At 67.3% G+C, this 57,294-nt stretch carries 51 protein-coding genes (2 of these 51 only partly in view); 29 read left to right on the top strand and 22 right to left on the bottom strand.

Going from position 1 to position 57,294, the window contains the following annotated elements; all coding sequences use genetic code 11:
• Positions 1-1,719, bottom strand: the 5' portion of a protein-coding gene (locus ACFYO1_RS03705; protein ID WP_387226833.1) for a cutinase family protein. The gene continues 162 nt to the left of window position 1, outside the view; only the first 1,719 of its 1,881 coding nucleotides appear in the window; its start codon is at positions 1,717-1,719; its stop codon lies off the left edge, out of view.
• A 579-nt stretch (positions 1,720-2,298) separates the two neighbouring features.
• On the opposite strand from ACFYO1_RS03705, the gene ACFYO1_RS03700 reads away from it, so the two are divergent.
• From ACFYO1_RS03700 to ACFYO1_RS03685, 4 genes are all read left to right on the top strand, one after another.
• Complete coding sequence (locus ACFYO1_RS03700) at positions 2,299-3,438, top strand: lactonase family protein (RefSeq protein WP_387226831.1); 1,140 nt, start codon at positions 2,299-2,301, stop codon at positions 3,436-3,438.
• Between the two features lie 145 nt (positions 3,439-3,583).
• On the top strand, positions 3,584-5,809 hold the full coding sequence (locus ACFYO1_RS03695; protein ID WP_387226829.1) for a TIM-barrel domain-containing protein: 2,226 nt from the start codon (positions 3,584-3,586) through the stop codon (positions 5,807-5,809).
• A gap of 110 nt (positions 5,810-5,919) precedes the next feature.
• Positions 5,920-7,581 (top strand): protein kinase, encoded by a 1,662-nt coding sequence (locus ACFYO1_RS03690; RefSeq protein ID WP_387226828.1) that lies wholly within the window; start codon positions 5,920-5,922, stop codon positions 7,579-7,581.
• 1,323 nt (positions 7,582-8,904) lie between these two features.
• Positions 8,905-10,362, top strand: a complete 1,458-nt coding sequence (locus ACFYO1_RS03685) for a M20/M25/M40 family metallo-hydrolase (RefSeq protein WP_387226826.1) — start codon at positions 8,905-8,907, stop codon at positions 10,360-10,362.
• Between the two features lie 42 nt (positions 10,363-10,404).
• Here ACFYO1_RS03685 and ACFYO1_RS03680 read toward each other — a convergent pair whose 3' ends face one another.
• Positions 10,405-10,959 (bottom strand): hypothetical protein, encoded by a 555-nt coding sequence (locus ACFYO1_RS03680; protein WP_387226824.1) that lies wholly within the window; start codon positions 10,957-10,959, stop codon positions 10,405-10,407.
• Between the two features lie 186 nt (positions 10,960-11,145).
• On the opposite strand from ACFYO1_RS03680, the gene ACFYO1_RS03675 reads away from it, so the two are divergent.
• Entirely contained in the window at positions 11,146-12,021 is an 876-nt protein-coding gene (locus tag ACFYO1_RS03675) for an LLM class F420-dependent oxidoreductase (protein ID WP_387226822.1), read from the top strand.
• Between the two features lie 76 nt (positions 12,022-12,097).
• Here the strand turns inward: ACFYO1_RS03675 and ACFYO1_RS03670 are convergent, their stop codons facing one another.
• From ACFYO1_RS03670 to ACFYO1_RS03650, 5 genes are all read right to left on the bottom strand, one after another.
• Complete coding sequence (locus ACFYO1_RS03670) at positions 12,098-13,318, bottom strand: CAP domain-containing protein (protein ID WP_387226820.1); 1,221 nt, start codon at positions 13,316-13,318, stop codon at positions 12,098-12,100.
• 128 nt (positions 13,319-13,446) lie between these two features.
• On the bottom strand, positions 13,447-13,941 hold the full coding sequence (locus tag ACFYO1_RS03665) for a hypothetical protein (RefSeq protein ID WP_387226818.1): 495 nt from the start codon (positions 13,939-13,941) through the stop codon (positions 13,447-13,449).
• Positions 13,942-14,233: 292 nt separating this feature from the next.
• Positions 14,234-15,691: an AMP nucleosidase gene (locus ACFYO1_RS03660; RefSeq protein WP_387226816.1), complete on the bottom strand. Its 1,458-nt coding sequence runs from the start codon at positions 15,689-15,691 to the stop codon at positions 14,234-14,236.
• A 114-nt stretch (positions 15,692-15,805) separates the two neighbouring features.
• Positions 15,806-16,552 (bottom strand): alpha/beta hydrolase family protein, encoded by a 747-nt coding sequence (locus ACFYO1_RS03655; protein ID WP_387226815.1) that lies wholly within the window; start codon positions 16,550-16,552, stop codon positions 15,806-15,808.
• 272 nt (positions 16,553-16,824) lie between these two features.
• Positions 16,825-17,802, bottom strand: coding sequence for a helix-turn-helix transcriptional regulator (locus tag ACFYO1_RS03650; RefSeq protein WP_387226813.1), 978 nt, complete (start codon positions 17,800-17,802; stop codon positions 16,825-16,827).
• A 90-nt stretch (positions 17,803-17,892) separates the two neighbouring features.
• On the opposite strand from ACFYO1_RS03650, the gene ACFYO1_RS03645 reads away from it, so the two are divergent.
• Positions 17,893-18,291 carry a VOC family protein gene (locus ACFYO1_RS03645; protein ID WP_387226811.1) on the top strand — a complete coding sequence of 133 codons (399 nt, stop codon included), beginning with the start codon at positions 17,893-17,895 and terminating at the stop codon, positions 18,289-18,291.
• 23 nt (positions 18,292-18,314) lie between these two features.
• On the opposite strand, the gene ACFYO1_RS03640 is transcribed toward ACFYO1_RS03645, so the two are convergent.
• Positions 18,315-19,619, bottom strand: coding sequence for a glycosyltransferase 87 family protein (locus ACFYO1_RS03640; RefSeq protein ID WP_387226809.1), 1,305 nt, complete (start codon positions 19,617-19,619; stop codon positions 18,315-18,317).
• A 198-nt stretch (positions 19,620-19,817) separates the two neighbouring features.
• On the opposite strand from ACFYO1_RS03640, the gene ACFYO1_RS03635 reads away from it, so the two are divergent.
• Positions 19,818-20,447: a glyoxalase gene (locus ACFYO1_RS03635; RefSeq protein ID WP_387226808.1), complete on the top strand. Its 630-nt coding sequence runs from the start codon at positions 19,818-19,820 to the stop codon at positions 20,445-20,447.
• A gap of 62 nt (positions 20,448-20,509) precedes the next feature.
• Here ACFYO1_RS03635 and ACFYO1_RS03630 read toward each other — a convergent pair whose 3' ends face one another.
• The 4 genes from ACFYO1_RS03630 to ACFYO1_RS03615 all read right to left on the bottom strand — a co-directional run bounded on the left by ACFYO1_RS03630 (position 20,510) and on the right by ACFYO1_RS03615 (position 22,049).
• A complete protein-coding gene (locus ACFYO1_RS03630) occupies positions 20,510-20,905 on the bottom strand; it encodes a hypothetical protein (protein WP_387226806.1) in 396 nt (131 codons plus the stop codon).
• Between the two features lie 70 nt (positions 20,906-20,975).
• On the bottom strand, positions 20,976-21,143 hold the full coding sequence (locus ACFYO1_RS03625; RefSeq protein ID WP_387226805.1) for a hypothetical protein: 168 nt from the start codon (positions 21,141-21,143) through the stop codon (positions 20,976-20,978).
• A gap of 11 nt (positions 21,144-21,154) precedes the next feature.
• Positions 21,155-21,385 carry a hypothetical protein gene (locus ACFYO1_RS03620; RefSeq protein WP_387226803.1) on the bottom strand — a complete coding sequence of 77 codons (231 nt, stop codon included), beginning with the start codon at positions 21,383-21,385 and terminating at the stop codon, positions 21,155-21,157.
• 268 nt (positions 21,386-21,653) lie between these two features.
• The gene (locus ACFYO1_RS03615) at positions 21,654-22,049 is read right to left on the bottom strand and encodes a RidA family protein (protein WP_387226801.1); all 396 of its coding nucleotides are present in this window, start codon (positions 22,047-22,049) and stop codon (positions 21,654-21,656) included.
• Between the two features lie 101 nt (positions 22,050-22,150).
• Between ACFYO1_RS03615 and ACFYO1_RS03610 the strand changes: the two genes are divergently transcribed.
• On the top strand, positions 22,151-22,558 hold the full coding sequence (locus ACFYO1_RS03610) for a MarR family winged helix-turn-helix transcriptional regulator (RefSeq protein ID WP_387226799.1): 408 nt from the start codon (positions 22,151-22,153) through the stop codon (positions 22,556-22,558).
• Positions 22,559-22,733: 175 nt separating this feature from the next.
• On the opposite strand, the gene ACFYO1_RS03605 is transcribed toward ACFYO1_RS03610, so the two are convergent.
• The 3 genes from ACFYO1_RS03605 to ACFYO1_RS03595 form a co-directional block, all read right to left on the bottom strand.
• Positions 22,734-23,834: a hypothetical protein gene (locus ACFYO1_RS03605; protein WP_387226796.1), complete on the bottom strand. Its 1,101-nt coding sequence runs from the start codon at positions 23,832-23,834 to the stop codon at positions 22,734-22,736.
• A gap of 223 nt (positions 23,835-24,057) precedes the next feature.
• On the bottom strand, positions 24,058-24,549 hold the full coding sequence (locus ACFYO1_RS03600) for a MarR family transcriptional regulator (RefSeq protein WP_387226793.1): 492 nt from the start codon (positions 24,547-24,549) through the stop codon (positions 24,058-24,060).
• Positions 24,550-24,650: 101 nt separating this feature from the next.
• The gene (locus tag ACFYO1_RS03595) at positions 24,651-25,070 is read right to left on the bottom strand and encodes a nitroreductase/quinone reductase family protein (RefSeq protein ID WP_387226791.1); all 420 of its coding nucleotides are present in this window, start codon (positions 25,068-25,070) and stop codon (positions 24,651-24,653) included.
• 827 nt (positions 25,071-25,897) lie between these two features.
• Here ACFYO1_RS03595 and ACFYO1_RS03590 point away from each other — a divergent pair.
• The 12 genes from ACFYO1_RS03590 (at position 25,898) to ACFYO1_RS03535 (ending at position 42,283) form a co-directional block, all read left to right on the top strand.
• On the top strand, positions 25,898-26,917 hold the full coding sequence (locus ACFYO1_RS03590; RefSeq protein ID WP_387226789.1) for a ParB/RepB/Spo0J family partition protein: 1,020 nt from the start codon (positions 25,898-25,900) through the stop codon (positions 26,915-26,917).
• 507 nt (positions 26,918-27,424) lie between these two features.
• Positions 27,425-28,699: a lysine N(6)-hydroxylase/L-ornithine N(5)-oxygenase family protein gene (locus ACFYO1_RS03585; protein ID WP_387226788.1), complete on the top strand. Its 1,275-nt coding sequence runs from the start codon at positions 27,425-27,427 to the stop codon at positions 28,697-28,699.
• Entirely contained in the window at positions 28,696-29,775 is a 1,080-nt protein-coding gene (locus tag ACFYO1_RS03580) for an NAD(P)/FAD-dependent oxidoreductase (protein WP_387226786.1), read from the top strand. The genes ACFYO1_RS03585 and ACFYO1_RS03580 overlap by 4 nt, the downstream gene beginning before the upstream one ends.
• Complete coding sequence (locus ACFYO1_RS03575; RefSeq protein ID WP_387226784.1) at positions 29,772-31,787, top strand: class I tRNA ligase family protein; 2,016 nt, start codon at positions 29,772-29,774, stop codon at positions 31,785-31,787. The genes ACFYO1_RS03580 and ACFYO1_RS03575 overlap by 4 nt, the downstream gene beginning before the upstream one ends.
• Positions 31,787-33,274, top strand: a complete 1,488-nt coding sequence (locus ACFYO1_RS03570) for an AMP-binding protein (protein ID WP_387226782.1) — start codon at positions 31,787-31,789, stop codon at positions 33,272-33,274. Before ACFYO1_RS03575 ends, ACFYO1_RS03570 begins: the two co-directional genes overlap by 1 nt.
• A complete protein-coding gene (locus ACFYO1_RS03565) occupies positions 33,267-33,527 on the top strand; it encodes an acyl carrier protein (RefSeq protein WP_150402735.1) in 261 nt (86 codons plus the stop codon). Before ACFYO1_RS03570 ends, ACFYO1_RS03565 begins: the two co-directional genes overlap by 8 nt.
• Before the next feature lies 1 nt (position 33,528).
• Positions 33,529-34,143, top strand: a complete 615-nt coding sequence (locus tag ACFYO1_RS03560; RefSeq protein ID WP_387226778.1) for a GNAT family N-acetyltransferase — start codon at positions 33,529-33,531, stop codon at positions 34,141-34,143.
• Positions 34,140-35,192 carry a C45 family autoproteolytic acyltransferase/hydolase gene (locus ACFYO1_RS03555; RefSeq protein ID WP_387226776.1) on the top strand — a complete coding sequence of 351 codons (1,053 nt, stop codon included), beginning with the start codon at positions 34,140-34,142 and terminating at the stop codon, positions 35,190-35,192. Before ACFYO1_RS03560 ends, ACFYO1_RS03555 begins: the two co-directional genes overlap by 4 nt.
• Complete coding sequence (locus ACFYO1_RS03550) at positions 35,189-36,367, top strand: acyl-CoA dehydrogenase family protein (RefSeq protein WP_387226775.1); 1,179 nt, start codon at positions 35,189-35,191, stop codon at positions 36,365-36,367. Before ACFYO1_RS03555 ends, ACFYO1_RS03550 begins: the two co-directional genes overlap by 4 nt.
• On the top strand, positions 36,364-40,062 hold the full coding sequence (locus ACFYO1_RS03545) for an alpha/beta fold hydrolase (protein ID WP_387226773.1): 3,699 nt from the start codon (positions 36,364-36,366) through the stop codon (positions 40,060-40,062). Before ACFYO1_RS03550 ends, ACFYO1_RS03545 begins: the two co-directional genes overlap by 4 nt.
• 2 nt (positions 40,063-40,064) lie before the next feature.
• Positions 40,065-41,069, top strand: coding sequence for a diiron oxygenase (locus ACFYO1_RS03540; RefSeq protein WP_387226771.1), 1,005 nt, complete (start codon positions 40,065-40,067; stop codon positions 41,067-41,069).
• A gap of 53 nt (positions 41,070-41,122) precedes the next feature.
• Entirely contained in the window at positions 41,123-42,283 is a 1,161-nt protein-coding gene (locus tag ACFYO1_RS03535; RefSeq protein ID WP_387226770.1) for a CynX/NimT family MFS transporter, read from the top strand.
• A gap of 51 nt (positions 42,284-42,334) precedes the next feature.
• Here ACFYO1_RS03535 and ACFYO1_RS03530 read toward each other — a convergent pair whose 3' ends face one another.
• Entirely contained in the window at positions 42,335-43,039 is a 705-nt protein-coding gene (locus ACFYO1_RS03530) for a DUF899 domain-containing protein (RefSeq protein ID WP_387226768.1), read from the bottom strand.
• 140 nt (positions 43,040-43,179) lie between these two features.
• Here ACFYO1_RS03530 and ACFYO1_RS03525 point away from each other — a divergent pair, with 140 nt between their 5' ends.
• Together ACFYO1_RS03525 and ACFYO1_RS03520 are read left to right on the top strand one after the other, a co-directional pair.
• Positions 43,180-43,542, top strand: coding sequence for a PadR family transcriptional regulator (locus ACFYO1_RS03525; RefSeq protein WP_387226766.1), 363 nt, complete (start codon positions 43,180-43,182; stop codon positions 43,540-43,542).
• Entirely contained in the window at positions 43,542-44,888 is a 1,347-nt protein-coding gene (locus ACFYO1_RS03520; protein WP_387226763.1) for a permease prefix domain 1-containing protein, read from the top strand. Before ACFYO1_RS03525 ends, ACFYO1_RS03520 begins: the two co-directional genes overlap by 1 nt.
• A gap of 61 nt (positions 44,889-44,949) precedes the next feature.
• Here ACFYO1_RS03520 and ACFYO1_RS03515 read toward each other — a convergent pair whose 3' ends face one another.
• From ACFYO1_RS03515 to ACFYO1_RS03500, 4 genes are read right to left on the bottom strand one after another with little or no spacing between them, the layout of a single operon-like run.
• Entirely contained in the window at positions 44,950-45,369 is a 420-nt protein-coding gene (locus tag ACFYO1_RS03515) for a MarR family winged helix-turn-helix transcriptional regulator (RefSeq protein WP_387226761.1), read from the bottom strand.
• Between the two features lie 28 nt (positions 45,370-45,397).
• Complete coding sequence (locus ACFYO1_RS03510; protein ID WP_387226759.1) at positions 45,398-45,931, bottom strand: DUF6790 family protein; 534 nt, start codon at positions 45,929-45,931, stop codon at positions 45,398-45,400.
• Positions 45,932-45,955: 24 nt separating this feature from the next.
• Positions 45,956-46,351 (bottom strand): phosphotransferase, encoded by a 396-nt coding sequence (locus tag ACFYO1_RS03505; protein ID WP_387231664.1) that lies wholly within the window; start codon positions 46,349-46,351, stop codon positions 45,956-45,958.
• Positions 46,234-46,827, bottom strand: coding sequence for a dihydrofolate reductase family protein (locus tag ACFYO1_RS03500; RefSeq protein WP_387226757.1), 594 nt, complete (start codon positions 46,825-46,827; stop codon positions 46,234-46,236). Before ACFYO1_RS03500 ends, ACFYO1_RS03505 begins: the two co-directional genes overlap by 118 nt.
• A 92-nt stretch (positions 46,828-46,919) precedes the next feature.
• Here ACFYO1_RS03500 and ACFYO1_RS03495 point away from each other — a divergent pair, with 92 nt between their 5' ends.
• The 3 genes from ACFYO1_RS03495 to ACFYO1_RS03485 all read left to right on the top strand — a co-directional run bounded on the left by ACFYO1_RS03495 (position 46,920) and on the right by ACFYO1_RS03485 (position 50,800).
• A complete protein-coding gene (locus ACFYO1_RS03495) occupies positions 46,920-47,894 on the top strand; it encodes a LysR family transcriptional regulator (RefSeq protein ID WP_387226755.1) in 975 nt (324 codons plus the stop codon).
• Between the two features lie 278 nt (positions 47,895-48,172).
• Complete coding sequence (locus tag ACFYO1_RS03490; RefSeq protein ID WP_387226753.1) at positions 48,173-50,041, top strand: M61 family metallopeptidase; 1,869 nt, start codon at positions 48,173-48,175, stop codon at positions 50,039-50,041.
• A 129-nt stretch (positions 50,042-50,170) separates the two neighbouring features.
• Positions 50,171-50,800 carry a glyoxalase gene (locus tag ACFYO1_RS03485; protein ID WP_387226751.1) on the top strand — a complete coding sequence of 210 codons (630 nt, stop codon included), beginning with the start codon at positions 50,171-50,173 and terminating at the stop codon, positions 50,798-50,800.
• An 8-nt stretch (positions 50,801-50,808) separates the two neighbouring features.
• On the opposite strand, the gene ACFYO1_RS03480 is transcribed toward ACFYO1_RS03485, so the two are convergent.
• Positions 50,809-53,508 (bottom strand): ATP-binding protein, encoded by a 2,700-nt coding sequence (locus tag ACFYO1_RS03480; RefSeq protein ID WP_387226749.1) that lies wholly within the window; start codon positions 53,506-53,508, stop codon positions 50,809-50,811.
• Positions 53,509-53,653: 145 nt separating this feature from the next.
• Here ACFYO1_RS03480 and ACFYO1_RS03475 point away from each other — a divergent pair, with 145 nt between their 5' ends.
• Genes ACFYO1_RS03475 through ACFYO1_RS03465 form a run of 3 tightly spaced genes read left to right on the top strand, consistent with a single transcriptional unit; the run spans position 53,654 to position 54,990 of the window.
• Positions 53,654-54,010 carry a VOC family protein gene (locus tag ACFYO1_RS03475; protein ID WP_378718511.1) on the top strand — a complete coding sequence of 119 codons (357 nt, stop codon included), beginning with the start codon at positions 53,654-53,656 and terminating at the stop codon, positions 54,008-54,010.
• Between the two features lie 49 nt (positions 54,011-54,059).
• Positions 54,060-54,515 carry an iron chaperone gene (locus tag ACFYO1_RS03470; RefSeq protein ID WP_387226748.1) on the top strand — a complete coding sequence of 152 codons (456 nt, stop codon included), beginning with the start codon at positions 54,060-54,062 and terminating at the stop codon, positions 54,513-54,515.
• A gap of 40 nt (positions 54,516-54,555) precedes the next feature.
• Positions 54,556-54,990: a YdeI/OmpD-associated family protein gene (locus tag ACFYO1_RS03465; RefSeq protein ID WP_387226746.1), complete on the top strand. Its 435-nt coding sequence runs from the start codon at positions 54,556-54,558 to the stop codon at positions 54,988-54,990.
• A gap of 19 nt (positions 54,991-55,009) precedes the next feature.
• On the opposite strand, the gene ACFYO1_RS03460 is transcribed toward ACFYO1_RS03465, so the two are convergent.
• Positions 55,010-55,930: an NADP-dependent oxidoreductase gene (locus ACFYO1_RS03460; RefSeq protein WP_387226743.1), complete on the bottom strand. Its 921-nt coding sequence runs from the start codon at positions 55,928-55,930 to the stop codon at positions 55,010-55,012.
• A gap of 596 nt (positions 55,931-56,526) precedes the next feature.
• Here ACFYO1_RS03460 and ACFYO1_RS03455 point away from each other — a divergent pair.
• Positions 56,527-57,294, top strand: the 5' portion of a protein-coding gene (locus ACFYO1_RS03455) for a hypothetical protein (protein WP_387226741.1). Its footprint extends 300 nt past the window's final position; the window shows 768 of its 1,068 coding nt (coding positions 1-768); its start codon is at positions 56,527-56,529; the stop codon falls past the right edge of the window.

Here is a 57,294-nt window from a genome sequence, read left to right as displayed (position 1 = left end):
GCCCACTTTGGGCGGCGCGGTTTTGGCGAGCGCGTCGCTCAGCTCATCGAGATCGAGGTGCTGGCTGTTGTTGCTGGTGAGCAGGCCCCCGGCGACGGTGGCCAGCTCGAGGCCGACCGGCAGCAGGCCGGACAGCACGGCGGCCGCGCCGGCCGGGTCCGGCGCCCGTCCGGGTGGCGGGACCAGTTTCTCCACGACCGACCAGGCTATTTCCTGGATCTGGCCGACCAGGGTGGCCATCCGGATGACGTCGACGTTCGACAGGATCGAGGTCATGGACGCGGCGATCTGCACGTAGCCCTGCGAGTTCGGGACGGTGGAGAGCACCTGCGCGACCGATTTCAGGTCCGCGCTCGCGACCAGGTCGACCAGCGGTTTGAACTGGTTGTTCAGCTCACCGGCGACCTGATGGGCGCCCTGGGCGTCCATCGCCGCGACCTTCTGCGGCAAGAGCGCGAGGTTAGCCATGATCGCGCCGAAGTCGAGCGCGGTGACATTGGCGACGACATCGAGGGTCTGATCGACCAGCAGGGCGGGCTTCAGCATCGCGAGGATCTTCGTGGCCGAGCCCAGGATGGCCGCGGGCAGATCGGCCAGCGGCGCGATCTGATCGACCAGGGCCTCGACCTTGATGGTCAGCGTGGCCGCGTCGGGCGAGTTCACCTGGAGGGTGCGCACACCCCGGTTCAACAGGCTGGTCGCGGTGTCGGTGATCGTGCTGACCGCCGTGGTGGCGCCGGTCAGGTCGGATTCGCCCGCTTTGATCAGCACCTGCCCCGCGTTGTGCTCGGCCGACCCGGCCGGAGCATCGGCGAGCCGGGCGGCGGTAGTGGAATCTTGGAGGCCGGCAAGGATTTTGAGATTACCCTCCAGCTTCGCGGCGGTGTCGCGGACGTGGGTCAGGTTGATGCCGCCCGGCGCGCTGAGGCTGCCGGACAGCTCGTCGACGGCACCGGCGAGACCGGGAAGGTCGGCCTTCGCGGTGTTCGCCGTCAAGGTCTTGGCCAAGGTGGAGTTGCTGAGCACCTTGCTCAGCAACGAGCCGAGCTTCCCGAGTAACGGATTTTCGCCCTTCTTGATCGAGCAGTACAGGTCCCCGGGGTCGCAGATCGAGCTGACCCGCCCGGTGAGCTTGCCCATGCCGAGCGGTCGCGGATCGGCGATCCCCGAACCCACGGTGTGCGGGCCGACGGCGGTCTCGCCCTTGGTGCCCGCGGCCGGATCGGCGATGAGGCCGACGGCGATGACCCGCTCGGCGGGCACCGGACCGCGGTCGTTGCCGATCTCGGACGCGACGTCACCCGCGGCGTCCGCGCCCTGGCTGTAGCCGGTAATGGTGAATTTCGCTCCGGGACAACGGTTGTCGTAGTCACGCAGCGCCTTGCGCGCATTGACCAGCGCGGTGTTCTTGCTGTCGGCATAGGTGTAGCCGTTGTCGAAGGCGCGGGCCATGTACGGCGTGAAATAGATGTCGGAGCTCGGGCCGTGCTGGCGCTGGATGGCCTCGGCGATCGGCCGGAGCATGCCGATGGGCTGCGCCGGGTCGGCCTTCTCGTTGGTCTCCCAGGTACCGGGAATGAACAGGTTGAAGGTCTCCGCGCAGTCGGCGGGCGCCGCGTGCACAACGGCCGGGGCGGCCACGGTTACGGAGGCGACGGCCATCCCGAGCGCCACCATCGTCGCCACCACGTAGCGATTGGACGAATGCGTGACTGACATCTGAACCTCACTACGCGCGAATTGCCGATACGATGCGCAGGCGTATTCAGCGCGGCAGCCGAATGCGCCGCGCTGAATATCGCGTTCCAGGTCAGGACAAATGACCGACCAGCAAGCTGAGCAGTTTCAATGCCACCTTGGCCAAATCCAACCCGGTACCGAGCGAGCCGGTCGACGATCCGCCGCCGCTGAGTGAATCGCCCGCGTCGCTCGACCCGGAGTCGCTGGACCCGGCGCTCGCGGCGATGTAGTGAACGGTATCCATAACGCTGAGGAGTGTCGACATGTCTCAAACCGCCTGTCTGGTAACGGTATTGACCGAGCAGCACCTGAGCCCAGGTGCCTGGATCATTGGTTGTTGGCAGCAACCAGATTCCACGGGGATCCCCGTTGCGTCCAGACACTCAACTGGGGAAGTTGTGCCGCGGTAGCCCATTCGAGGCGAATGCCGGTGGCAGACCGGCAGGTTTTCTGATCTCCCCAGTCCCACTGGGGATCTGCGCCCAAGGAAATTCTCAGACGCGTGCGACATTCTGACCCGCACGCGGAGATCTGCCGTGGGACGGAAGGAGAAAATCGGTGCGCAATGGTGAGCTCGGACGGCGGGGATTCCTCGGGGCACTGGGTGGCGCGATCGGCGTCGCGATCACGGCCGGGGCGGTGCGGCCCGCGGTCGCGGGCGCGGCGAACGGGACCCGCGCGTTCCTCGGTTCCTATACCTCCGGTGGCGCAGGCGGTTCCGGCATCGGCGTCGCCGCGGTCGATCCCGGCAGCGGCCGGCTGGTCGTGGAAAGCACAGTGAGCGTGGCCGATCCGTCGTTCCTGGCACTGTCTCCCGATCGGCGCTTCCTGTACGCGGTGAACGAAGGGTCCGGCCCGGGCACGGCCACCGCGCTCGATCTACGGGGCCCGCGGCCGACCGTTCTGAATACTGTTGCGGTACAGGGCGATGCGCCCACCCACCTGTGCGTTACCAAGGACGGCCGCTACGTGCTGACCGCGAATTACACCTCGGGCAGCGTCAGCGTGCTCGCCGTGGCCAGGGACGGACGGCTCGGCGCGGTGCTCGACGTGGCCCGGCACACCGGCCGCGGACCGGATCCGGATCGGCAGACCGGACCGCACGCGCATCAGGTCTCGATCGATCCGTCCGGCCGCTGGGTGCTGGCGGTGGACTTGGGCGTCGACGCGATCTATGTCTACCGACTGACCGACGGCAAGCTGAATCAGCACGCACGGGTCGCGCTGGCGCCGGGCAGCGGACCGCGCCACCTGACCTTCCATCCCGACGGCCGCACCGCCTTTCTGGCCAACGAACTGAATTCCACCGTGACCGTGCTGGATTGGCGGGCCGACCGCGGGGAACTACGGGCCGGGCAGTCGGTGCCCGCGGACCTGAACGCCGGCGGCGACCGGAACTATCCGTCCGCACCGGTGGTGGCCAAGGACGGCCGCTTCCTCTATCTCGCCAACCGGGGGCACGACAATGTCGCGACCTTCGCGGTGGTCGGCGCGATGCTGATGCCGATGGGCAGCACGCCCTGCGGCGGAAAGTTCCCCCGCGACCTGACCCTGAGCCCCGACGGCAGGCACCTGTACGCGGCCAATCAGAAGTCGAATTCGGTGGCCCTGCTCGACCTCGATCCGATCACCGGCCGGCCCGCCCCGCCGTCGGCGGTGCTGGACGCGCCCGCCGCCACCTGCGTGTTGTTCGAATAGCGAGTCCGGTTCTCGGACAACAGATTCCGGTACGCCACCGCAGGCGGACCGGTCCCCAGTTGCGCGCCAGTCGAGATGGCAGCCAGGTGCGGTTCTACTTGGTTCTAGATCATCCATGCTCGTTCACGCGTGAAAGGGTTTCTGAATGCGCAGAATCACGCATATCACGCTAGGTCTGCTGGTGGTCGCCGGCAGCCTGGTGGCCACGCCCGACGCCTGGGCCGACGCGGACAACGGCCGGCTCGGCAATCTCGGTCGCATCGTCGACGACGGCACCACGACCACCATGTACTCCGGTTCGGCCGCGGTCCGGGTCAACTTCCCCACCGCCGCGGCGGTGCGGGTACAGCTGGCGCCCGACGGCAAATTCACCGACCCGGCCAGCGACAAGATCGTCCTGCCGACCAAGGTCCCGCCCGCCAGGACGAAGAAGACGGACAAGGGTGACTACTGGGCGATCACCAGCCCCGATCTCACCCTGCGCGCCTACAAGTCTCCGCTGCGCTTCGCCCTCTACGACGGCACCAACCGGCGGCAGATCTGGGCCGAGTCGGCGCCGCTGTCCTGGACCAAGAACGCGACCACACAGAGCCTCGGCCGAGGCAAGGACGAGCAGTTCTTCGGCGGCGGCGAGCAGAACGGGCGGTTCAGCCATCGCGATCAGACGATCAAGATCTTCGCCGACGACAACTGGAACGACGGCGGCGCGCCGAACTCCCAGCCGTTCTACCTGTCCAGCAACGGATACGGGGTGCTGCGCAACACCTTCGCGCCGGGCAGCTACGCCTTCACCGATCCGGCCCGCACCACCCACGAGGAGCGCCGCTTCGACGCGATCTATGTCGTCGGCGACGGACCCAAAGGGGTGATCTCCGCCTACACCGCGCTGGTCGGCAGGCCGTTCCTGCCGCCGATCTACGGCCTGGAGATGGGCGACTCCGACTGCTATCTGCACAACGCCAACCGCGGTGAACGGCACACCCTGGACGCGGTTGGCATCGCCGAGGGGTATGTGCGCAATCAGACGCCCAACGGCTGGATGCTGGTGAACGACGGCTACGGCTGCGGGTACGAGAATCTGCCGCAGGTCGGCGAGGGGCTGCGCAAGAACGACATGCAGCTCGGATTGTGGACCGAGAACGGGCTGCCGAACCAGGCCGAGGAGGTCAAAGCCGGTGTGCGCGTACGCAAGCTGGACGTGGCCTGGGTGGGTCCCGGCTATCAATTCGCCCTGGACGCGTGCGACAGCGCGCATCGCGGCATCGAAGACAACAGCGACGCACGAGGTTTCGTCTGGACGCCGGTGAGCTGGGCGGGGGCGCAACGATGTGCGGTGCTGTGGAGCGGGGACCAATCCGGCACCTACGACTACATCCGCTGGCAGATTCCCACCTACGCCGGCTCGACGATGTCCGGCATCGCCTACAACACCGGTGACGTCGACGGCATCTTCGGCGGCAGTCCCCGGACCTACACCCGCGACCTGCAGTGGAAGGCGTTCCTGCCCACCATCATGTCGATGGACGGCTGGGCGCCCAACGACAAGCAGCCGTGGCGCTACGGCGAGCCCTACACCTCGATCAACCGAAAGTACCTGCAGCTCAAGGAGAGACTGCTGCCCTATACCTATTCGCATGCGGTCGAGGCGAATCGCACCGGGGTCGGCCAGGTCCGGCCACTGGCCCTGGAGTACCCGCACGACAAGGCGACGTGGGGCGAGCAGGCCCGTTACGAATTCCTTTCCGGGAAAGACTTTCTCGTCGCACCGGTCTATACCGACGCCGAGCAGCGGGACGGCATCTACCTGCCCGAAGGCACCTGGATCGACTACTGGAGCGGCCGCACCTGGACCGCGCCGACCACGGTGAACGGCTACCACGCGCCGCTGGACACGCTTCCGCTGTTCGTGCGGGCGGGCGCGGTGGTGCCGATGTGGGCCGAGGGCACCCAGTCCTGGCGGACCCACGATCAGAGCGTGCTGGACCTGGACGTCTACCCGCAGGCGGCGGGCAACTTCACGCTGGTCGAGGACGACGGGGTTACCCGGGGCTATCAGCGCGGCGAACAGTCGTCGCAAACCTTCGCCGTGCGCGCGCCGGAGGCCGGTGCGATCGAGGTGAGCATCGGCGCCAGTTCGGGGTCGTATCCGGGCAAACCGGCCGCACGCCGCTATGAGCTCGCGGTGCATACCGCCGCGGCGCCGAAGGTCGTGCAGACCGCCGCGGGTCCGTTGACCCAGCGGGCCAGTCGCGCGGATCTCGATCAAGCGCCCAACGGCTGGTGGTTCGACCCGAACGATCGCGGCGGTGTTGTGCGGGTCAAAACCGATCCGGTCGCCGCGGCGCAGGCTCAGTCGGTGGTTCTGCGGTGAGGATTTCCCGGTCCCGGCCCGCGGTGGCGCATTCGGAGGGTGCGGGTTAGTGGGTGAGGGTGGTTAACTCCTCTCGGATCGTCGGCTCGAGGGGAGTAGAGGTATACGTGGTGCAGCTCGGGGTGAACGAGTCGTTCGCGGACTACCTCATCGAGGGCGTGCTCGGTCGCGGCGGGATGGGCACCGTGTATTCGGCGCAGCATCCGCGGTTGCCGCGCCGAGTCGCGCTCAAGCTGCTCAATCGCGAGGTCTCCGCGGATCCGGAGTTGCGGCGGCGATTCGAGCAGGAGGCCAATGTCGTTGCCCGGCTGGATCATCCGGGCATCGTCGGCATCCATGATCGCGGCACCCAGGACGGGCACCTGTGGATCGCCATGCAGTACATCCACGGCACCGACGCCTCCCGATTGAATCCGCGGGACGTGCCGGTCGATCGCGCGTTGCGCATCGTCACCGAAACCGGCGCCGCACTCGATCACGCGCACAGCCGCGGCGTGCTGCACCGCGATATCAAACCGGCGAACATCCTGTTGTCCTCGCCGGACACCGGTCGCGCGGAACGAGCGGTGCTGACCGATTTCGGGATCGCCCGGCTGCTCGACTCGAATACGCAGCTCACCGCCAGCGGGACGTTCAACGCCACGCTCGCCTATGCCTCGCCGGAGCAGCTCTCCGGCGAGCGGGTCGATCACCGTTCGGATCAGTACTCGCTGGCCTGCACGCTGTTCACGCTGCTGGCGGGGCATCCGCCGTTCGCCGCGACCAACCCCGGGCAGGTCGTCGCCGGGCACATCAGCAAACCGGTGCCGCGGCTCAGTTCCGTTCGATCCGACGCACCGCCGGCGCTGGACGAGGTCATTGCCCGGGCGATGGCGAAGCGGCCCGACGAACGATTCGGCAGCTGCCGCGAGTTCACCACGGCGGCCTGGGAGTCGCTGCACGGCCGCCCACCGTCCCGGATGGCCGCGGCACCTGCTCGAATCGCGCCGACCGCGTTGAACCAGCACACTCAGGGCCGGCAGGCGCCGATCGCCAGGCCCGCGCAGACACCTCACCTCGCGCCGGCACCGTCGAACAGCTCGGCACCGTCGCCCAAACCGGCAACGCCAAACGACTCGGCAACGCCAAACGGCTCAGCACCCTCGCACAACGCGGCAACGCCAAACGGCTCAGCACCCTCGCACAACGCGGCACCGCCAAACGGCTCAGCACCCTCGCACAACGCGGCACCGCCAAGCGGCCCAGCACCCTCGCACAACGCGGCACCGTCAAGCGGCTCAGCACCGTCGCACAACTTGGCACCGTCGAACGGCGCGGCAGCGTCGAATGCTCCGGCCGCGGCGAATGATCCGGCGCCCGCGAGCGGCTTCCGCGACGCGCTCGCCGCCTGCGTACTCGCGGTTCTGCTCGGTTGCCTGGTCGCCCTCGAAGTGGTGTCACCCAGAGAACCGGTCATCCGCGCTTTCCTCGCGGACGGCGAGCCACGCCTGGCCCCGTACGCCGCCTCCGGTGTGGCCGGCGGCGGCGCGGTGGTGTTGCTCCTCTGCGGCGCGGTCCTGCTGCTGGCCCGCAAGCGCCTGGGCCGCGCGCTCGTGCTCTTGGGGTGTGCGGGCTACCTGGCTAGCCTGGCACCCGTCCGCATGGGCTACGACAGCCCGGCCGGCACAACCGGATGGGTGATGGCCGCAGGGGTGGGATTGCTCTTGCTGACACTGGTATTCGCCATGTCCAAGCCAACGGCCCGCTGGCTGCGGGCAGGCAGCCGCCGCTAGCGCCTTTTCCGGCAACCGACCTGCCAGCCGCGCTACACATCACGTATTCAATGCGGTCACCGGCCAGCGACCAACATCGCCTGCCCGGCAGCAACATCGGCGAACACAGCGGCAAGCCCGTACTCCATCATGACCACCTTCGTGCCCATCGATGACCACTCACCGACCGACCGATCAGTGTCCGGGATGTCCTGTCACTGGAGTGCCAGGGATGTGCAGTCATTGAAACGCCGACTCACCGCCCCGACACGCGTGCATATGTCAAAGGAGCGCGTGTAGCCACCACCTCGACCCAAGAACCCGCAGCGCTGCCCGCCAGGCCGCCCATGCCCCACACTGAGCGACACCATGCAAACATCGAGCCGAGTCATAGGGTCGCCAATTGATCTTAAACAGCCACCATTTGACTCGACTCGATTGCGGAACGACCATTCGACTCGACTCGATCAACCCCTCGCCGGTATGGCACCAGCCACCATCCGATCCGACTCGATCACCGAGAGCGACCACCCACTCCCGCCGCTCCCCAGAACGACCACCCACCTACTCGTTTCCCAAGCCTCTCTGAACCGGACCACAAGCCGATGACCACGCTGGAACTTCCGCGTTGCCCATACCAACTGCGTAAGTAAGTCGGGGACCCCACCCGACGCGCTCAGCACTATCGATCATCTCTGGGAGCAGGTGTACCTGACTCGCCAGGTAGACCTCCGGCATGTCCCAACGCGACCTGACGAAGAAAACTGAAGACCTACCCCGGTTTTCACTGAAGTAGTGCTGAGCACGTCGCCTGCCGTACCCGGCTTTAGGCGCATGTCAGGATGCGCGGCGTCGAGTTCCAGCGTGGTCATCGGGCTGTGGTTGCGTCACAAACGCTTCGGAAAAGCAGCTCTGCACACCTTTTCGCAGTCCGTCGAGGACTTCGCATACCTTCTGTATTCCTCGCATACCCGGTGGCGGGTTGAGGGATATGTAAAGGGGGAAACAGGTGTGCGAAGTCGACCCTATCTGTCGCTTGGTTTACAGATTTCGGCGATCGGTGGCAGTTTCGGGCCGACAAGATACCTGCTGCGCAGACCTCACGCTCATGAGCTGGGTCTGCCAATCGGTTTCACCTAATGCCGAGCCGGTCGATGCCCATAGCCCACCTCGGCCTTCCTCGCGAATATCGGCCGATTCAACTCTCACCTCTCATTTCCAGGAAACGTAAACAACGGGACCAGACACGAACAGTCACTAAATCTATATTCCGGTTGGATGAATTCCCCTCGCAGTCAAGCGAATACGCGGACAAGTCGCCGCGCTTAGGGTAAAATTATCCGCGTGTCTAATATCAGTCGCCGCAACCCGCTCATTTCGGTGGCCGCATTGGGACTTATCGCGGCGCTTACCGCAACTGCCTGCAACTCAGAGGCTTCGAAGAACGATTCGAGTCCGTCGCCGAGCTCGTCGAGCGCGCCGGCCCAAGACAATACGAAACTCTTCCACGATATCTACAAGCAATTGGTGGAGACCGATACCTCGCACTCGACCGGAAGCACCACGGTCGCCGCGAACGCGGTCAAGCAGCGCCTGCTCGACGCGGGCTTCGCCGAATCCGATATCCAGATCTTCGAGCCGGTGCAGCGCAAGGGCGATCTGGTGCTCCGGTTCACCGGGTCCGGACAGCGTAAACCGTTGCTGCTCTTGGGTCATCTCGATGTGGTCGAGGCCAAACGCGAGGACGGGTGGAACACCGATCCGTACAAGCTGACCGAAACCGACGGCTTCTATGCCGCCCGCGGTTCGATCGACGACAAGGCCATGGTGTCCGCGCTGGTTTCCGGCCTGATCCAATTGAAGCGCGAGGGATTCAAGCCCAACCGCGACATCGTGCTCGCCCTGACCGCCGACGAGGAGGCCGGGCCGGACAACGGCGCGAAATGGCTGATGGACAACAAGGCCGACCTGATGAGCGCCGAGTACGGCCTCAATGAGGGCGGCAGGGCACTGCTGGTTGACGGAAAGCCTTCGCTGCAGGGCGTGCAGGTGGCCGAGAAGACCTACACCACCTATCAGGTGGAGGCCAAGGCGACCGGCGGTCACAGCTCGGTGCCGACGCCGGACAATGCCATCTACACCCTCACGGCCGCGCTGAATCGGCTTGCCGCGTACCGCTTTCCAACCTCGCTCAGCGACCCGGCCCGGGACAATTTCGCCGCGCTGGCCGCGACGCGCACCGGCCAGGAGGCCGACGACATGCGGGCGGTCGCGGCGGGCAACCCGAGTCCGGAAGCGCTGGAACGACTCTCGGCAACGCCCGAATACAACGCCCAGCTGCGGACCACCTGCGTGAGCACCATGCTGAAGGCCGGAGAGGCGGAGAACGCGTTGCCGCAGACGGCGACGGCGACGGTCAACTGCCGAATCCTCCCGCAGGACAACCCCGACGACATCGACAAGCAGTTCAAGGCCGCGCTCGCCGACGGCAAGCTCACCGTCACGCGCAAGCTCGATCCGGCCGGCGGCATCTCGCCGACCAACGGCGATGTGATGGCAGCGGTCACCTCGCTGACGAAGGAGCTGTTTCCCACCGCCGCGGTGAGCTCGTTCATGTCCACCGGCGCCACAGACAGCAAATACGCGCGCAGCAAAGGGATTCCGATGTACGGGGTCAGCGGATTGTTCATGGTCTCCGCCGACGCCGGCCGCATTCACGGCGTGAACGAACGCGCGCCGATCGCGGGACTCGACGCCAGCCGCGAATTCCTCTACCGGCTGATCAAGAAACTGTCCCAATAGTTTTCGGCCCGCAGCGACTCGCCGCGCCCCTGGTGCGGCGAGTCACTCTGCCCGGTCGAGGGATTCGAGCTCGGTGCGCAGCTGTACCACCTCGTCGGCGAGTTCGTCGCGCAGTTGTTCGCGTTCCAGCAGGCTGGCCCGCATGCTGTCGATGGTGTCGTTCATCGCGGCCAGCTTCTGGTCGGCGCCGTTGAGACGCCATTCGATGACGCCGCGGCGATCCACGTCCGCGCTGGCGTTGCGCACCCATTCCACGACATAGTCCAGCCACTCCGGCTGCTTGGGCATCTCCTCGTCGGCGTCCCAGCCGCGGCGGGTCGCGGTCTTCGCCGAGAGCACCCGCTCGCCGGCCGGCCCGGCGACCGGCGCGTTCAACTGCACGTGGCTGAGCTTGCCCGCCGTCGTCACGATGGCGGTGATCCGGTAACGCCCGGCCAGGTGCATCTTCAACTCCGCCGCCCCACGCCCGTCGGCATCCATCGCGCCGAGCCACGGGCCGTCGGCCGCGGTGATGATCGACTCGAGCACGCCTAGCTGCCCGACCGCGCGCCGAACCCGGTTCGCGCGCTCGCGTAGTTCGTCCGGTGTGGCGGTCATCTGGTCCCAGTGCATCGCACCTACTTCCTCGTCGACCGGCTCCCAGCGATTAGGAACTGCTACGAACGTACATTCGCCGAGAGCCGAAGCGGCGCAGACGTGCGGCGGCGACACCACTTGACTTGGAGTGCACTCCAGGTCGTAGCGTGAGGCAAACTCGGTTACCGACACATAAGGGGAAGCTCGATGGAGCTCGGTTTTCACGTTCCGATTTTCGACATCGACGGTGGTACCACCGCTATCGCCGGTGAGCTGGCCAGGGTGGGCGCCGCGGCCGAGGCGGCCGGCGCGACCTGGCTGTCGTTCATGGACCACTACTTTCAGATCGAGCCGACCGGGCTGCCCGCCGAGGCGAACATGCTCGAGGGTTACACCACGCTCGGCTTCCTGGCCGCGCACACCTCGACCATTGAACTCGGCCTGCTCGTCACCGGCGTGACCTACCGGCACCCCGGCCTGCTCGCCAAGATCGTCACCACGCTCGACGTGCTCTCCGGCGGCCGGGCCACGCTGGGCATCGGCGCCGCGTGGTTCGAGCGCGAGCACCTCGGGCTCGGCGTGCCGTACCCGCCGATCGCGGAACGGTTCGAGCGGCTGGAGGAGGCGTTGCGGATCTGCGGGCAGATGTGGGATCCGGCGAACAACGGGCCGTTCGAGGGCAAGCACTATCAGCTCGCCGAGACGCTCTGTTCGCCGCAACCGATCAACCGACCGAAGATTCTCATCGGCGGCAGCGGCGAACGCAAGACGCTGCGCCTGGTCGCGCAGTACGGCGACGCGTGCAACCTGTTCGGCAGTTCGCCCGCGGAGGTCGAGCACAAGCTGGATGTGCTGCGCCGCCATTGCGACGACGTCGGGCGGGATTACGCCGACATCCGGGTGACCATCATGGCCAACAATCCGCGGCCGAACCCGGACACCCGCGACGAATTCGTCCGGAAGATGGCCGACTACGCCAAGCTCGGCGTGCACGCGGTGATCATCTCGCCGACCACCGGGGCGCCGGCCGCGTGGATCGAGGAGATGGCGCCGGCGGTCGCGCAACTCGCCGAACTCGGCTGAGCGGTCCGGGGTCTACGACGTAGACGATCGCCGAACGAGGTGGGAGTCAACCTTGTTCGGCGATCGCTTCCGTCGATTACAGTCCGCCGGTCAGCGCGCCGAGGCCTTCGCCCAGGCCGCCGAGTCCGCCGAGGGCGTCTCCGGCTTCGCCGAGTCCGCCCAGCGCGTCACCGGCGCCGCCCAGTCCGCTCAGCAGGTCGCCGAGTCCGCCGAAATCGTCACCGCCGCCGAGCGCGCCTAGGCCGTCGTCGGATGGCGCGTTGAACCAATCGAAGGCGTCCCCGGACGCGTCGTCGGAGAAGAGGTCGCTCCAGGAGTCCTCGAGCGAACCGCCTGTGTCCCCGGCGGATTCGTCCGAACCGTCACCCAGCGCGTCCTCGGACCAATCCCCGCCGTCGGACCACTCGTCACCCGACGAATCCTCGGACGCGTCGCCTCCGTCCGCCGAGGAATCGTCAGCACCCTCACCCCAGGGGTCCGCGGACGAATCACCCTCACCTGCCGAAGATTCGTCTGCACCGTCACCCGACGGGTCCTCCGCCGAATCGTCTGCGCCGTCGGAAGATTCGTCGGAACCGTCACTCGACGAATCCTCGGGCGAATCGCCCCCGTCCTGCGTGGGGTCTTCCGAGCCGTCGCCCGACGGATCCTCGGACGAGTCGTCGCCGTCGGCAGGCTTGTCACCGCCGGGCTTGTCTTTGTCACCACCGGAAGGCTTTTCGCCACCGGGCTTGTCCTTGTCGCCACCCGAAGGCTTGTCACCGCCGGGCTTGTCCTTGTCACCACCACCGGGCTTGTCCTTGTCTCCCCCGGACGGCTTGTCTTTGTCCTTCTCCTTGCCTTTGTCCTTGTCCTTGTCCTTATCCTTGTCGGAGCCGTTGGACGCGCCGAAATCTTGTGTCCAGTAGGGGGTTCCGTCACCGGCCTTGGCATAGCCGACGCCGATGTCCTTCAGCCCGCAGTTCAGGATGTTCGCGCGGTGGCCTTCGCTGTTCATCCACGCGTCGACCACCTCGGACGCGCTGGTCTGGCCCTGGGCGATGTTCTCGGCCCAGGTCTGCGCCTTGTAGCCCGCCGCGCTGATCCGGTCGCCCGGATCGCCCTTCGACGAGTTGTGGTCCAGGTTTCCGGTCGCGGCCATATCTTTGGTGTGGGCCTGCGCGGCCTCGGTGAGATGCTCGTCGGATTTCAACGCGGAGCAGCCGGCTTTGGTGCGTGCGGCGTTGGTAAGGCTGATCACCTCGTCGGCGGGAGAATCCGGACCCGCCGACGCCGTAGGCGCTCCAGCAAAAGTCACAGCCAGAGCTGATACTCCGAAAGCGGTGGACAATGTGCGCATCGTTGCCGGCGAAACTTTTCGCGGTGCACTGTGCTTACCCATGAAATGCCTTCTGGTTGCTGGTCGGCGGCCTCGATTCGCTCGAATCAGGCGCTGCCGGTGAGCAGGCCCAGCAGCGGCGCGAGTCCGCCGGCGGCCTTGCTGCCGGTCGCGGCGCTGCCGGAGACCGCCGTGCTGCCGGTGCTGAACGCCTTGGCCAGCGGGGTGATCGCGGCGCTGCCCGTGTTGAGGCTCTTCGCCAATCCGCCGAGCGCGGCACTGCCGCTGTTCAGCAGCTCGAACGGGTCGGCGGGCTTGTCCGCGGCCGGCTTGGCCTTCGGCTTGGCGCCGGGCTTCTTCTTCTTGGGCTGCACCGCGTTTCGGCTGTGGTGGCCCTGCCCGTTCGCGGCCAGCACCCGCTTCGCCTTGGCCGGCGCCGGGGCGACCTGGTCGCCCGCGGCGGTGGTGGTCGTCGTCGTTTCCGCGACCGCCTGCCCCGCGCCGCTGTGCGCCGAGACGCCGAGGCCGATCAATGTGGCCGTCGACAGAATTGCCAATCGGGCCGGAATCTGACTTTTACTAGGTGCGCTGTGCTTACCCATTAGACGCTTCTTTCGCCAGTGGTCGATCACGTGCCGGATCGCCTGTCCGCCAAAGGCACAGGCGCTGCTTCGAGGTTAGAACTCGGCGGACGAACCCACGACTCGTAAGCCGAATTCTAAAATCGAGTTGAGGGTTGATTAACAGCGGCACAAGCGATCACGGGCAGATCACGTCCCGATCACATCCGATCACGAGCGGTCCACCGCCGCCGACCTGGGCGGTGGACCAAGCCACGCGCGGTTCCGATGTGCATCCTGCGGCGCGGCGCACCCACGCGACAGGATCACGCGGCTACCGGAACGGCGGCTCGTTGAACGTGCGCAGCTTGCGCGAGTGCAACCGATCCCCTTCGGCGCGAAGCAACTCCACGGCCCGGATGCCGATCTGCAAGTGCTCGGAAATCGCGCCCTCGTAGAAACGATTCGCCTGGCCCGGCAGTTTGATCTCGCCGTGCAGCGGCTTGTCCGACACGCAGAGCAAAGTGCCGTAGGGCACCCGGAAGCGATAACCCTGCGCCGCGATGGTGGCGCTCTCCATATCGATGGCCACCGCGCGGCTCAGATTGAACCGCAGCGCCGACGCGGAGTATCGCAGTTCCCAGTTCCGATCGTCGGTGGTGACCACGGTGCCGGTGCGAAGCCGCTGTTTCACCGCCTCGCCCGGCATTCCGCTGACGATCTTGGTGGCGTCGTAGAGCGCCCGCTGCACCTCGGCGATGCTGGGAATCGGAATGTCGGGCGGCAGTACCGAATCCAGCACGTGATCGTCGCGCAGGTAGGCGTGGGCGAGCACGTAATCGCCGATCGCCTGACTCTCCCGCAGGCCGCCACAGTGCCCGATCATCAGCCAGGCGTGCGGGCGCAGCACAGCCAGGTGGTCGCAGATGGTCTTCGCGTTCGACGGGCCGACGCCGATATTCACCAGGGTGATGCCGCGCCGATCGGTGGAGGTCAGATGCCAGGCCGGCATCTGATGCTTCTTCCAGGCGAGGTCGGAAGTGGTTGCCGCGCCGACGGTTTCGGCGGTGATCACGGTGCCGCCCGGACAGGACAGGCCGTCGTAGGGGCTGTCCGGATCGGCGATCTGCTCGCCCGCCCAGCGCACGAATTCGTCGACATAGCGGGTGTAGTTGGTGAACAGCACGAACGGCTGGAAATGATCGACCGGGGTGCCGGTGTAATGCTGCAACCGGGCCAGCGAGAAATCGGTGCGCAGCGCGTCGAAATGGCTGAGCGGGAAAGTGTCGATGGCGTTGAAGATGCCGTCGGCGGTTTCGTCGCCGATGCTGGCCAGGTCGGTGGTCGGGAAGTACCGGGCCATCACCGCGGCCATCGAGCTGTCCAGGGCGAGGTCGGCGCGGTCGATCACATAGGGGAACGGGATCTCCTGGCGCGACGGCGATACCTCGATTCGCACGTCGTAGTCGCGCTCGATCATCTCCAGTTGTTCGGCCAGGTAGTGGCGCAGCAGGTCCGGGCGGGTGATCGTGGTGGCGTAGCTGCCCGGCCGGGTGAACCGGCCCCACGAGCGGGAGCGATCCTTCGACGGGGCGGCGCCGTTCCAGCTGATCCGGAGTTCGGGATAGACGAACAAGCCCGCCGCGCGGGTGGCCTCGTCGGGCACAGTTCCGTTCTCGACGAAGGCCCGGATCGCGTCGCGCAGAGCGGCGACGGATTGCTCGTACAGCTTCTCCAGCTGGTCCAGAGCCTCGGCGCTGGTCAACGAATTGGCTGGTGACCGATTCGGCATGTGTCTCCCTGCGTCGCGTTCGTACGTTCCCAGGACACCGTATTTCACGCCGGCTACGGGGTGGCGAACCGGCGGTGACCAGGGGTGTGCCCGGCTACGGGGATCGACCGGAACTCAGCCCGCGTCGAGCAGTCGCCGGGCTGCCGAGCGCACCAATTCCGATATCCGAGGCCATTTTTCGGACTCGGGATCGATCAGGTCGAAATGATGGGTCTGCGGGAGCACCAGCGATTCGGCTGGGCAGTCCTGGCTGAGGGCGACCGGAACGGTCTGATCGTCGGTGCCGTGCACCAGGAGCACCTCGGGTGAGTGGTGCGGCAACTGGAGTTGCGGGTCCAGGTCCGCGTACCGGCTCGGGTGTTGTTCGGGAGTTCCGCCCATCCACGCGGTGACCGCACCGGCGCCGAGGCGTAGCCGGGAGGCGCGGGCGAGGTCGGCCACCGGTGCGAGGGCGATGACCGCGGCCGGTCGCTTGTACGCCCTGGTCAGGGCCAGCATTCCGCCCGCGGAGTGGCCGGTCCAGAGCACCGGTTCGGTCAGCTGCCCTTCGAACAGGTCCAGGTCGTCGATCGTGGCCTGCGGGTCACCCGGTATCCGCCGGTATTCGAGCAGCACCACCCGCACACCTTCCTTGGCCAGCGCACGGGCGAGGGGCCGGGCATGAGTGCGGTCGGTGCCGGGCCGGAAATAGCCGCCGTGAATGAAGACCACAGTCGCCCCAGTTTCGCCGAAGACCTCCAGCACCTGGTCCGGGTGCGGACCGTAGGACGTGACAACGCCTGGTTCAGCTCCCTGTCGAAGCAAACGCTCGACCACCGCGCGTTCCTCGCGCTCGATGCACCGCTGATCTGGATCGGTCACCGGATACTCCCTTCCCGTCCAGGCAAATTAGCAAAGTTCCGGTGTTCGTCGTCGCGGATCGCGTTCGGTGCGGCGACCTCGACGAACGGCGCCGACTCGGCAGCGCTCATGTCCTGCCGGTTTGCGAATGAGCAGAGGTAAGCAGGCGCATCCGGGGGTCGCGCCGCATCAACGTCCAGAGTGCCGCGGCGGGGCGGAGTCTCGGCACTTCGGTTGCGAAGCAGTCGAATTCGCGTCGCTGAGTTCAGCGGCTCGGGCCGGTCCCCACTGGGTCAGATCGAGCGGGCCGACTCTATGAGCCGGTCGGCGAGGGCGAGTACGAGGGGGCGGAGTTCTGCTGGTTGTTCGATGACGAAGGGGAGGTCGAGGGAGGCGAGTACGGCAGGGAGCCAGTCGAGGCGTTCGGCGCGCAGTTCGACGTGCGACCACGGCTGTGCGCCGCTGGCGGATGGTGACTCCTTGACGATCGCGATGCCGGCGGGGAGCCGGGTGCGGATCTGCTCGGCTGTTCCTTGGATTCGAAGGGTCACCTCGTATCGATAGGGAGCTGTAGCGAGACCGGTGAGGACGTGTTGCGCCGGGTCGAATCCGGTTGGTGCGTCGAAGGAACCGGGCAGGGTCCGCGCGTCGGCGATGCGGTCCAATCGGAATGTCCGGTCTTCGCCGATCGCCGGGTCCACACCCGTCACATACCACCTGCCGGAATGCGCGACGAGACCGTACGGGTGCAGCGTACGTTCGCTGCGCCGACCGTTTGCGGCGGTGTATCGGAGCGAGATCGGCCAGTGCTGGCGCACGGCGTCGGCGATTGTGAGCAGGACCGTCGTTTCCGGAGCCGCCGCCGCAGCGGGCGGCGCGGTGAAGGCGAGTGCGCCCAGGACTGCGTCGAGTTTGCGGCCGAGCCGCTCCGGCAGCACCCGGCGGATCTTCGCGGCCGCCGTCTCGCTCGCCGCGTCCGTGGTGGTCAGCAACCCGGCTCGCCGACCCGCGACCAGGCCGAGCAGAACGGCGAGCGCTTCGTCATCGCTCAGCATGAGCGGCGGCATCCGGTAGCCGGGAGCGAGCCGGTAACCGCCGTAGCGTCCACGCACCGATTCGACGGGCACATCGAGGTCGAGGAGATGATCGACGTATCGACGCACGGTGCGTTCGTCGACCTCCAGGCGACCGGCCAATTCGGCGACTGTTCGAGTGCCGCCCGCTTGGAGGAGTTCCAACAGGGTGAGCACGCGGGCGATCGGTCGGGGCATGGGGAAATTCTCTCGCGAATACCGGGCGGTTTCTGTCCGGTATAGACCGTAGCGTGCGGTCAGTAACCCCGACCGATCAGGAGAGAACCCATGAACTTCGTCTCGATCCGCATCATCACCGGTGATGTCGCCCGCCTCGTCGACTTCTACGAGCGCGTCACCGGCGTGCAGGCGAATTGGGCCACCGAAGATTTCGCCGAGCTCAGGACCGAATCAGGCACCCTCGCGATCGCCAGCATCCGTACGCTCGCGCTGTTCGCGCCCGACTCCGCACACCCAGCCGACAACCGCAGCGTCATCATCGAATTCCTGGTGAACGACGTCGACCGCGCGCACCAGAACCTGACCGAGTTCGTGGCGGACGTCGTCCAGAAACCCACCACGATGCCCTGGGGAAACCGCTCCCTACTGTTCCGCGACCCGGACAACAACCTGGTGAACTTCTTCACCCCGGTCACCCCCACGGCAATCCAGAAGTTCGCCCGCTGAACAGACGGCGGGCGGCGGCAGGATCACACCTGCCGTATCCGTTCGTCCGCAGCCGGAAGCTTCGCGGGCTCTGCGTCCGGCCGCGAACTCGATCGAAGGGCTATGGCGGCGGTTGCGAGCAGCGCGATGGTCAGCCAGAGGTAGGCGTTGCGGTAGAGCACGCTCGGCCAGGCTCGGTCGGCGAAGTCGAAGATGCTGACCAGCGTGGGATCGTAGAAGGTGAGCAAGCCGCTGGAGACGACGAGCGCGGTCAGCAGGAAACCGAGCGGCGCGAGTAGGCCGCGGCGGCGCAGCGCGAGATCACCCATATAGATGAGCAACGGTGCGAGCCACACCCAGTGATGCACCCAGCTGAACGGGGATACCGCGGTCATGGTGACACCCACGCAGACCACGGCGGCCAGTTCACGTCCGGTCTGCGAGAACCGCCGCGCCAGGTACAGGCACAGCGCCGCCATCGCCGCCGCGCCGACCAACCAGAGCAGCTGATTCGCGCCCTCGACCCCGACCCGGCGCGCGATCAGGCCGCGCAACGATTCGTTGGACAGATTTCCCGGCACGCCGACCCGCTGCGGGTCCAGGAACGCACCACCCCAGAACGTCAGCGAATCCTTCGGCAGCACAGCGAATCCGACGACCATCGTCGCGACGAACGCACCCGCGGCGGTCGCCGCGGCCCGATAGCGCCGCGTGACCAGCAGGTAGAGCACGAAGAACGCCGGAGTCAGCTTGATGCCGGCGGCGATACCCGTCAGCGCGCCCTTCCACCGCGAGGTATCCGGCAGCGCCATATCCACGATGACGATCAGCAGCAGCAGGATATTGACCTGCCCGAACGCCATGGTCATCCGGATCGGCTCGCACCACATCAGCAGTCCGGCGATCGCGACGGCCGCGATGGTCAGCCGCCGGTCCCGCCGGTAGCCGAGCATGGACAGCGCCACCCAGCAGGACGCGGCCAGCATGACGAAATTGCCGAGACCGCCGACCCAGGTGTACAGATCACCGTGCAACCAGCGCAGCGGCACGAACAGCAGCGCGGCGAACGGCGTGTAGACGAACTCCCAGACGCCCCGGGTGTTGCCGAGCAGCGGACTGTCATAGACCGAAACATGATGGCTCACGCGATCTCCGGCGATCTGATAGACGCTCAGATCGATCAGGTGCATCATGATCTGCCGATGTTCGAACACCTGGACCAGGTAGCACGCGCCCGCGACGACCCCGGCCAGGACGATCGTCCACCAAACCGCCGGCGCGATGGTGCGCGGCGGATCGTTCGGCGCGGCGGAGGATGCTTCGATGTTCTCGATGGTCGAACTCGACAAACTAACTCCCAGATTTCGGACTCCGTTCGCGCCACCCCACGCTAGCGGCGCCCGGGCGCTCTTTCCAGCGCAACCGAAACTGGGCATACCCAGCGACGCGCACCGTACACGACCCCCTGCCGTCTCGCCCGGCGACGGAAAACAGGTGATCAGGAATCGAGAAGCGCTGGTCACCGCCCAGCACATAGCGTTGCCCCTATGAACATCAGCACTGATCAGACCGCTATCGAAGCCGTCACCCTCGAGGTGCCCGACACCGCGGCCGCGACCGCGTTCTACGCCGCCGCGTTCGGCCTCGGCGACCAGTTGCGCGTTCGCGCCGCCGAGGCTCCGACCGCCGGATTCCGCGGCTACATCCTCTCCCTGGTGGTGTCGCAGCCGAGCACCGTCGACAGCCTGATCGGCACCGCGCTCGACGCCGGCGCGACGACGGTGAAGCCGGCCAAGAAGAGCTTCTGGGGCTACGGCGGCGTGATCCAGGCGCCGGACGGGGCGATCTGGAAGATCGCGACCTCGGCGAAGAAGAACACCGAACCGGCCACCAGGAAGATCGATGACTTCGTGGTACTGCTCGGCGTAGACAGCGTCAAGGCGACCAAGCAGTTCTACGTCGACCGCGGCCTGACCGTGGGCAAGAGCTTCGGCAGCAAGTATGTGGAGTTCGAGGCGCCGGCCGGGTCGGTCAAGCTGGCGTTGTACGGACGCAAGGCCGCCGCCAAGGACGCCGGCGTGGACCCCGAGGGCAGCGGGTCGCACTGGATCGTCCTCGGCAGCGGTATCGGCCCGTTCGCCGATCCGGACGGATTCGCCTGGGAAGCCGCGCATTAGCCGATGCTTTCCGTACGTCGGCGCTGCTGCTCGAAGGGGTTCCGGCGGAGTCGAATCGGTGACTAGGCGTTCGGGACAACGCCCGCGCGGCGCAGTGCGTCGACGGTGGTCTCCGGTGAGGTGTTGAAGCACAACACCGTTCCGCTGAGGAGGTTGACGATGCGTTCGAACAGCACAGTGTGCTCCGGCATCATCCGGATCGCTCCCCCGATCATCGCCACGGCGATCGGCGCCTCGGCGAGCTGGGCGCGGATTTCGCGTTCGGCCTCGTCGGGTTCGGTGCCGACCAGGCAGGACACGGCATCGAAGCCGGCCGCTCGCATGGCCGCGTGGCCGGTTTCGATGCGGGCCGGCAGTTTCGGCTCGTCCAGGTCCGGGAATCGGCTGTAGTCAAGGGATTTCGGGTGCAGTCCGATGGTCAGGACGCGACCTGTCGTGGGTCGTGCTTCGTTGGCCATGCCGGTGCTCCCGCCTCCGATTTATCTTTGTTTGCAAAGTTAATTTGCCATCAAAGGTATGTCAAGGACGCTACGGCACCAGCACGTACCACTCCGCGAATGTGCCCTTGATCGGCCACGACGCCGCCATCACCTTGGCCGGGCCCATCCCGACCCACAGGTCCGCCGTCACGGTGTCGCCCGGCGCCGCGTCCGCGCCGACCCAGACGTCCTGGGTGCGCGGACCCGCCGAACCCACCCAGCCCAGCTTCACCTGATTGCCGCACGGGCCCCCAGATAGCCGCGCGGGGTCACATGGGCCAGCACGTGACCAGGGCGGCGCGGCGCCGCCTCGAGCGCGACGTCGATCAGCCCCGCGCAGACCTTCGCGTCGCCGAACGCGAACAGCGTGGTGCCGACCGTCGTCACCTGCGGCAGCGGATCCGCCTGCGCCGGGGCCACCATGCACACCGCAGCGCTCACCACTGACCCGATCCCCATTACCATCCGCCGCGCCCACATCGGTTTAAACCCTTCTCCCAGAACGACATTGGCGACCGCGCCACACGCGTCGGCCACCAGACCCCAGCCCCCGGCGATAGCGCACCGCTGCGCTACCGGGGGGCGTTTTCCGGGACAGCGTAGCGAGAAAACGAGCTGGTGTCGGCAAGTTAAGACCCTGCTTATCGCTTCTGAAGTTCAGCTGCGCCAACCGAATTCGGCGATCGCGGCACCATGGATCGCCGCGATCAGTTCCGGCTCCGGGCGATCACGGGGCGAGCGCGGTGACCTCCACTTCGATCTGCCAATCGGGCTGCGCGAGGGAGGACACCTCGAGCAAAGTGTCGGCCGGATAGGGCTCGGCGAGGAACTCCTCGCGGAGCTGAATCACCTTGCCCAGGTTCGCCGCCATGTCGGTGACGAAGATGCCGACCTTCACCACGTCCCCGAAGTCCGCCCCGGCCTCGGCCAGAAGCCGCCGGATGTTGGCGAACGCCTGCCTGCCCTGGGTCAGGAAGTCATCGGAGACCGTTCGCCCTTGCTCATCGATGCCGGCCTGCCCGGACACGTAGAGCACGCCGTTCGCCCTGATCGCCTGCGAGATCTTGTACGGCTCATACCAGTCGGGCGTGGTGGCGATCTTCTCGATGCGCTGTGTGGTCATCGCCGTTCCTCTCGAACATTGCATGTACATGCAATAAATGTAAGTGCATGCACATATTGCATCTGCATGTATCCTGATGTCAACACAGGGAGGCAGTGATCATGGACGCAACCGACTGGGACCAGCTGGTGACGCTGCACGGCATGGTGACCCACCGGCTGGCCAAGGAGATGCAGCGCCGTCATCACATCGGACTGTCCGAGTACCAGGCCCTGTGTCGGCTCGCGCAGGCCGACGACGGTGAGCTGCGTATGCAGGAGCTCGCCGAGCTCATCGGGCTCAACCAGAGTTCGGTCAGCCGCCTGGTCGCCCGCCTCGAGACCAGCGGCCTCTCCCGCCGCGACCTGTGCCCCAAGGACCGCCGCGGCGTGTACACCGTGATCACCGAGGAGGGCCGCGCCCTCCAAGAAAAGGCCGAACCGACCTACCAGGCAGCCCTGACCGAGGCCCTGGACGAGGCTGCCACAGACGTCCGAGTCAGCGAATTGGCCGCCAAACTCCGCAGATGAGTACCCGCATGGTGGTCAATCCGCCTGCACAGCTTGGCCGTCCCGTCTGTCCGGGCATCGGGCTTCCATTTCGATGCCGTATAGCCGACAGGCTTGACGCACTCGATGCAAAACAAGTACATACCCATCTCGGCAGGACCGACGGAGCTACAGCGACCACATCAATCGCAATCGACTACCACCAGCGAACCACGTCAAGGCCCCAGTCCTCGAGTTCGTCGTTAATTGCACTGCGGTACAGATGAGTACCCGTTGCCTGAAACCATAATGACGTCGTGCCATCACCCCAAATAGCGAAAGCGAAGACATGGCCGTGCCGCAGTCCTGAGTCAGATATCGCACGCCCAATCACGCCGAGCGCCGGCCCGAATGCCATTCGGGCTTCAGCGGGGAACACTCCGACACTCGAGAACCCTGCGCCTGTATGGATCAGCCCCGAATCACCCGCCGACACACGTGTGTAGGCAATCCTGCTGCGCTGCCTGAGGTCCGCCAGGTCCGTGTATCGGCCGCACTGCGCATCGAGATCTACTGTCGCAATGGCCATCACATTCGACGATTCCATATCGTTCGGTACTCGAAAGCTAACAGGCACGGCCACGGAAAGGGCATCGACCTCACCACTAGTGCGCCGCGCCACGTTAGCGGTGATGGCCAGCATCAGACCCGTTGGCGTGCCACCGTGTTTCGTCGCAATCCGCTCGATTGACTCGGTACCAACTTGCACCGCGACCGTCGAACGCATCAGATCCGGCACACGCTTTCGCTCGCAGGGCATTCTTGCCAAATCGTCGCCGCCTGCACTGCGCGCCGCCCGATTCGCCCTGGCTTGCATTCTGATCAACCGCGCGTGCTCCCGAATCCCGCCCCGCATAGCATCGGCCATATCCGCGGCTATCGATGGGCGACCCGCCACACCGAGCCCGGCTCGGTGTTCACTGCGTGCGGCAAGAACCACAGCCGCCATCAACCCATGCCCATCGGTAAGAGCATGCGAACAAACCAGCGACACCACCGAGGTACCGCCGTTCACCTCAGCCGCGGCCAGCTCCCAACCATGACCCCCAATGACATCGAGATACACAGCACACGCCGCATCCACCCAGCCCATGATCTCGGTCTCCTGCAACGAATACGTCGAAACCCGGACCGGGTTCCCGCCGGCCGATGGTGACCAGACCGGACGCGCGAACGGCACCCGACCGAACTGAACGCACCGATTGAGTGGGCCGGCAAGAAGACCGGTGTGAAACTTCGCCAAAATATCGTGGTTCACGGGCCCATTGACTCGCCAAACCAACTGCATCGGCATCCGTAGACCGAGCCGAACTATCCGCAGATCGAGCCCGCTGAGCCGAGTAAAAACGCTGCTTCTCGCCATCACATTTCGCCATCCGAGCTTCGAAATACTCTGCCGCACATCATATGACCTGGTGTTAGACCCTGCCGAATGACATGTACGACTACGCGAACCCAAGGCAGCAGGCATGGCACCGGGTTCAGCTTTCGGCCAACTCCTCCGCCGAGGCCTGGCCTGCCGCGCTGGTGCGGCGGAGGAAGTCGGCGATCAGCTCGAGTTCGGGCTCGGAGTAGCGCTCGCAGACGGCGTCCATGCGGCCGTTCATGCCGGCGAATATCTCGAACAGTGTCGAATTGCGTTCGCGGACAGCGCTTATGGTGACCGCGCGGCGATCCGCCGACTCCGGGTCACGCTCGCGCGCGACCCAGCCGCCCTTCTGTAGCCGATCGAGGATGCCGGTCAGGGTCGCCGGATGCAGGCCGGCCTGACGCGCCAAGACGGTCGGGGTCATCGGCCCATACCGGTTGATCAGGTCGAGGCAGGTCCAGTCGATATCCCTGAGTTCTACCCGGCCGCCGAACCTGCGGTTGAGCAGCGACAGCTGAATGTTCAGGTCGCGCACCGCTTCCTTGACGGCGACCGTGAGCTGCCTGCGCTGCCGCGCCGCGGCCCGATCCGCTCCTGAACTCACCCGGCACTACTCTCCCGTCAGATTGTATGGATTCCATACTGTATCGCGGCGCGAGATCATTCGACGCCACCACAGAACCGGGTCGGCGCGTACTCGTTCGGTCAGGCCGGTTCGACGCGGAAAACCGCGATCCTCTGAGCGGCCTCGGCGACTCCGTCCGGCGTGGCGGTCGCCGCCAATCCGGTGGTGACGAAGCGGTTCCCGACGCTCGCCGGACTGGTCGCGACCAATTCACGCAGCAGCGGCCGACGCTCCTCCACCGGCACCTCGACCAGACGAGCAGTCGAAGACTTCCGCCCCCGAGTCAACGTGACAGTGTCCGCATCCCGCGCGTTAGCCACCCACGCCGCCTTCGGAAACGCCTGAAAGATATAGCGGCCATCCCCCAACTCGTTCACCGCGATCGGAAACGTGCGCAACTGCCCCGTCCGCCGCCCCTTGACCGTAAGCAACTGCATCGGCCCGAAAGCGATCCCCCCGCGCTGCAACCCAACAACCACCTTGTTGATCACATTCGTCATCCGACGGTAGCGACCTGCGTCCATGTCCCACAACCCTTCTCAGAAGATGCCGCACCAGATACTACGGTTCTCGTATAATATCAGAACCGTACGATATATGACTCGCCGCAGTCGGCACCCAACAGGATTCGAGGCCAACGAAAGGACAATTCACCAGCGACAGCACCGAGTGCGCGGCCGCGCACCACCCCCACCGGCAAGGGCGCCTGCGCGATCATGCCAACAGACATGATCGCCGCCATCGTGGACTGCCACCAAAGCTCGCTTACCACAGCATGTTTCGCGATCCGAGTCCTCATCGATGATCTCGGCACGCCGATATCCCGACTACCGTCGACTCGCCATCGGATGGCGGAGCGCGAATGCACCACCGCCGACCAGCTTTTCACCCGTGTGCGGTATGGGACGCATGCCGCGCAGGTCATCGGTCGGATCAGAAAGGCGACTGCGGGGGCGGCGCGCCGTTAGCGGGGCGAACGGACTGGGGCGGCGCAGCGGGATATGCCGTCTTGGAAGTTCGTCGCAGATGCGCCACTCCATACCGCGCGGGTGATTCCATGCGGTAGCTTTTCAGAGTCGAGGCAGACGTGGCGATACGCTGCCATCGAAGCGGTCACAGAGGGGCGCGGCCAGGAGAAAGGGGGTCGCGAGACGGCGCGATGATCCGCCCGCGCCACGGCGCGATACCCCCCGATCGGGGGGAGCCGGGCCGATGGTGTCGCTGGTTAGGCTGAGGTGGGACTCGATCCCGGATTGCCTGCGCCGTGGCCGTCAGTGCACTTGGCTGCGCGGCGTATCGGAAGCATACGGACCCGGGAGGGGAATCCATGACCAGTGGGGGTAATGCCGGTTCGTCCCGAGCAGGGACCCTATCCGTACCGAATTTCCCTGGCGCACATGCGCACTGCTCGCAGATCGTCGAACTGCCGATCGGCGAGCTCCGGCCGTCGGCGGCGCCGCCCCGCGCGGCCGCCGAGAACGCGGCGCACACGCGCGCCCTCGCCGAATCGACGACCGCACCCGCGCCGATCGTGGTCCGCCGCGCGACCATGCAGGTGGTCGACGGGTGGCATCGACTGTGCGCGGCCCGGCTGCGCGGCGAAAAGACCATCGCGGCAGTGTTTTTCGACGGCGGCCCGGAGGAAGCGTTCGTGCTGGCGGTCAAACTGAACACCGCGCACGGCCTGCCACTGACGCTGGCCGAACGCAAGGCCGCCGCCCTGCGCATCCTGGTGTCCTATCCGGACTGGTCGGACCGGGCGATCGCCGCCATCGCCGGGGTCTCGCCCAAGACCGTCTCGGCGATCCGCAGGCGGTCGCCTGTGGAAGTTCCACAGGCGACCGGTCGGATCGCGCGCAACGGCGTGCGGCATCGGTTCGGGCCGCAGGGCCGGCAACGCGCCGCCGAGCTGTTCACCGCCGATCCCACCGCGTCGACCCGGAAAGTCGCTGTGGCGGCGGGCATTTCGGTCACCACGGCGAAGGATGTGCGGAAACGGCTACTCAGTGGCAAGAATCCGGTGCCGCTGCGCCGCTCCGCACACCCGGCGTCCGACGCCGAACGGCCCGATGCGAAGCCGATCCCGCTCGCGCAGCGGATGATCACCGCGGAGATGCTGCACCAGCTGCGCAGGGACCCGTCGCTGCGGTTCTCCGAGACCGGCCGGAAGCTGCTGCGGTGGTTGGAGTTTCCGTTCGATGACGACGTGCAGTGGGACGACGTCATCGGCAACGTCCCGAGTCACTGCGCCCCGCGCATCGCCGAGCTGGCTCGGCGACGGTCGCAGGATCTCCATCGACTGGCACAGCTGCTGGACCCACCCACTCGCGGAGCGTTCTCCGCGTAAGCGCGCCAGACGGACCTGGCGAACCGTATCTAGCAGCTGAACACCTTGCCAGGCAATAGATTTGGCTGCGTCAACAACGCACGGCATCAGTGCCGGCGTCAGCGCGAGAGAAGCGGCCGACCATCGATCGCCGCCCGCCTCCAAGGTTACGCCCTCGGTGCCTCATTCCAAAGACCCTCCGCGCCAACCGCTTCCCGCCCTGAATGTCCGAGATCGCCAGCGCCGCACTACACCTCGTCAAAAACTTTCACTTTTCTTGTGCACGCCTCCCCCACCCGCTACCGTTGATTTCGAGGATATTACCGCGGGTTCCGAAGTGGTAAACAGGGCTCCAGCCGATCGACGGGGGTTCTATTCATTGCAGGCAAATCTGCCCGGGCGGGCGAATATTGCGGATCAGCAACCGATGACTATCTCGGTATTCACCCCCGAGGCCGGTGGCCTCGAGGGGCAGGAGGCGTAATGAGCCAGGGATCGCTCACCGACAATTCTGAACATTACCGCTGCGTGGGCATCGGTATCGGACCAGCAAATCTGAGCCTGGCGTCGCTGCTGTACGAACAGCCGGATGTCTCGAACCGGTTCTTCGAGAAGCGACGCGACTTCCGGTGGCACGACGGCCAACTCCTGCCCAACACCTCGCTCCAGGTCTCGATGCTCAAGGACCTGGTCAGCCTGTCCGATCCGACGAACCGCTTCACCTTCCTGTCCTATCTGCATGCCAAGGGCAGGATCTATCACTATTTGAACGCGCAGTTCGACGCGGTGCCGCGCAGCGAGTTCCGGAACTATCTCGAATGGGTGAGTTCCATGAACGAGAATCTCGTTTTCGGTGAACAAGTGCGCTCGATCGAATTCGACGGTGTCTTCCGGTTACGCACCGGCAACCACACCGTGACGGCGGACAACGTCGTGATCGGTGTCGGCCGGAAGCCTTATGTTCCGCCGGTCGCGGAGAATCTGCTCGGCCCGACGCAATTCCACATCAGCGAATTCGCCGACAAGGCAGGCGGACTCGCCGGAAAACGGGTCTGGGTAATCGGTGGCGGGCAATCCGGGGCGGAGGCCTTTCTCGAGCTGATCTCCCGCCCGCGCAGCGAGCTGCCGCGCCGGGTCGGCTGGATATCCCGGCGGCGCAACTACTTTCCGCTGGACGACTCGCCGTTCACCAACGACTACTACATGCCGGACTATTCGGAGTATTTCTCCGGCCTGCCCGGCGCCGCCAGGGAGGCGCTCAACTTCGCCCACGTGCTGACCAGTGACGGCATCTCCGAGGCCACGCTGCGCGAGATCTACCAACGCATCTATCTGCACCACTTCGTCGATGGCGCAACCGATCTGGTCGCCCTGTATCCGAACCGCGAGGTGCTGCGGGTCACCGGCGATCCAGGCGCGGGCTGGGACATCACCTTCACCCACAACGACCAGCCCGGCGTGGACGAGCACGCGGAGGCGGACGTGATCGTCTGGGCGACCGGTTTCCGCGCCGACGGCATGGAGTTCCTGGCGCCGGTCGCGGACCGGCTGGAGCGCGACCACGACGAATACAAAATCGACTCCGACTTCGCCGTGTGCTGGGACGGCCCGGCCGATCGAAACATCTTCCTGCAGAACGGCGCCCGCCGACAGCGCGGCCTGGCCGACACCAATCTCAGCCTGCTCGCCTGGCGCAGCAAGCGAATCGCCGATCGACTACGCGGCATCCGCTCGGACGATCCGCACGATTCCTTCCTCGAATGGTCGGCCAAGGCGCCCGACGACCGGAGCGCGGAGCGATGACCAGCCGGGCCGTCGCCGTGATCGGCGGCGGAATCATCGGCTGCCTGATTGCGCGCGAGGTGATTTCGCGCTCCCCCGATACCCCCGTCGTGGTGTTCGACCGGGACGGGATCGGCAGCGGGGCGAGCAGGCGCTCCGCGGGACTGCATTTTCCGCGCGGCGCGACCGACCAGGTGCGGCGAATGACCGCCTACAGCCACGACTACTACCTGGACCTCGTCGCGAAACACCCGGCGCTGCCTATCCATTCGCTCGGCATGACGGTGGTGGCGAGGCAGACCGCGGCGAGCCTCGGCGACGTCTATCTCGACCACACGGCGCTGGCCCCGACGGTCGCGGTGCCGGGCGGTCTGGTCCGGGTGCCCCGGGACGCCGGTGTCTGGCGCGGTCAAGGCTGTCACTACGCCGATGTGCCCGGCGTGGCGCAGGCGATCGCCCACGATCTGCGTGGGCGCGTCACCTTCCGGGAAGGCCTGCGCGTCAACGCGATCGAAGACAGCGGGGCCGAAGTGCTGCTCCAGCTCAGCACGGGCGAGACCTACCCGGCCGCGCGCGTGGTACTCGCCCCTGGACCGTGGCTGGCCGACCCCGCCTGGCGCGACCTGGTCGCCCCGCTGAACGCGCGAGTCAAGAAGGTGGTCGCGCTGCACATCGAACAGGTGCCGGGGCCCGACGACGGCGTCATCGTGTTCCAGGACGAGGACGCCTTCCTGCTGCCGCTGCGGCACCGCGGGCACTGGCTGTTCAGCTACACCCATGACGAGTGGGACGTCGACCCCGACACCGTGTCCGGCGGGCTCGACGACGGCGTCCTCGCGGCGGCAATGCCGCTGCTGCACCAGTATTCACCCGCACTGGCCGAGCACGCCGTGGGCGGCCGGGTGTTCTGCGACGCCTACAGCCCCGACCGGCAGCCGCAGGTGCGGGCACTCGACCCGGCCGGGCGGGTGATCTTCGCGGGCGCCGCGAACGGTTCGGGTTACCGGCTGGCCCCCGCGATCGCGGCCGAGGCCGCCGGCCTGCTGCACCTGGACGGGCAGCCAAGTCAGCCACCGAAGGAGATGAGTCCCGCGTGATCATCAATCGTTTCGAAACGGCCGAACTGCACGCCGCATTCGGCATCGACATGAGTTCGATCGACGGATTCGGTTTCGGCGCCGGCTGGGCGCGGGTGGCACCCGGCAGGCAATCCGATCCACACCAGCACGACGAAACCGAGTTGTTCCTGGTGGTCAGCGGTCACGGTGACGTGATCGTGGACGGTGCGCGGCATCCCGTCTCCCCGGGCATGGCCGTGCTGTTCGATCCGTTCGAGACCCACGTCGTGGAGAACACCGGGACGGCCGAGCTGGTGTTCTTCGACCTCTACTGGCGCGATCCGAGCCGGGCCGCCCGCGCCGCCACCGGCCGCAGCGACCGGCGGCGGTTCGGCGCGCGGCCGATCTTCGTGTTCTCCACGCCGCCGACGCCCAACGGCGATCTGCATCTCGGGCACCTGTCGGGCCCTTATCTGGGTGCCGATGTGTTCGTCCGGTTCCAGCGGATGAACGGCGCCCAGGCCTGGCATCTCACCGGCAGCGACGACTACCAGAGCTACGTGGTCGACCGGGCCCGGCGCGAGGGTCGGGACCCCGCGGCGACGGCGGCGCACTACAGCGCCGAGATCGCCGAAACGCTGCGGCTGATGGACATCGAACCCGACCAGTACACGGTGACCGGCACCGACCCCACCTACCGGGCCGGATTGCAGGCGTACTTCGCCGGCCTCGTGGCATCGGGATCGGTTGCGCCGCAGGCGGGTCCGGCGCTGTTCGACAGCTCGACCGGCGAATACCTGTACGAGGTCGACGTATCCGGCGGGTGCCCGGGGTGCGGCGCGACGACCGGTGGCAACATCTGTGAGGGCTGCGGCGAGCCCAATTCCTGTGTCGACCTGACCGATCCGCGATCGAAACGGTCGCAGGCGGCACCGCGGATCGAGTCGCTCACCCGATTCACCCTGCCGTTGCACGAGTTCGCGGCCGAACTCGCCGCGCACCACCGCCTGGGCCGGGTTCCGGCGCGGCTGCGCGAGCTGGCCGCGCGCGTGTTCGCCCGTCCCCGGCTCGACGTGGCGATCACCCATCCGGCGACCTGGGGTGTGCCGCCTGCCGACACCGGCGCGGACGGACAGGTCATCTGGGTCTGGCCGGAGATGTCCTATGGCTTCCTGCACGGCATTTCGGCGCTGGGGCGTCGCCTCGGCCGGGACTGGCGCGCGGACCGGCCCGAGCAGGACTGGAAGATCGTGCACTTCTTCGGCTACGACAACAGCTTCTATCACTCGATCCTGTATCCGGTGCTCTACCGGCTGGCCTTCCCCGGCTGGCACCCGGACATCGACTACCACGTCAACGAGTTCTATCTGCTGAACGGCGGCAAGTTCTCGACCAGCCGGCGAAATGCCGTCTGGGGCAAGGAGATCCTCACGCCGGACAGCGTGGACGGGGTGCGGTACTTCCTGTCGAGGACCCGGCCGGAGTCCCGGTGCACCAACTTCACCCTGGAGGACTACGCGGCCACCGTGCGCGAGGAATTGATCGGCACCTGGCAGCAGTGGCTCAACGATCTGGGACGCCGCATCCAGACCCGATACGGCGGCCAGGCGCCGGACGCCGGCGTCTGGACGCCCGAGCACACGGCATTCCTCGGCCGCCTCGGTGCCCGGCTGTCCACCGTGACCGCCGCCCTCGGCCCGGATGCGTTCTCGATCGCGGTGGCGACCGCAGAGTTGCACGGAATCGTAACCGACACAATCGGATTCGCCGAGCGCGAAAACGCGGTCGCGACGGTCGACGGCTGGCACGACGAGGCCCGCACCGCCGTCGCGCTGGAACTCGCCGCGGCGCGGTTGCTCGCCGACTGCGCCACGCCCGTACTGCCCCGCTTCGCCGGGCGGCTCGGCGAAGCGCTCGGCGGGCAGCGTCCGGCCGAGTGGCCGCACATCGTGCGACTCGTGCCAGCGGGAACCCGAATCGACCTGGTGCGGGAGTTCTTCGCCGAACCATCGGTCGGGGCGGCCGAGCCGGTCGGCGTGGGGAGCGCCTGATGGATTCGGTGATCAACCAGATCGTCACGACGCCGCCGCCGGCCGGCTTCCACGCGACCTTCGCGCGGCTCGGCACGACGGAAACGATCGAATTGCGCGAGTTGTCCACGCGGGCAGACCATTTGGCGGTCCGGCTGCGTGAAATGGGTGTGGCGCCCGGCGACCGCATCGGGATTCTCGCCGCGAACTGCCTGGAGTGGGTGCTGCTGGATCTCGCCGCGCTGCGCTGCAAGGCGGTGACCGCCGGGCTGGAGCCCGGGAAATTCGAGCCCGACGCGGCGCTGCTCGCGCGCTACGACTTGAAACTGCTGTTCACCGATCAGCCCGCCACTGCCGCAGGTGTCCGGCCGATCAGCGACGTGCGCACGCTCGCCGAACAACCCGCGGACCCGCTGCCCGCGGTCCGGTACGGCAGTGACGAGGCGACGACGCTCAAGTTCACCTCGGGCAGCACCGGTGTGCCGAAAGGACTCGCGGCCAGCGTGGGCAGCATCGACAGCTCGCTGCGCGCCGTTCAGGAAATGTTCGCGCACGGTCCCGGCGATCACCTGTTCGTCTTCCTGCCGCTGGCGCTGTTGCAGCAGCGGTACTGGATCTATTCGGCGCTGCGCTTCGGTCACGACGTCACGGTCAGCAGCTATGAAGCGGCGTTCACCGCGATGCGGCAGGTGCGGCCCACCGTGGTGATGGGAGTGCCCGGCTTCTACGAGACGGTGAAACGGCATCTGGAGTCTCAGGCCGATCCGCAGGTCGCGGCCAAGGAGCTGTTCGGCGACCGAATCCGTTATCTGTGGACCGGTTCCGCGCCGGCCGGCGCGGACATGCTGCGTTTCTTCACCCGTCTCGGCCTGCCCATCTACGAGGGCTACGGGATGAACGAGACCTGCATCGTGGCCAAGAACCATCCGGGCGCCAGCAAGGAGGGCAGCGTCGGGCGGGTCGTGCCCGGCAAGGAGGTGCTGTTCGACGCCGACGGGGTGATCAGCGTCCGCAGCGAGTACCCGGTGGCGCGGCGGTACGAATACGGCGCCGCCGGGAATTCGATGGGTGTGTTCGCCCCGGACGGCACGGTCCGGACCGGCGATATCGGCTACCTCGACGACGAGGGCTTCCTCTATATCCGTGGCCGCGCCGACGATGTGATCGTGCTGGCGAACGGGAAGAAGATCATCGTCCGCCCGATCGAGGAACGCATGGCGGCGAGCCCGGCGATCGACCACTGCGTGGTGTTCTGCCCGGCGCAGACCCAGCTCGTCGCGGTCGTCTCCCCCGCGACCGAACCCGCCGACGAGGCAGCGATCACCGAGCACGTCGAGCGCGCCAACGCCGAGCTGGAGCGCGACGAGCGCATCGGCCGGGTGGTGATCGCCCGCCCCCGGTTCAGCATCGACAACGGCCTGCTCAGCGCGCAGTACAAGCCGAAACGACGGCAGATCCTCGAACAGTTCCGACGGGAAATCGGTGAGAAAGGAAGAACCCATGCCTGATGTGGAAAAGGCCGTGCACGACAACTTCCGGAAGGTGATCGCGTCGAACAACGCGCAGGGCGAGCTCGATCCGGACCTCGACATGGTCGACGACTACGGGCTCACCTCACTGAACAAGGTCCTGTTCCTGACCGCGGTCTGCGACGACACCGGCATCTCGCTGGCGAACTTCACCGAGGAGAACGTGGCCGCCATGCGCACCCTGCGCGACGTGACCGCCGAGCTGTCCCGGCACGCGGAAAGCGCGGTCTGACATGGGATGGGCTGAGCTTGCGCCGGCACGGCTGGAGAACGACCACGTCCTGCTCCGCCCGATCGAGCCGGCCGACCGGGCGGCGCTCTGTGAGATCGCGCTGGATCCGGACATCTGGCGGTATTTCGTCTCGCTGGTGGAGACCGAGGCCGACTTCGACGCGTTCTTCGATGCGGCACTGGAGGATCAGCGCGCCGGACGCCGGGTCGTCTTCTACATCATGGACAAGGCCAGCGGCCGGGCCGCGGGCAGCATGAGTTACGGGAACCTGGCCGAGCGGGACGGCAGGCTGGAGATCGGCTGGTCCTGGCTCGGGCGCGACTTCCGCGGCCGCGGGCTCAACCGGTGGGCGAAATACCTGCTGCTGGAACATGCCTTCGAACGGCTCGGCGCGGAACGGGTGGAGTTCAAGACCGATGTGCTCAACGAGCAGGCGCGGCGCGGTCTGCGCAATATCGGGGCGACCGAGGAGGGGGTGCTGCGCAGTTTCAATCCGATGCCGGGCGGCCGGCGCCGCGACGCCATCTTCTACAGCGTGCTGCGGGGCGAATGGGCCGGTGTCAAAGCCAAATTGGCGGCCTATCCGAAGGTGCAGTTGGCGGGCGCCGTCGAATGAGCGCGGTCCTGCGGACTCCGTTCATCCGGGTCGAGGGCGAGAGTTTCGCCCTCGGCTATCAGCACGGGCAAGCCAGGGCCGCCGACCTGCGCACGTTTCTGGACGACGGGCTGTGCCGATTGAACCGGCTGCTTCCGGAGCCGGTCTCGATGACGGGGCTGGGGCCGACGATCGACGCCTACCTGGCCGAGATCACCGCTGCCACATCGGACTTGGCCGAGGAGATCCGCGGCCTCGCCGCCGGGGCGGACCTCGACTTGCGGGAGGCCGTGTTATTGCAGGTGCGCCGCGAAATCCTTGGCTACCGGAAGATTCCGGCCGCCGGGGACTGCACCACCTTCGCGTCCGCCGGGCCCGATCCGGTGCTGGCGCAGACCGTGGATCTCAACGGCAATCTCGACGATCAGATCACTGTGCTGGAGATCGTGCGGAGCGGGACATCGCGGCGCGCGTTGGTGCTCAGTTTCGGCGGTCTGCTCGGCTACCTCGGCGTGAACAGCGACGGCCTCGCGGTGGGATTGAATCTCGTGCTCGGCGGGGAGTGGGGGCCGGGTGTGCCGCCCTACCTGGCCATCCGGCATCTGCTCGACCATGCGGGTTCGGTCGAGGAAGCGGTGGGCCGGTTGCGGGAGTTGCCGCTGGCGAGTTCGCGCAACATCGTGCTGTGTGACCGGGAGACCGCCGCCTACGTCGAGGTGCTGGGTACGGAATTCCGGGTCGAGTACGGACCGAATGTGTTGCACACCAACCATTTCCTCCATCCCGACTTCGTGTCGCAGGACGAGATCAACGTGTTCGCGCGCAATTCCTCGGTGCGCAGGCTCGAGGTGTGCCGGAGCAGGCTGGCCACCGCGGGCACCGAACCGGAGGACCGGTTCGCCGTGCTGTCCGCGCCGCCGATCAACGTCGCGGACAACGGGGACATCCGCCGTGAGCGGACGGTGGCGGCGGTCGTCCTGTGTCCCGGTCGTGGCCAATTGCACCTGCGGCCAGGTGATCCCGCGGTGCACCCCACCGAAATCTTCACGCTGTCCCAGGAGCAACGATGAGCTTCGACGCGGGCGTCCTCGCCCTTCCGTTCTACGAGCCGCGACATGTGCAGCGCGCCCAGCAGATCGATAGCTGGTGCGCGGAACACGCTGAGCTGTGGGCGGACTCGGACGCCGACCCGGATGCGACCGGACTGCGGATGCTGCGGGCGCTGGGCGAGCACGGCTGGCTGGCCGCGCTCGATCCGGCGGCCGGACCGGAAGGCGTGGCGGCCGGTGACTGCCGCTCCCTGTGCCTGCTGCGCGAAGGACTGGCCTACGCCGACGATCTCGCCGATTTCGCGTTCTCCATCCAGGCGCTGGCCGCGACGCCGATCGTGCGTCACGGCAACGAGGAACAGCAGCGACGGTATCTCGCGCCGATGGCGAAGGGCACGCTGTGCGGCGCGTTCGCCATCTCCGAGCCGGAGGTGGGCTCCGACGTCGCGGCGATCGGCCTGCGGGCCGACAAGGTCGACGGCGGTTATGTGCTCAACGGCGCCAAGGCGTGGATCGCGAACGGCGGGATCGCGGACCTGTTCTGTGTCATCGCGCGGACCGGCGAGGGGCCGGGCGCGCTGGGCCTCACCGCGTTCCTGGTGCCGGCGAACACGCCGGGACTGACCGTGGGACAACGGGTTCCGCTGATCGCGCCGCGCTCGTTCGCCGATCTCCAGTTCACCGACTGCCGACTGCCGCCGGACAGCGTGCTCGGCCGGCCCGGCGCTGGCTTCGTGATCGCGATGGAGGTGCTCGAACGGTTCCGGATGACGGTGGGCGCCGCGGCGATCGGGTTCGCCCGCCGGGCCACCGATGCCGCGCTGACCCACGCGAAGAACCGAAAGATGTACGGCGCGAAGCAATTCGATCTACAGCTGGTCAAAGCGACGTTCGCCGAGATCGAGGTCGAGTTGAACGCCGCGGCACTGCTGGTGGCCCGCGCCGCCTGGGCGGCCGACCGCGGAGATCCGGCCGCGGCGAAACACTCCAGCATCGCCAAGCTGTATGCCACCGAGCGGGCGCAGCACATTGTCGATGCCTGCGTGCAGGTCTTCGGCGCGGCGGGGTTGGTCGCCGACAGCGTGCCGGAGCGGCTGTACCGGCAGATCCGATCGCTGCGAATCTACGAGGGCAGCTCCGAGGTGCAGAAGATGATCATCGCGGGCTCGCTCGGCGGCCGGGGGCGGGCGAAATGAGTGCCTTTCTGGCTCGGCCGCCCCGGCGCTCGGCTCGGGTGCGGTTGTTCTGCCTGCCGCATTCCGGCGGCGGCGCTTCGGTTTTCCGCGGCTGGCCGCGGGAGCTACCGGGCTGGGTCGACGTGCTGCCGGTGCTGCTCCCCGGCCGGGAGGAACGCGCCGACGAACCGCCGGCCGCCGATCTGGACGAGCTGGCCGACGCGATCGCCGACGCGCTCCGTCCACATCTCGACGTGCCGTTCGCGTTGTTCGGGCACAGCCTGGGCGGCCTGCTCGCGTATCAGGTGACGCTGCGGCTGCACCGGCCGCCGGTGGCCCTGCTGGTGGCGGGACTGGCCGCGCCACACCGGCTCGCGCCGGAGCCGATGCACGAGTTGTCCGATGAGGGGCTGCTCGATCGGATCTTCGAGCTGGGTGGCACCCCGGCCGAATTGCGCGACGAGCGGGATCTGCTGCGCTCGGCGCTGCCCGCACTGCGCGCGGACGTGACGATGTTCTGCACCTACCAGCATCGGCCCGCCGCGCCGGTGCCCTGTCCGATCGTGGTCTTCAGCGGCCGCGACGACGCTCTTGCCGCACCGGACGCGGCCGCCGAGTGGCGTGGCCTCACCGCCGGGACCGTGCGCACGCGCGAACTGCCCGGCGGTCACTTCTTCGTCCACACCCAGCGTCGCGAGCTGACCCGCATGATCACCGCCGAGCTGCGCCGCTGCCTGCCACCGAGCGACCTGCCCCGGACCCCCGCTCCGGAGCCCGTCCGACGCGGGCGCATCGAACCGGTCGCCGTCATCGGTATCGGCTGCCGTTTGCCGGGGGCCGATGGGCCGCAAGCACTCTGGCGTCTCCTTATCGACGGGGTGGATGCGGTGACCGAGGTACCGCCGGAACGCTCCGACCATCCGACCGTGTTCGGCCGGCTGCCCGCGGTGCCGTCCGGATTCCGCCGCTTCGGCGGATTCCTCGACGACGTCGAGGGTTTCGACGCGGCGTTCTTCGGCATCTCGCCCCGGGAGGCCGACCGGATGGATCCGCAGCAGCGGTTGCTGCTGGAGGTGGCCTGGGAAGCCTTGGAGGACGCGGGGATTGCGCCCACCGCGCTGGCGGGCACGCGCACCGGTGTCTTCGTCGGGCAGATGGGCCGGGACTATTGGGAATTGCAGGCCCGGCAGAGTTCGCTCGACCTGCACGCGCTGACCGGGGGCGGGTTGTCCTCGTTCCTGTCCGGGCGGATCTCGTTCGCGCTGGACCTGCGTGGACCGAGCGTCTCGGTCGACACGGCGTGCTCGTCGTCCCTGACCGCGGTGCATCTGGCCTGGCAGAGCCTGCAGCTCGGCGATTCGGACGTGGCGCTGGCCGGCGGGGCGAACCTGGTGCTGCTGCCCGAGCTGGCCGCCATCTACGAGCAGGTCGGGCTGATGTCGCGGCGGGGGCGCTGCCGGTTCGGCGATGCCACCGGCGACGGGTTCGTCCGGTCCGAAGGCGTGGGCGTGGTGGTGCTCAAACCGCTGGCGCGGGCGCGCGCCGACGGCAATCGCGTGTATGCGGTGATCGCGGGAAGCGCGAGCAACAACGACGGCAGCGGCGGCGGTTCGCTGGTCGCGCCGGCCCAGGACGCGCAGGAGCGGTTGCTGCGCGACGCGCTGGATCGGGCGGGGGTCGATGCCGCCGCGGTGGATTACGTGGAAGCCCATGGCACGGGGACGAATACGGGTGACGCGATCGAACTGCGGGCGCTGTCCCAGGTATTCGGCGGAACGCGGCCTGACGGGCGGCCGTGTCTGGTCGGTTCGGTGAAGACCAATATCGGCCATCCCGAGGGCGCGGCGGGCATCTCCGGATTCATCAAAACGGTGCTGAGCGTGCATCATCGGCTGATTCCGGGGAATCCGCTGCTGACCGAACCGCATCCGGTCCTGCTGGAGCCCGGCACGCCGCTCAGGGTGCCGACCGAACCGGTGGCGTGGCCCGCGGATTCGTCGCCGGTCGCCGGGGTGACGTCCTTCGGCCTGTCCGGAACCAACGTGCACGTGGTACTGACCGCCGCCCCCGCGGCCGCGGAACCGGACGACGACGCGCCGCAACCGCTGGTGCTGCCGCTCTCGGCCCGCGATCCCGTTGCGGCACAGGAACTCATGGCCGCCTACGCCGACCGGCTGGACGGCGCGGATCCGGTCACCGCGCGGCGGGTGTGCGCCGTCGCGGCGCGCGGTCGGGCGCACCACGAATGGCGTTCGGCGGTAGCCGCTTTCGACGGCGACGGACTTGCCGCCGCGTTACGCGATCGGCTGCTCGACGCAGTGCCGCAGCGACCCGCCGGTGGACCGCGCGTCGCGTTCGTCTTTCCCGGGCACGGCAGCCAGTGGGCCGGTATGGGGCGCGAGCTGCTGAACACCTCGGCCGTATTCCGGGACGCGATCGAGAACTGCGACGCGGCAATCCGATCCGCGGCCGGTTGGTCGCTGCTGAAGGTTCTTGCCGACGACGACGGGACGGAGCTGGCCGAGACCGCGATAATTCAACCGGCCGTGTGGGCCATGCAGGTGGCGTTGGCGCAACACCTGCGGTCCTGGGGAATACGGCCCGATGTTGTCATCGGGCACAGCTTCGGCGAGGTGGCCGCCGCTACGGTCGCCGAGGCGATCGATCTCGCCACGGCCGCCGAACTCATCTGTCGCCGTGGCGAACTCACCGCACAGGCGGACGGTCTGGGCGGGATGGTCGCGGTGGCGATGCCGGTCGCCGAGGCGGAGGCGGCCGCCGCGCGCTACGGCGACCGGATCGTGGTGGCCGCGCGCAACAGTCCCCGCCTCACCGTGCTTTCCGGCGAGACCGACGCGGTGGACGAGTTGCTGGCCGAGTTGCGCGACGCCGGGGCGCGGGCCGGACGGGTGCGGATCAACTTCGCCTCGCACAGCCGATTCATGGATCCGCTGCAACCGCAACTGATCTCCGCGCTTACCGGCCTGCGAGCCGAGCCGGTGACCGTGCCGTTCCGGTCCACGGTCACCGGCGAGCGCATGGCCGGTCCGGATCTCGACGCCAGGTACTGGGCCGGCAATCTGCGGTCCGCCGTTCGATTCGCCGATGCGATCGGTGCCGAAAATGCCTTAGGACCAACGGTTTTTCTCGAGGTCAGCCCGCATTCGGTGCTCGCGCAGGCCATCGAGCAATGTCTCGCCGACAGGGACAGCGGTTCGGCGGTGGCCGGGCTGCGCCGGGACGAGTCCGAAACCGCGCGCCTCGCGGAGATCGTCGCCGGCCTCTACACCGCCGGTGTCGATCCGGAGTGGACCGCGCTCTACCCGACGCTCACCGTTCCGGACGACATGCCGACCTACCCGTGGCAGCGGCGGCGCACGTGGTTCACGCCGATCGAATCGGCGTCGGCTGACACACCTGCCCCGGCGGAGCCTGCCCCGGCGCCGGTCCGGGCCGAGGGCGGTCTGCTGGACACCCTGACCGCCGAGCTCGGCGCGGCGCTCGGCCTTCCCGCGCAACGGATTCCGCGTCGACGACCGTTGCGCGACGTCGGCTGCGACTCGCTGGCCGCGGTCGAGATCCGGGCCCGGATCGAGCAGCGGTGGGGAACCGAGATTTCGTCGAGCGCGGTGCTCGCGGCGAGCGTCGAGGACCTCGCGGAGGCGATCGCCACTAGCCGCCCGGACACGGGTGGCCGGAAAGAAATGGAGGGATAGCCGTGACTGTGCCGCAATATCCCGGAGGCGGTACTGCCGTGCCGTCGCTACCGGAGCACGACCCCGACGACCCGGTCGAGAACGCGGTGATCAGCAGGCTCACCGCGAACTGGCACCGGCGCGCGATGGTGAAGCGCCCCGAGCCCGACCTGGACGAACTGTTCGAGCCCGAACGCCCCGACTATCCGGAAGGCCTCATCCCGTTCCGGGACCATCCGACCTATCAGGCCATGGACCCCGACCTCCGGGCGCGGTTGCTCGGGTGGGGCTGGGTGGCCTTCAACAAGCACATCATGGACACCGAACAGCACGTGGTGAACCCGACCTTCGCGCTGGTCATCGACGAAACCTTCGACACCGGCCTGGAGATGGAAACGCTGACCACCAGCATGACCCAGGCGATGCTCGACGAGCAATACCACACCCTCATGCACCTCAATGCCAGTTCGGTGATGCGCCGCCGGCGCGGCTGGCGGATGCCCGAGACCGCGCTCCCGCTGGGGCACAAGGCCTCCCGGCTCCGGCAGCGCATGGACCGCAGCGAGCACCGCTGGCAGCGCGACCTCAGCGCGCTCGCCTTCACCACGGTCGCCGAGATCTCGATCAACTCCTACCTCGATCTGATCGCTGAGGACGACGAGATCCAGCCGATCAACAAGGTCACCGCGACCATGCACAACCGCGACGAGTACTGCCACTCCTCGATCGCCGACGAGATCGCCAAGGCGGTGTATCAAAGGCTCGGTCCGGATGAACGGGCGTTGTTCCGGGAGGCTATGGTCGACGGGCTGGAAGCGTTCGCCGCGAACAACTTTCCGACCTGGCATCGGATCGTCGATCTGGTCGGGTTCGACGGCGGACACGAGATGCTGCGCGAGGTCGAACACGACCCGTCGGCGAAGCGGTTGCTGTCCAATTTCAGTGGGCTGCACAAGTTCTGCAGCGAGCTGGACATACTCGAGGAGCTCACGTTCGATTGGTCGACGGTGACGATCGAGGGCCCGTGAGGGCCGACTCGACAACTGACACCACGCAGGTCCCGGCGACATCCGCTGTGGCGGTGCCGATCTGGCTGGTAGCCGTCGGCGTATCGCTGGTCGCGCTGAATCTGCGGCCGCCGATCACGGCGATCTCGACGTTGATGCCGCAGGTGCAACAACAGGAGGGGTTCAACAGCACCGTCGCCAGCCTGCTGGTGGCGGTGCCGATCGCCTGCTGGGTGGGTTTCTCCGGGCTGACCCCGCGCATCGGGCGCGCGCTCGGGCTCAACCGCACCATCGGGTTCGCGCTGCTGGTGTTGCTGGCCGGGTTCGGCATTCGTCTGCTGCCCGGCGTGCCCGCGCTGTTCGCGGGGACGGCGATCATCGGTCTGGCCATCACCGTTGGCAACGTGCTGGTGCCTGCCGCGATCAAGCGCGATCACCCGGCGCACGTCGGATTGCTGACCGGGCTCTACACCATGTCGCTATACACCGGAGCGGCCGCGGCCTCCGGAATCACGCTGCCGCTGCAGGATGCCACCGGGTTCGGCTGGCGGGCGACGCTGGGGCTGTGGGCCGTACCCGTGGTCATCGCGTGGCTGGTCTGGTTGCCGCAGTTGCGCGTCCGCAGTGACGCGGGCACCGGCCCCGCGGCGGAGACCACGCCGCGCAGCCTGTGGTTACAACCGCTGGCCTGGGCGGTGACCATCTTCTTCGCCATGCCCGCGCTGCTGTTCTATACCGTTTCCGCTTGGCTGCCAACGATTCTCGTGGATGCGGGCATGAACGCGTCGTTGGCGGGTGGCATGCTGTCGGTGGCCAATCTGGTCGCGGTGCCCTCCGCGTTGGCCATGTCCATCCTGGTGAACCGCAGCGAACGACAGGTCTGGGCCGCCACCTCGACCGGCGCCGTGCTGGCCATTGCCTTTGCGGGACTGCTGGTTTCGCCCACCGGCGCGGCGATCGTCTGGATGTCCCTGCTCGGCTTCGGGTTGGGCGCCGGCACCGCGATCGGCTACTCGCTCCCGATCCTCCGTTCGCACGACGCCCAGACGACGGCGAAACTGACCGCGATGAGCCAGATCGCCGGCTTCGCCCTCTGCGCGGTCGGCCCGGTCCTGGCCGGCGCCCTGCACGACCTCACCCACGCCTGGACCTCCGTATTGATCCTGCTGCTAGTCCTGTCCCTCGTGCAGATCGGGTCCGGCGCCCGAGCAGGCACCCCACGCTTCGTCTCCTGAGCCGGTCGCCGCCCGGCCGACCGACGGGGCGACGACTGCGGATCTTGTCCCCTAGGCCGATTCGCCGTTAGGGCCGTAGAGGCGGGCGACGTCGGGCGAGTCGAGCCACTTGGAGTAGGTGGGCGACTTCGGCCAGCCGTCGGGGGAATCCTGCCATTCTTCCTGGCGGCCCCACGGCAGGACGTCGATCAAGGCGAAGGTGTAGCTGAGCTGTTCGGTGCCGCGGCCGTTGGTGTGCCAGGTGCGGTAGACCTTGTCGCCGTCGCGGAGGAAGACGTTCACCCCGAAGCCGGCTCCGGGCGGCGAGTCCACGTCCGCGCCGAACGAGCTTTCCGACGACGAGTACCAGTCCATCTTGTTGCCGACCTTCGTCTTATAGGCCAGCGCTTCCTCGATCGGGCCGTTGGTGACGATGACGAAACGCGCGTCGTAGTTGGCCAGCAGATCCAGGCGGACGTACTGCGAGGTGAGCCCGGTGCAGCCGCCGCACTGCCACTCCGCGCCGTCGGACCACATGTGGTTGTAGACGATGAGCTGGGACCGGCCGTCGAATACGTCGACCAGCCGGACCGGGCCGTCCGGGCCGATCAGCGTGTAGTCCGGGAGTTCGACCATCGGCAGCCGGCGGCGCTGTGCGGCGATGGCGTCGAGTTCGCGGGTAGCGGCCTTCTCCCGTACCCGCAATTCGTCGAGCGCGGCCTGCCACGTTTGCCGGTCGACGACGGGTGGCAGTGGGCTGGTGGTCTTCTCGGTCACGGTTCCTCCCGGGGTTTCGGATCGATCTGGTGTGTAGACCCGGGACAGCCGCGAAAATCATCGGTCTCGGGCCGGTTCATCGATATCAGCCGCGGTCTCTGCTACCGTCCATACCTAGCAGATCTAGGTATCGGAGTCCGGTGCATATCGACAAAGACTTGGTGGCGGCGTCGGCTACGCCGCTGGTGCTCGGGATACTCGCCGACGGCGAGTCGTACGGGTACGCCATTCTCAAGCGGGTCAACGAGCTGTCCGGCGGCCGCATGCAATGGACCGACGGGATGCTCTATCCCCTGCTGCATCGGCTGGAACGGCTCGGCCAGGTGACGTCGAGCTGGCAGTCCGGCGACAGCGGGCGGCGGCGCAAACACTATGCGATCACCGATTCGGGCCGGGCGGCGCTCGCGGAACGCCGCACCCAATGGGCGGTCGTGGCCGAGGCACTCGGGCAGGTCTGGCGCAGCGTCGAGCGGCCGCCGGACGCGGCGAAGGGATGGGCGTGATGAGTACCGATGCCGAGCTGGAATCGCAGATCGGGCAGTGGCGCGGCTATGTCCAGCGGCATCAGGCGATCTCGGGCGCCGACGTCGAGGAGATGGAAGACCATCTGCGCGAGCAGGTTTCGGATCTGACCGGCGTCGGACTGGCCGCCGACGAGGCGTTCCTGGTCGCGGTCAAGCGGATGGGCAGCGTGGACTCGATCTCGCGCGAGTTCGCCCGTGAGCACTCCGAGCGGCTGTGGAAGCAACTGGTCCTGCTGCCCGCCGAGCCCGAAGGCGGACACGCGCGGCCCAGGCGCGAGTTGATCGTCGTGCTCGCGCTGGCCGTCGGTGCGGCGCTGGCGTTGAAGGCCGGTCTCGCGGTGCTCGATGGCGCTGCGGCGGCGCGCAATCTCGGCCTGTTCGTATTGCCTTTCCTCGCTGGATATTTCGCGTGGAAGCGGCAGGTGCGGCCGCGGGTCGCGGCCGCATTGCCGGTGCCGTTCGTGCTCGCGGCCGTGGTGCTGAACGTCTTTCCGTTCGATCCGGACGGTGCGACCGAGATCATCGCCGCGATCCACGCGCCCATCGCACTGTGGTTCGCCGTCGGCCTCGCCTATGTCGGCGGAGAATGGCAATCCGACCGGCGCCGAATGGATTTCATCCGATTCACCGGCGAATGGATCGTCTATCTCACGCTGCTCGCGTTCGGTGGTGGCGTGCTGATGGGACTGACGGTCAACGCGTTCGACACGCTCGGCATGAGCATCGAATGGGTCATCGAGGACTGGGTGGCGCCGTTCGGTGTCGCGGGCGCGATGATCGTCGCGGCCTGGCTGGTCGAGGCCAAGCAGAACGTGGTGGAGAACATCGCCCCGGTGCTGACGCGCGTGTTCACCCCGCTCACCGTCGTGATGCTGCTCGCGCTGCTGGTGGCGTTCGCGGCCAACCGCAGCGTCATCGATATCGACCGCAATCTGCTGATCCTGATGGACCTGATTCTCGTGATAGTGCTCGGGTTGCTGCTGTACGCGATCTCCGCGCGCGATCCGCGGCTCTCGCCCGACACCTTCGACCGGCTGCAACTGGTCCTGGTCGTCAGCGCGCTCGCCGTCGATGTGGTGATGCTGGCCGCGATGCTCTCGCGGATCGCGGAATTCGGCTTCACCCCGAACAAGACGGTGGCGCTCGGCATGAACCTGGTGCTGCTGGTGAACCTGGCCTGGTCGGCGTGGCTGAGTTTCGGATTCGTCCGCGGCAGGCGCGGATTCGCCGACGTCGAACGCTGGCAGACCCGCTACCTTCCGGTCTACGGCGCCTGGGCCGCAGCCGTAATCGTCGCACTCCCAACGATTTTCGACTTCGCGTGAACGACGAAGCCGCTGCGGTAGGACAGATCGTCCGCGGCGGCAATGTCGATTCGGTGTTCCATCAAGACGGTTCGAGGAGTTCGGCCAGCACGAGGGTGTCGTTCAGGTAGCGGTCGTAGGGGAAGTCGGCGGCGAGCAGGGCGGTGCGCAGTTCGTCGGCCAAGGGTTTGCCAGTGGCATGGAAGGCTTTTCGACCGGATTCGGTGAGGCTGACCAGGCGGCGACGCTTGTGCTCGGGGTCGGTCTTGACCTGCACGAGTCCGGCTTCTTCCAATGGGCGTAGTGCGCGGCTGACGGCCGGATCGGAGACCGCCAGTGCTTGGGCCAAGCGGTGCTGGGTCACCGGTTCGATGTCTTCCAGGGTTCCCAGCAGGCGGATTTGGCTGTAGCTCAGCCCGGAGGTGTTGTCCACGCGCCGCCGGGTCGCTTCGCCGAGTAGGTACACCACGCGATGCAGCAAGTCTCCGAGTCCATCGTCCACATATCGAGCATAACCGAGTGTTGTCTGATTAAGACTCAACGGCGGCGAAGGCGGCGTCGGTCCGCTCGGCGGCGGACAGTTGTTGCGAGCGGCGGGCGAGGATGATCATGACCGCGGGGAGGAGCAGGTCGCAGACCAGGACTCCCCCGGTGTTGCCGGGCTGGTGGTCGCCGTTGGCGAACCACTGGTAGACGTGGCCGATCAGCGCGCCCCACAGGAACATTCCGGCGCCCAGGCCGATGGTGATGCGTTCGCGGGCCGTGGCCGAGACCGCACGGAAGCCCATGACGGCGAGGCCGAGGTTGGCGAACGCGATCTCGAACTGGAACGGGGTCGGATCGAAGCCGATCGCGGTGGCCATGACGTCCGGAACCGCGACGAACGTGATCGTCATCCACAGGCTGCCGAAGCCGAGCGCGACGACGGCCCACCACCGCTGCCAGGTCTCCAGCGCTGCCGCGCGGGAGGGGCTGTGCCGAGTGGCGACGAATCCGCCGACGACCGCGACCAGCGGCCAGATCAGCGGGACGGCGGTCTGCGCGAGGTAAGAAGGTGTGCTCATGACTTCAGTCTTGCATAGTTAATATTAACTACACAAGACTTCGTGCAAGACACGATCGAGCGCCGCCCGGCCCACAGACCCCCAGTGCGGTTTGCCGCCGGGAAGGCCTCTTTCACCGTTCTGCCCCATAAGCATCAGAAAAAGGCTCTTCATCGCGGCCAGCCCGCGGGCGCGCCGGATCATCGCGTCATCGGCTCGCGCATAGCTGCCGAAGAACCGCGCGGCAGCGCCCGCAGGTAGCAGCACCCAAGCAGCGGCAAGATCCCACGCCGGATCCCCCGCGAACAGATCGCCGAAATCGACTACGCCGGAGAGCGTTCCGTCCGAGACGACGACGTTCGCGGGGTGGAGGTTCGGGCGGCGATTGCTGCGGCGAGGGAGTAGATGTGTTCGATGGAGCCGTCGGCCAGTGTTCGGGATGATTCGAGGCGCAGATGCTGCGGGGGGCTGGCGGCGGGGGTGAGTCGCATTCCGTCGCCGAGCAGGATGGGCAGCAGGACTACGCCGAAACTGTCCAGCGCGTTGATGTTGCGGAAGACCTCGATGGTTCGCTGACCGCCGACCAGGTGGACGTCGCCGTCGAAGTCGGCAGCACGCATCAACTCGAGCAGTTTTTCCGGGGTCGGCGCGGACACCACGTGCTCGGGCGTTCCGGCCGGCAGTGGACGGGTGGTCAGCACGAACACCCTGAGGTCTGGCCACGGCCAGCTCGGGGAGCCGACGGCGGGCTCGAAGGTGTTGCGGCCCATCACCACCGCACCGCAGCCGGCGATGAATTCGGGCAGGCCGTGCGAGCGCCCCGTTTCGAACGTCGGCATGGTCAGCACGGCGGGCAGACCGTCGGCAGAGGTGATGTAACCGTCGAGGCTGACCCCGATGTGCGTCTTGATTTTCATGGTGTCCAGCTTCGGCGGCGCGTTGCGCCTGATCAACGGCCGAATTCGCACACCAGCGATTAGCCGGCCTTATCAATGCCTATGATTCCGGCGTGGAGTTGCGTGCCGTAGAAATCTTCTTGGTGCTGGCCGAGGAGTTGCACTTCGGCCGGACCGCACAGCGCTTGTACCTGACCCAGCCGCGAGTCAGCCAGACCATCCGGGCACTCGAGGAGAGCATCGGGGGCAAGCTCTTCGACCGAACGTCACGACAGGTGCGGCTCACCGCGCTCGGCGAGCGGTTGCGCGACGAATTGCGCCCCGCGCATGACCAATTCCGGCATGCGATCAGCACCGTCACCGAGCTGGCCCGTGGCGTCAGCGGCGAACTGCGGGTCTGCTTGGCGAGTTACGCGATGGCGGGTCGCCACTTCACCGCGATCGTCCGGGAATTCACCGGCCGCTATCCCGATTGCCGGCTCACGGTGACCGAGGAGTTTCCCGGTGAGTTCGCTCGCCTGCGCACCGGCGTCTATCACCTGATGTGCCATCGGCAGCCGATCATGGAACCCGACCTGACCATCGGCCCCATCATGAGTCGCGAACCGAGCATTCTGCTGGTGCACGCCGGGCACCGACTCGCCGTGCGCGGCTACGCGACGCTCGAGGATCTCGGCGACTACGCCGTCATACCGCGTGGCGATATTCCGAAAGCCCTGTACGAGAAGCACTTTCCGCTCGCCACGCCGGCGGGCCGGCCGATCCGCCGCGGCTCGCCGATCGCGACCACCAGCGATATCCTGCATCGCATAGCGGGAGGTGAAGTGGTCCATCCGACTTCGGCGTCCTTCGTGAACTACTACCACCATCCGGATGTGACTCATGTTCCGCTGCAAGGGAATCCGGAGGTGGAAAGCGCCCTCGTCTGGGTCACCGGCATGGAGAACGCCGCGGTCCGCGCCTTCGCCGCGGTGGCCGCGGAAGTCCTCGCCCGAGCCGAGTCGGTCGGCGGCAGGACCAGGTCGGTGACACGATCGCCGAGGATGCTCGGCGCGCAGTCGGTGAGGAAGGACGACAGCGGGCTATGACGCAGGCCACACTCGCTCCTTACACACCGTCGTACCAACCCTCGTAGCATCGACCGTTAGTCAGCAACCACGGGACGCTCGCCGGCCCGAACTATTCGAAGTGTCGACGCCGGAGGAGGACATGAGGCAGGCGGTCGCGGCGACCGCATCGTAGGCGAAGTTGTATCGGTAGGTCCCCTCCTCGGCCGATGAACACCAGCCGCCGGGGGCGGGCATTGCGTGTGACTCGGGGAGTGTCGTTGTCGAAGACTCGTATTTTTGGCGCTATTGGCGTCGTCGTGCTCATTGTCCTGGCCGGCTCGCTGTACTTCGGCTTGCGCGGCAAACCGGATGAAACCCGGGCGAATCAGAAACCGATCTCGGTGGCGGTCGATATGACCAATCTGCCGCAACGCGTGATCCAGGTGAAGCAGAAGATCCCCGTTCAGTCGGGCAACCTGGATCTGCTGTTCCCGCAGTGGCTGCCCGGCAGCCACTCTCCCTCCGGCCCGATCGACAAGATCGGCGGCATCACCTTCACCAGCAACGGGAACAAGCTGGAGTGGAAGCGTGATCCGCTGAACGTGTACGCGTTCAAGGTCACTGTGCCCGACGGCGTGGACTCGGTCGACGCCAGCTTCCAGTACCTCACCCCCACCGATTCCAGTCAGGGTCGCGTGGTGATGACGCCGAATATGCTGAATTTGCAGTGGAACGCGGTGGTCCTCTATCCGGCCGGTGTGCCCGCCAGTGAGATTCCGTTCAACGCGAGCGTTACCTACCCGCCGGGATTCGAGGCCGGAACCGCGCTGGAGGTCGCAGGCAAAGACGGCGACACCGTCAATTACAAGTCTGTTCCGTTGGACATCCTGGTCGATTCGCCCGTGTACGCGGGGCGCTATCACAAGGAGTTCGACCTGGCTCCCGGTGCGAAAACCCCGGTGCGGCTGCAGGTATTCGCCGACGCGCCGGAGCAGCTCGAGGCCAAGCCCGAGCACATCGAGCTGCACAAGGCGCTGGTTCAGCAGGCAGTGAAACTGTACGGCTCGCAGCACTACAACCACTACGACTTCCTGCTCTCGTTGTCGGATCAGCTCAGCTCCAACGGATTGGAACACCAGCGATCCAGCGAGAACGGCCAGCCCACGGACTATTTCACCGCGTGGAACCCCGCGGTCGGCAGCGCCGATCTCCTCGGACACGAGTACACCCATTCCTGGAACGGCAAGTTCCGCCGCCCGGCCGATCTGTGGACACCCAACTACAACGTTCCGATGCAAGACAGCCTGCTGTGGGTCTACGAGGGTCAAACCCAGTATTGGGGCAACGTGCTCACCGGCCGGTCCGGCTTGCGCCCCGCGGAAATCTCTCGTGACGCGCTGGCTTCGGTAGTCGCCGCGTACACCGACAACCGGCCCGGACTCGGCTGGCGCACCCTGCAGGACACCACCAACGATCCCATCATCGCTCAGCGGCGGACGAAGCCGTACCGGTCCTGGCAGCTCAGCGAGGATTACTACCAGGGCGGGCAATTGGTGTGGCTGGGGGTGGACGCGCGAATCCGCGAATTGTCCGGCAACACAAAGTCGCTCGATGATTTCGCGCGCGCGTTCTTCGGTGTCGACGACAGCAAGTGGGAGGCACAGAACACCTACAACTTCGACGACGTCGTCTCGACGCTGAACGGCGTGGTCGCCGACGATTGGGCGAAGTACCTGCGCGATCGCCTCGACGGAAAGGAACCGTTCGCGTCGAGTGTCGAGAAGACCGGGTGGAAATTGGTCTACGACAACAACCCGGGCGCCCTGCTCACGGCTCAGCTGAAACAGGCCGAGGGTGCCGTCAACTACACCTACTCGATCGGTCTCAACGTGTCCGGTGCGGGCAAGGTCACCGATGTGCGCTGGGACGGACCCGCGTTCAAGGCCAAGGTCGGCACCGGGATGACGGTGGTCTCGGTCAACGACGCCCCCTACTCCCAAGCCACGATGGAAGCCGCGATCGAGGCGGCCAAGACCAACCCCGCACCGATCCGGTTGCAGGTGAAGGACTTCGATCAGACGCGGACCGTCGAACTGAACTATCACGACGGCCTCCGTTTCCCGCATCTGCAACGCATCGAGGGCACGCCGGACTACCTCACCCAGATCCTGGCCGCGCGGAACTAGGTCCCGCCTCGGGACGGTGCGGCGGTTTCCCAGCCGCACCGTCCCGGGCAGCCACCTACCGGTTCTCCGTGGTCTGTTCCGTGGTCGGCACGGATGTGACCGGGGCGGGCCGAATCTAGCGTTATGGGCATGGAAAACAACACCAAGACCAGCACCGATATCAACATTCAGCTCGAGGTGGCCGACCCCGCCGCCGCGGCCGCGATCTACGACACCGCGTTCGGCCTGGGTGACCGGCTCGGCTTCCGCACCGCGCAGACGCCGGCCACCGGCTTCCGTGGATTCATTCTGTCCCTGGTGGTTTCGCAGCCCTCCACCGTCGACAGTCTCGTCGGCACGGCGGTCGGCGTCGGGTTCAGCGTGCTCAAGCCCGCGAAGAAGAGCCTGTGGGGTTACAGCGCGGTGGTGCAGGCGCCGGAGGGGACGATCTGGAAGATCGCCACCTCGAAGAAGAAGGACGTGGGCCCGTTCACCCGCGAGATCGACGACATGGTGTTGCTGATGGGCGTGACGGACGTGAAGGCCAGCAAGCAGGTGTATGCCGATCGCGGACTGACGGTGTCGAAGAGCTTCGGCGGCAAGTACGCCGAATTCGAGAACCAGGGCTCGCCGGTCACGCTGGCGTTGTACCCGCGCAAGGCCGCCGCCAAGGAGGCGGGGGTCGACCTGGAGGGCAGCGGATCGCACGGCATCGTCATGGACAGCGGAATCGGTTCGTTCACCGACCCGGACGGGTACCTGTGGGAGGCGACGGCCTGAGCCGGGTGTCAGATTCCGCCGTCGGCGTCGAGCAGGGCAGCGGCCCGCTCGACGATCGCACCGGCCATCGGGTTGCCGGACACCGTGGTCCGCGCCGCGGCAACGAAGCCGCGCGCATCCGGATGGCCGGCCGACACGGCGGCTTCGGCGCGCAGGGCGACATACCAGTGCCGCCAAATCCAGATGGCACGCTCGTCCAAAGCGTCCGGCTCGCTGGCCAATTCGGCCCACGCCTGGTCGGGTTGGCGGCGGTCGAGCAACACGAAGGCGGCGAAAACAGCTCGGTAGGCGAAACGATGGCCGGGCGCGCCGTCCAGGGTGTCCACGATAGCCAGCCACTCGCCGCGCGCAACGTCGTCGCCGCGCAGTCCGTGGGTCATCGCGACCGCCGCGGCGGCCGGGGCGAGACTGGGCGCGTAGGGCCGGCCGGACCGTTCCCACGCGTCGATGAATCGTCCACTGGCGGTATGTACTTCATCGAGATTCCCGGCCAGCGCGTCCACCACCAGGAGCGCGGAGGTGGCGAAATCGCCGCGCTCGGCCAGCAACGGCAGATCGCGCAGTTGTTCGGCCCAGCGGCGGGAACCGCGCAGATCGCCGACGCCGATACCGATCTCGGCCGCCTCGGACAACGCGTTGACGTGTTCGAGGGCGCTGGCCGGCGTGTGCGGCATGGCGGACAGCAAGGCGACTCGCCGCTGGGTGGTTTCGGCGGCGGCGAAGATATCCCCGGCCCAGCATTGCGCAGCGGCGAGGGCGTCGAGGGCCGCGCTGCGCGCGAACGGGTCGCCGGTGCGATCGGCCAGGTCCACCGCTCGCCGCGCGCGCGAGATCGCCACCGGGACAGCCGTTTCCGATCCGGGCGCATCGAGAGCCCCGGTAGACGTGATCGCGGCGGACAATTCCGGCCCCTCGCCGGGGTCGGCGAGCACGCCGCATTCGGCCAGGGCCACTGCGGCCAGTGCCGCCGGGTCCGCACCGGCGAGTTCACGTGCCGTCGACAGCAGCGCCGCGGCCTCGCCCGCCGCGACCGGCTGCGCGAAGGTGTCGGACATGCGGTAGGCGGTGATCGCCGCCGTGGCCAGATCTCGGGCGGACGACGCGGAATCGCCTGCGCCGACAGCGATTTCCGCGGCAGCGCGGTACAGGCGATACATGTCCTCGCCACGCATCCGGCACCCGGCCACCTCGGCGGCACGCCGTAACGCCGCGGCGGCCGCGACCGGGTCGTCGGTGAGCGATGCCGCCTGTTCGTAGCGACGCTGGGACTCGCTGATCAGATTCCGGGCAAAAGCCAACTGCGCCAGGGAAATTGCCAGACCATATGCGTCGGACCGGCGCTCCGGCAGCGCCGCCGCCCAGGCCAGTGCCGCGCGCATATCGTCGGCGACGGCATCGAACGCGCGTTGCCAGTCGTGGGTCGTCGCGGCAGGTTCGGCGATCAGCCGGCCGGCGCTCGCCGAACACCAATGTAGATGGCGCGCAAGGACTTCGTCGAGTTCACCCGCGGCCGCCAGTTCTTCGCGTTCGTACTGGCGGATGGTCTCCAACGCCCGGTATCGCGTGCCGCGCGGGGACGGCACCACGGTGAGCAGGCTCTGTTCGGTGAGCCGAGCCAACCCGTCGGCGACCGCGATCGGATCCAGTTCCGCCGATCCCGCCACCGCCATGGCGTCCGCGGCGGTGAACGGCGCGGCGAACACCGCTATCCGCCGCAGCACACACCGGTCCTCGGCGGTCAGCAGCGCCTGACTCCAATCCAGCATGGCGCGCACGGACCGGTGCCGCTCGTCGGCCCGGCGGCCACCGACAAGGAGCCGCAACGGATCCGCGAGGCTCGCGCTGAGCCCGTCGAGCCCGAGCGTGGGCAGCCGGGCGGCCGCGAGTTCGATGGCCAGCGCCAGCCCGTCGAGCCGGCCGCAGATCTCGTGCACCCGCGCCGACTGCTCGGCGTCCACGGGCCAGCCCAGCGCCGCGGCCCGATCCAGAAACAACGCCACGGCGTCGTCGCCGAGCGACAGCGGCGGCACCGTGAAGACCTGCTCGAACGGCACCATGAGCCGCGCGCGGCTGGTGGCCAGCACGGTCACGTTCGGGCAGTGCGCGAGCAGGTGTTCGATGAACGGCGCCACCCCGTCACGCAGATGCTCGCAGTTGTCGAGCACCAGCAGCACCCGGCGCTCCCCCAGCGCGGCCGACACCGACTCGTCCAGACCGCGCCCCTGCTGCTCACCGAGCCGCAGCGCCCGCGCCACCGCGGCACCGGCCATCGCCGGATCGGTCACCGGCACCAGGTCCACGAACCATGCGCCGCCGGTGAATTCGTGGGTCAGGTCCGTGGCGACCGCCAGAGCCAGTCGTGTCTTTCCGACGCCGCCGGGCCCCAGCGCGGTCACCTGCCGATGCGCCCGCACGGCGTCGCGCAGCGCGGCGCGTTCCCGCTCGCGGCCGACGAACGAGGTCAGCGGCGCGGGCAGGACCGCGGCCGTCACGCCGCTGTCTTCTACCTGTTCGAACTCCGCCGCCCGGCCGGCCAGCGCCCGCCGGTCGGCGACCCCGACCTTGCGCAGCAGCGCGGACACGTGGGTCTCGACGGTGCGCACGGAAATGAACAGCTGCGCGGCGATCTCGGCATTGCTGCGATGTTGCCCCACCAGGGCGAGCACCTCGGCCTCCCGGCCCGAGATCCCCAGTTTCGACTTCGACACGCCCACATTCTCACGTATGCGCGCGGTACCCGCGCGCGGGCATCTCCGTGGCGCACTCCGTGGTCACCACGGATGTCCCGGAGCCGCGCCGGACATACCGTTTTCTCATACCGAAAAGCACACCGACAAAGACTCAGGAGCGTCCATGAGCACCACCGCGGCAAAGGGCATCAAGACCGTGCTGCATCCCGTCTCCGACCTGGCCACGGCCACGGCCGTGTACACCGCCCTGCTCGGCGTGCCGCCGCAGATCGAGGGCACCTACTACGTCGGTTTCGAGCTCGACGGCCACCACATCGGCCTGGTCCCCGACGGCGGCCCGCAGGCGATCACCACCCCGGTCATCTACTGGGAGGTGTCCGATATCGAGGCCAAGCTGGCCGAACTGACCGCGGCCGGCGCCACGGTGAAGCAGGCCCTGCGCGATGTCGGCGAGGGCCGCCGGGTCGCCGAGGTGCTCGATCCCGACGGCAACGTCGTCGGTCTGCTCCAAGATCGCTGACGCTCTCACCCACTGAAACCACCCCGCAAAACACACGGAGGAAACCACAATGACCACTCGCGCCACCAAGAACACGCCCACCGTCGGCTTCTCCGCCGAGGAGCGCGCGGCCATGAAGGCCCACGCCCAGGAACTCGGGACCGCCGCTCGCCGCGGCGCCCGCGCCACCAAGGCCGACGGCACCGCGGACGTCCTCGCCAAGATCGCCGAGATGAACGACTCCGACCGCGCGCTGGCCGAGCGGATCCACGCCATCGTCACCGAGCACGCCCCGCACCTGACCCCGAAGACCTGGTACGGGATGCCCGCCTACGCCAAGGACGGCAAGATCGTCTGCTTCTTCAAATCCGCCGAGAAGTTCAAATCCCGTTACGCCACCCTCGGTTTCGAGGACAAGGCCACGCTCGACGACGGCACCCTCTGGCCCACCTCGTTCGCCCTCACCGGCCTCACGGCCGCCGACGAACAGATGATCGGCACACTGGTCGCGAAGGCGGCGAACTGATCCCCGCCGGCAAGCCGGCCACACAGACAGGAGAGCAAGCATGAAGTTCCGGACCCTCGTCGAGCCACCCGAGCCCATGCGCGGACTGGAGGTTCCGCCCGAGGTGGTGGCGGCGCTGGGCGAGGGCGCGCGGCCGCCGGTGACGATCACCATCAACGGGCATTCCTGGAAAAGCCGGGTCGCCCTCATGCGCGGCCGCTACCTGCTCGGTCTCAGCAATGCCAATCGGCAGGCCGCGGGGGTCGCGGTCGGCGACGAGGTCGAGGTCGGCCTGGAACTCGACACCGAGCCGCGGGTCATCGTCGAGCCGCCCGACTTCGCCCGCGCACTGGACGATGATCCCGCCGCCCGCGCCGCGTACGACAATCTCGCCTACAGCCGTAAGCGCGAGCATGTCCACGCCATCGAGAGCGCGAAGAAGCCCGAGACGCGCCAACGGCGCATCGAGAAGGCCATCGCCACCCTGCGGGGTTGAAATCCACAGGGCAGCGGGGTTATAGCGTGATCACGATCTTGCCGTGGACGTGGCGGCCGGCCTGCTGGATCACGGCATCCCGGATCTGCTCGATCGGGAAGGTCGCCGCCACCGGCACGACCAGCGTGCCGGCCAGGATCGCGTCGCAGATGTGCGCCATGGCGTCCGGGCGCGCGTCGAACCCGCCGGTCGCCCGCACGCCGCCGGGCGGATTCGGACCCGCGGCGACCGTGGAGATCCGCTCGGGCGGCACGCCGAGCGCGAGCGCGGCCTCGGCGGTTTCGGTGCCGAACAGATCGGTCGCCGCGGTCACGCCCAGCGTGCGCACCCGGTCCGCCAATCCGGGACCGTAGGCCACCGGCTCGGCGCCCAACCCGCGCAGGAACTCGAAGGTGCCCTCCGCTGCCGTCCCGATTACCTTGGCGCCGGCCAGTTTCGCGAGCTGCACGGCGAAGACCCCCACCCCGCCCGCGGCCCCGCCGATCAGCACGGTGTCGCCGGACCGCACCTCGATCGCCGCCAACGCGGCGGCGGCGGTCATCCCGGCGACCGGCAGCGTGGCCGCCACCTCGTCGCCAATGCCGTCCGGCGTGTGCCACACCATCTCGGTCGCCGACGGTGGTGTCTCGACCAGCAGAAAATCGGCGACGGCCCTACCCATCGCACCGCCGTGGACCCGATCGCCCACCGCGAAACCCGTTGCGCCGGAACCAACCTCGTCGACGACCCCGGCGAAGTCGTAACCGAAACCGGCGGGAACGGTGATGCCGAACTGTGCCGACAGCTCAGGTCGCGCGGCGATACCCCAGTCCATGGGGTTCAGACCGGCGGCCGTGACCCGGACCCGGATCGCGCCGGGCCCGGGATGCGGCTCCGGAACTTCGCGCACCTCCAGCACCTCGGGACCTCCGAACGTCTCGTAGATAACGGCTCGGCTCATGATTACCTCCAGCAGAGTGATGAGACTTTGTCCCATCACCGTACACCCTGCGACGAGACCAAGTCCCGTACTGCGTTCACTCCTTGGCCTGGGGAGTGGTCATTGCCCTGGCCCGCTCGCCGGACGGCCAGAGCGGCTGCGCGAAAACCGAACCAGCCACAGCTCGAAATCCCAAGGGACGCAACCTGAAACACCATGGGTATCCTGGGCCGGCAGGGCTCAGCCCGGCGTATACCCCGTGGCTGCGGCAGAGCTGCCCCTGCTAGGCATGCTGCACAATGCCGCCGACAGTCGCACGGGCTGGGTGACACCCCCGGTCGGGAAGGCTGCGAAACTTGCCGCTGGTCATGACGCCCGACCGGCATGTTTCCCTCGGGGGCTTACGCGCCGATACGCCGGAGTCGCCCGCTGACACCGCCGATACGCCAGAGTCGCTGCACCCGAGCGGGATTCGGTATTCGGCCGCGTCGGTTCGGTGCGTGTGCGTAGCGGCACACAGACCGGCGAACGCGCCCGGCGCTCCGGGAAACGCTCGGTCCCGGAGACAGTCGATGTGCGAGACTGACGCGGTGCAGCCTCAGCGCAGGATTCACTTCGTGGGCAGCTTGCCCCCGGAGTTGGACAGTCCAGAAAAGGCCATGGCGTTCGCCGTCGACACCGCGGGCGAATTCCTGGACGGCCTGGTTCCGGGTGGTGAAGCGGATCCCTATCGCGCCCAGTGGTACGTCAGACCCATCATCGATCGGCTCGGCGCGATCCCGGCGCTGGCGCCCGTGCGCCGCGGCGATTGGTCGACGCTGCGTTCCCGCGACACGTTCCGGCTGCGCCCAGGCCGATCGCTGGCCGAGGCCGATGTCGACGCCGCGCTCGGCTATGCGGCGGAAGCCGCGCGGACCATGGACGCGCTGGCGGACGTGCGCCGGACCGACCCCGGACTTCGCCTGCAGGTAGGCATTCCGACACCCTTCGTCATCGGATTCATCGCCTTCGAGGCGCGGATGCTGCTGCGGCATCGGCGCTCGGCCGGGCATGGCGACCGAGGCTTTCCCTACTACCGCCCGCTGCTCGACGCCACGGTCCGGGAGATCGTCCGCATCCATGAAGCGTTGCGGGACAACGTCGTATTCCAACTCGAACTGCCCGCGGAGACGCTGATCTGCACGGGGACACCCGCGGGCCTGCGGCGGGCTCCGGCCGCGGCGGCGGGTCGGGCGATCGCGCGCCTCGTCGCACGAGCGCCCCATGATTCCCGTTTCGGTGTGCACCTGTGTTACGGGAGCCTCGAGGGCAAGCCCGTCGTGTCGCCGCGGTCAGCGGCCCCGGTCGTCGCGCTGACCAACGCGATCGCGCGATACTGGCCCGCG

It is taken from the genome of Nocardia sp. NPDC006044, assembly GCF_042871115.1.
Classification (GTDB): Bacteria; Actinomycetota; Actinomycetes; order Mycobacteriales; family Mycobacteriaceae; genus Nocardia.
Note: the sequence above shows the minus strand (reverse complement) of the source record. Positions and strands in the feature narration are given on the sequence as shown.

Excerpts from the sequence above, each read along its gene's own strand:
- ACFYO1_RS03695 (WP_387226829.1), top strand. The coding sequence starts at position 3,584 with ATGCGCAGAATCACGCATATCACGCTAGGTCTGCTGGTGGTCGCCGGC.
- ACFYO1_RS03680 (WP_387226824.1), bottom strand. The coding sequence starts at position 10,959 with ATGACCGCCACACCGGACGAACTACGCGAGCGCGCGAACCGGGTTCGG.
- ACFYO1_RS03675 (WP_387226822.1), top strand. The coding sequence starts at position 11,146 with ATGGAGCTCGGTTTTCACGTTCCGATTTTCGACATCGACGGTGGTACC.
- ACFYO1_RS03665 (WP_387226818.1), bottom strand. The coding sequence starts at position 13,941 with ATGGGTAAGCACAGCGCACCTAGTAAAAGTCAGATTCCGGCCCGATTG.
- ACFYO1_RS03660 (WP_387226816.1), bottom strand. The coding sequence starts at position 15,691 with ATGCCGAATCGGTCACCAGCCAATTCGTTGACCAGCGCCGAGGCTCTG.
- ACFYO1_RS03650 (WP_387226813.1), bottom strand. The coding sequence starts at position 17,802 with ATGCCCCGACCGATCGCCCGCGTGCTCACCCTGTTGGAACTCCTCCAA.
- ACFYO1_RS03645 (WP_387226811.1), top strand. The coding sequence starts at position 17,893 with ATGAACTTCGTCTCGATCCGCATCATCACCGGTGATGTCGCCCGCCTC.
- ACFYO1_RS03635 (WP_387226808.1), top strand. The coding sequence starts at position 19,818 with ATGAACATCAGCACTGATCAGACCGCTATCGAAGCCGTCACCCTCGAG.
- ACFYO1_RS03630 (WP_387226806.1), bottom strand. The coding sequence starts at position 20,905 with ATGGCCAACGAAGCACGACCCACGACAGGTCGCGTCCTGACCATCGGA.
- ACFYO1_RS03620 (WP_387226803.1), bottom strand. The coding sequence starts at position 21,385 with ATGGGGATCGGGTCAGTGGTGAGCGCTGCGGTGTGCATGGTGGCCCCG.
- ACFYO1_RS03615 (WP_387226801.1), bottom strand. The coding sequence starts at position 22,049 with ATGACCACACAGCGCATCGAGAAGATCGCCACCACGCCCGACTGGTAT.
- ACFYO1_RS03610 (WP_387226799.1), top strand. The coding sequence starts at position 22,151 with ATGGACGCAACCGACTGGGACCAGCTGGTGACGCTGCACGGCATGGTG.
- ACFYO1_RS03595 (WP_387226791.1), bottom strand. The coding sequence starts at position 25,070 with ATGACGAATGTGATCAACAAGGTGGTTGTTGGGTTGCAGCGCGGGGGG.
- ACFYO1_RS03590 (WP_387226789.1), top strand. The coding sequence starts at position 25,898 with ATGACCAGTGGGGGTAATGCCGGTTCGTCCCGAGCAGGGACCCTATCC.
- ACFYO1_RS03580 (WP_387226786.1), top strand. The coding sequence starts at position 28,696 with ATGACCAGCCGGGCCGTCGCCGTGATCGGCGGCGGAATCATCGGCTGC.
- ACFYO1_RS03570 (WP_387226782.1), top strand. The coding sequence starts at position 31,787 with ATGGATTCGGTGATCAACCAGATCGTCACGACGCCGCCGCCGGCCGGC.
- ACFYO1_RS03565 (WP_150402735.1), top strand. The coding sequence starts at position 33,267 with ATGCCTGATGTGGAAAAGGCCGTGCACGACAACTTCCGGAAGGTGATC.
- ACFYO1_RS03560 (WP_387226778.1), top strand. The coding sequence starts at position 33,529 with ATGGGATGGGCTGAGCTTGCGCCGGCACGGCTGGAGAACGACCACGTC.
- ACFYO1_RS03555 (WP_387226776.1), top strand. The coding sequence starts at position 34,140 with ATGAGCGCGGTCCTGCGGACTCCGTTCATCCGGGTCGAGGGCGAGAGT.
- ACFYO1_RS03550 (WP_387226775.1), top strand. The coding sequence starts at position 35,189 with ATGAGCTTCGACGCGGGCGTCCTCGCCCTTCCGTTCTACGAGCCGCGA.
- ACFYO1_RS03545 (WP_387226773.1), top strand. The coding sequence starts at position 36,364 with ATGAGTGCCTTTCTGGCTCGGCCGCCCCGGCGCTCGGCTCGGGTGCGG.
- ACFYO1_RS03520 (WP_387226763.1), top strand. The coding sequence starts at position 43,542 with ATGAGTACCGATGCCGAGCTGGAATCGCAGATCGGGCAGTGGCGCGGC.
- ACFYO1_RS03510 (WP_387226759.1), bottom strand. The coding sequence starts at position 45,931 with ATGAGCACACCTTCTTACCTCGCGCAGACCGCCGTCCCGCTGATCTGG.
- ACFYO1_RS03500 (WP_387226757.1), bottom strand. The coding sequence starts at position 46,827 with ATGAAAATCAAGACGCACATCGGGGTCAGCCTCGACGGTTACATCACC.
- ACFYO1_RS03485 (WP_387226751.1), top strand. The coding sequence starts at position 50,171 with ATGGAAAACAACACCAAGACCAGCACCGATATCAACATTCAGCTCGAG.
- ACFYO1_RS03475 (WP_378718511.1), top strand. The coding sequence starts at position 53,654 with ATGAGCACCACCGCGGCAAAGGGCATCAAGACCGTGCTGCATCCCGTC.
- ACFYO1_RS03470 (WP_387226748.1), top strand. The coding sequence starts at position 54,060 with ATGACCACTCGCGCCACCAAGAACACGCCCACCGTCGGCTTCTCCGCC.
- ACFYO1_RS03465 (WP_387226746.1), top strand. The coding sequence starts at position 54,556 with ATGAAGTTCCGGACCCTCGTCGAGCCACCCGAGCCCATGCGCGGACTG.
- ACFYO1_RS03460 (WP_387226743.1), bottom strand. The coding sequence starts at position 55,930 with ATGAGCCGAGCCGTTATCTACGAGACGTTCGGAGGTCCCGAGGTGCTG.